General features: G+C 65.4%; 46 protein-coding genes, 1 tRNA gene and 1 pseudogene (2 of these 48 cut by a window edge). 17 read left to right on the top strand and 31 right to left on the bottom strand.

Features of this window, described 5'->3' with window-relative positions:
* Together AC5P5V_RS12005 and AC5P5V_RS12000 are read left to right on the top strand one after the other, a co-directional pair.
* On the top strand, window positions 1-654 hold the end of the coding sequence (locus AC5P5V_RS12005; RefSeq protein WP_134968485.1) for a sensor histidine kinase. Its footprint begins 960 nt before the window's first position; the window shows 654 of its 1,614 coding nt (coding positions 961-1,614); its start codon lies off the left edge, out of view; its stop codon occupies window positions 652-654.
* 60 nt (window positions 655-714) lie between these two features.
* Window positions 715-2,088: a sigma-54-dependent transcriptional regulator gene (locus AC5P5V_RS12000; protein WP_075676419.1), complete on the top strand. Its 1,374-nt coding sequence runs from the start codon at window positions 715-717 to the stop codon at window positions 2,086-2,088.
* 173 nt (window positions 2,089-2,261) lie between these two features.
* Here the strand turns inward: AC5P5V_RS12000 and pilB are convergent, their stop codons facing one another.
* From pilB to AC5P5V_RS11985, 3 genes are all read right to left on the bottom strand, one after another.
* A complete protein-coding gene (pilB, locus tag AC5P5V_RS11995) occupies window positions 2,262-3,992 on the bottom strand; it encodes a type IV-A pilus assembly ATPase PilB (RefSeq protein ID WP_134968484.1) in 1,731 nt (576 codons plus the stop codon).
* 224 nt (window positions 3,993-4,216) lie between these two features.
* Window positions 4,217-4,663, bottom strand: a complete 447-nt coding sequence (locus AC5P5V_RS11990) for a pilin (RefSeq protein WP_404830582.1) — start codon at window positions 4,661-4,663, stop codon at window positions 4,217-4,219.
* A 77-nt stretch (window positions 4,664-4,740) separates the two neighbouring features.
* A complete protein-coding gene (locus AC5P5V_RS11985; RefSeq protein WP_134968483.1) occupies window positions 4,741-5,157 on the bottom strand; it encodes a pilin in 417 nt (138 codons plus the stop codon).
* Between the two features lie 356 nt (window positions 5,158-5,513).
* Here AC5P5V_RS11985 and AC5P5V_RS11980 point away from each other — a divergent pair, with 356 nt between their 5' ends.
* The 3 genes from AC5P5V_RS11980 to coaE are packed head-to-tail and all read left to right on the top strand — an operon-like array spanning window position 5,514 to window position 8,267.
* Window positions 5,514-6,773, top strand: a complete 1,260-nt coding sequence (locus tag AC5P5V_RS11980; protein WP_495215886.1) for a type II secretion system F family protein — start codon at window positions 5,514-5,516, stop codon at window positions 6,771-6,773.
* 7 nt (window positions 6,774-6,780) lie between these two features.
* On the top strand, window positions 6,781-7,644 hold the full coding sequence (locus tag AC5P5V_RS11975; protein WP_065185263.1) for a prepilin peptidase: 864 nt from the start codon (window positions 6,781-6,783) through the stop codon (window positions 7,642-7,644).
* An 11-nt stretch (window positions 7,645-7,655) separates the two neighbouring features.
* A complete protein-coding gene (coaE, locus tag AC5P5V_RS11970; RefSeq protein WP_134968481.1) occupies window positions 7,656-8,267 on the top strand; it encodes a dephospho-CoA kinase in 612 nt (203 codons plus the stop codon).
* A gap of 352 nt (window positions 8,268-8,619) precedes the next feature.
* Here the strand turns inward: coaE and AC5P5V_RS11965 are convergent, their stop codons facing one another.
* Window positions 8,620-12,990 carry an RHS repeat-associated core domain-containing protein gene (locus AC5P5V_RS11965; protein WP_423176706.1) on the bottom strand — a complete coding sequence of 1,457 codons (4,371 nt, stop codon included), beginning with the start codon at window positions 12,988-12,990 and terminating at the stop codon, window positions 8,620-8,622.
* A 566-nt stretch (window positions 12,991-13,556) separates the two neighbouring features.
* Between AC5P5V_RS11965 and AC5P5V_RS11960 the strand changes: the two are divergent.
* A pseudogene (locus tag AC5P5V_RS11960) lies at window positions 13,557-13,685 on the top strand (dephospho-CoA kinase); the annotation flags it as partial.
* A gap of 173 nt (window positions 13,686-13,858) precedes the next feature.
* On the opposite strand, the gene AC5P5V_RS11955 reads toward AC5P5V_RS11960, so the two are convergent.
* From AC5P5V_RS11955 to AC5P5V_RS11920, 8 genes are all read right to left on the bottom strand, one after another.
* The gene (locus tag AC5P5V_RS11955) at window positions 13,859-14,245 is read right to left on the bottom strand and encodes a hypothetical protein (protein ID WP_231352268.1); all 387 of its coding nucleotides are present in this window, start codon (window positions 14,243-14,245) and stop codon (window positions 13,859-13,861) included.
* Window positions 14,246-14,786: 541 nt separating this feature from the next.
* Window positions 14,787-16,157: a sensor histidine kinase gene (locus tag AC5P5V_RS11950; protein ID WP_032954439.1), complete on the bottom strand. Its 1,371-nt coding sequence runs from the start codon at window positions 16,155-16,157 to the stop codon at window positions 14,787-14,789.
* Window positions 16,120-16,797, bottom strand: a complete 678-nt coding sequence (locus AC5P5V_RS11945; RefSeq protein WP_005410804.1) for a response regulator transcription factor — start codon at window positions 16,795-16,797, stop codon at window positions 16,120-16,122. Before AC5P5V_RS11945 ends, AC5P5V_RS11950 begins: the two co-directional genes overlap by 38 nt.
* A 162-nt stretch (window positions 16,798-16,959) precedes the next feature.
* Window positions 16,960-17,421: a hypothetical protein gene (locus AC5P5V_RS11940; RefSeq protein ID WP_134968672.1), complete on the bottom strand. Its 462-nt coding sequence runs from the start codon at window positions 17,419-17,421 to the stop codon at window positions 16,960-16,962.
* A 115-nt stretch (window positions 17,422-17,536) separates the two neighbouring features.
* Window positions 17,537-18,007 carry a hypothetical protein gene (locus AC5P5V_RS11935; protein ID WP_111202060.1) on the bottom strand — a complete coding sequence of 157 codons (471 nt, stop codon included), beginning with the start codon at window positions 18,005-18,007 and terminating at the stop codon, window positions 17,537-17,539.
* A gap of 94 nt (window positions 18,008-18,101) precedes the next feature.
* Complete coding sequence (locus AC5P5V_RS11930; protein WP_061479299.1) at window positions 18,102-18,581, bottom strand: hypothetical protein; 480 nt, start codon at window positions 18,579-18,581, stop codon at window positions 18,102-18,104.
* A 258-nt stretch (window positions 18,582-18,839) separates the two neighbouring features.
* On the bottom strand, window positions 18,840-19,718 hold the full coding sequence (gene rimK / locus AC5P5V_RS11925; protein WP_005418651.1) for a 30S ribosomal protein S6--L-glutamate ligase: 879 nt from the start codon (window positions 19,716-19,718) through the stop codon (window positions 18,840-18,842).
* A gap of 97 nt (window positions 19,719-19,815) precedes the next feature.
* Entirely contained in the window at window positions 19,816-20,058 is a 243-nt protein-coding gene (locus AC5P5V_RS11920; protein WP_053499212.1) for a hypothetical protein, read from the bottom strand.
* A gap of 145 nt (window positions 20,059-20,203) precedes the next feature.
* Between AC5P5V_RS11920 and AC5P5V_RS11915 the strand changes: the two genes are divergently transcribed.
* Window positions 20,204-20,707, top strand: a complete 504-nt coding sequence (locus AC5P5V_RS11915; RefSeq protein WP_134968673.1) for a hypothetical protein — start codon at window positions 20,204-20,206, stop codon at window positions 20,705-20,707.
* Window positions 20,708-20,873: 166 nt separating this feature from the next.
* On the opposite strand, the gene ltrA is transcribed toward AC5P5V_RS11915, so the two are convergent.
* The 3 genes from ltrA to AC5P5V_RS11900 form a co-directional block, all read right to left on the bottom strand.
* Window positions 20,874-22,526 carry a group II intron reverse transcriptase/maturase gene (gene ltrA, locus AC5P5V_RS11910; protein WP_231352269.1) on the bottom strand — a complete coding sequence of 551 codons (1,653 nt, stop codon included), beginning with the start codon at window positions 22,524-22,526 and terminating at the stop codon, window positions 20,874-20,876.
* A 15-nt stretch (window positions 22,527-22,541) separates the two neighbouring features.
* Window positions 22,542-22,615, bottom strand: a tRNA-Gly gene (locus AC5P5V_RS11905).
* A gap of 948 nt (window positions 22,616-23,563) precedes the next feature.
* The gene (locus AC5P5V_RS11900; RefSeq protein ID WP_134968674.1) at window positions 23,564-25,417 is read right to left on the bottom strand and encodes an autotransporter outer membrane beta-barrel domain-containing protein; all 1,854 of its coding nucleotides are present in this window, start codon (window positions 25,415-25,417) and stop codon (window positions 23,564-23,566) included.
* 207 nt (window positions 25,418-25,624) lie between these two features.
* Between AC5P5V_RS11900 and thiS the strand changes: the two genes are divergently transcribed.
* From thiS to AC5P5V_RS11880, 4 genes are all read left to right on the top strand, one after another.
* The gene (gene thiS / locus AC5P5V_RS11895) at window positions 25,625-25,825 is read left to right on the top strand and encodes a sulfur carrier protein ThiS (RefSeq protein ID WP_005418796.1); all 201 of its coding nucleotides are present in this window, start codon (window positions 25,625-25,627) and stop codon (window positions 25,823-25,825) included.
* Window positions 25,826-25,943: 118 nt separating this feature from the next.
* The gene (locus tag AC5P5V_RS11890; RefSeq protein ID WP_005418798.1) at window positions 25,944-26,738 is read left to right on the top strand and encodes a thiazole synthase; all 795 of its coding nucleotides are present in this window, start codon (window positions 25,944-25,946) and stop codon (window positions 26,736-26,738) included.
* On the top strand, window positions 26,738-27,472 hold the full coding sequence (gene trmB / locus AC5P5V_RS11885; RefSeq protein WP_053501092.1) for a tRNA (guanosine(46)-N7)-methyltransferase TrmB: 735 nt from the start codon (window positions 26,738-26,740) through the stop codon (window positions 27,470-27,472). The genes AC5P5V_RS11890 and trmB overlap by 1 nt, the downstream gene beginning before the upstream one ends.
* A 27-nt stretch (window positions 27,473-27,499) precedes the next feature.
* Window positions 27,500-29,347, top strand: a complete 1,848-nt coding sequence (locus tag AC5P5V_RS11880; RefSeq protein WP_005418803.1) for an SLC13 family permease — start codon at window positions 27,500-27,502, stop codon at window positions 29,345-29,347.
* Between the two features lie 264 nt (window positions 29,348-29,611).
* Here the strand turns inward: AC5P5V_RS11880 and AC5P5V_RS11875 are convergent, their stop codons facing one another.
* A complete protein-coding gene (locus tag AC5P5V_RS11875) occupies window positions 29,612-29,947 on the bottom strand; it encodes a Rieske (2Fe-2S) protein (RefSeq protein ID WP_134968676.1) in 336 nt (111 codons plus the stop codon).
* Window positions 29,948-30,125: 178 nt separating this feature from the next.
* On the opposite strand from AC5P5V_RS11875, the gene AC5P5V_RS11870 reads away from it, so the two are divergent.
* The 4 genes from AC5P5V_RS11870 (at window position 30,126) to AC5P5V_RS11855 (ending at window position 33,324) form a co-directional block, all read left to right on the top strand.
* Window positions 30,126-30,407: a hypothetical protein gene (locus AC5P5V_RS11870; RefSeq protein ID WP_005410817.1), complete on the top strand. Its 282-nt coding sequence runs from the start codon at window positions 30,126-30,128 to the stop codon at window positions 30,405-30,407.
* A 75-nt stretch (window positions 30,408-30,482) separates the two neighbouring features.
* Window positions 30,483-31,199, top strand: a complete 717-nt coding sequence (locus AC5P5V_RS11865; protein ID WP_061479304.1) for a fumarylacetoacetate hydrolase family protein — start codon at window positions 30,483-30,485, stop codon at window positions 31,197-31,199.
* Between the two features lie 54 nt (window positions 31,200-31,253).
* A complete protein-coding gene (gene mscL / locus AC5P5V_RS11860) occupies window positions 31,254-31,658 on the top strand; it encodes a large-conductance mechanosensitive channel protein MscL (RefSeq protein ID WP_005418809.1) in 405 nt (134 codons plus the stop codon).
* Between the two features lie 244 nt (window positions 31,659-31,902).
* Window positions 31,903-33,324 carry a M28 family peptidase gene (locus AC5P5V_RS11855; protein ID WP_061479305.1) on the top strand — a complete coding sequence of 474 codons (1,422 nt, stop codon included), beginning with the start codon at window positions 31,903-31,905 and terminating at the stop codon, window positions 33,322-33,324.
* Between the two features lie 145 nt (window positions 33,325-33,469).
* On the opposite strand, the gene AC5P5V_RS11850 is transcribed toward AC5P5V_RS11855, so the two are convergent.
* From AC5P5V_RS11850 to AC5P5V_RS11815, 8 genes are all read right to left on the bottom strand, one after another.
* On the bottom strand, window positions 33,470-34,303 hold the full coding sequence (locus tag AC5P5V_RS11850; protein ID WP_231352270.1) for a TrmH family RNA methyltransferase: 834 nt from the start codon (window positions 34,301-34,303) through the stop codon (window positions 33,470-33,472).
* Window positions 34,304-35,812: an alanine/glycine:cation symporter family protein gene (locus AC5P5V_RS11845; protein ID WP_061479307.1), complete on the bottom strand. Its 1,509-nt coding sequence runs from the start codon at window positions 35,810-35,812 to the stop codon at window positions 34,304-34,306.
* 176 nt (window positions 35,813-35,988) lie between these two features.
* Window positions 35,989-36,585 (bottom strand): GNAT family N-acetyltransferase, encoded by a 597-nt coding sequence (locus AC5P5V_RS11840; RefSeq protein WP_134968097.1) that lies wholly within the window; start codon window positions 36,583-36,585, stop codon window positions 35,989-35,991.
* Complete coding sequence (locus tag AC5P5V_RS11835) at window positions 36,578-39,703, bottom strand: efflux RND transporter permease subunit (RefSeq protein WP_005418827.1); 3,126 nt, start codon at window positions 39,701-39,703, stop codon at window positions 36,578-36,580. The genes AC5P5V_RS11840 and AC5P5V_RS11835 overlap by 8 nt, the downstream gene beginning before the upstream one ends.
* Window positions 39,700-40,806 (bottom strand): efflux RND transporter periplasmic adaptor subunit, encoded by a 1,107-nt coding sequence (locus AC5P5V_RS11830; RefSeq protein WP_134968096.1) that lies wholly within the window; start codon window positions 40,804-40,806, stop codon window positions 39,700-39,702. The genes AC5P5V_RS11835 and AC5P5V_RS11830 overlap by 4 nt, the downstream gene beginning before the upstream one ends.
* A gap of 273 nt (window positions 40,807-41,079) precedes the next feature.
* Entirely contained in the window at window positions 41,080-43,143 is a 2,064-nt protein-coding gene (locus AC5P5V_RS11825; protein WP_231352271.1) for a TonB-dependent copper receptor, read from the bottom strand.
* A gap of 72 nt (window positions 43,144-43,215) precedes the next feature.
* Window positions 43,216-43,647, bottom strand: coding sequence for a DUF2946 domain-containing protein (locus tag AC5P5V_RS11820; protein WP_061479312.1), 432 nt, complete (start codon window positions 43,645-43,647; stop codon window positions 43,216-43,218).
* Between the two features lie 678 nt (window positions 43,648-44,325).
* Window positions 44,326-45,309 (bottom strand): LysR family transcriptional regulator, encoded by a 984-nt coding sequence (locus tag AC5P5V_RS11815; protein WP_061479313.1) that lies wholly within the window; start codon window positions 45,307-45,309, stop codon window positions 44,326-44,328.
* A gap of 209 nt (window positions 45,310-45,518) precedes the next feature.
* Between AC5P5V_RS11815 and cysK the strand changes: the two genes are divergently transcribed.
* Both cysK and AC5P5V_RS11805 read left to right on the top strand, forming a co-directional pair.
* Complete coding sequence (cysK, locus tag AC5P5V_RS11810; protein WP_061479314.1) at window positions 45,519-46,478, top strand: cysteine synthase A; 960 nt, start codon at window positions 45,519-45,521, stop codon at window positions 46,476-46,478.
* Window positions 46,479-46,688: 210 nt separating this feature from the next.
* Window positions 46,689-47,288 (top strand): O-acetyl-ADP-ribose deacetylase, encoded by a 600-nt coding sequence (locus tag AC5P5V_RS11805; RefSeq protein ID WP_065185299.1) that lies wholly within the window; start codon window positions 46,689-46,691, stop codon window positions 47,286-47,288.
* 90 nt (window positions 47,289-47,378) lie between these two features.
* On the opposite strand, the gene AC5P5V_RS11800 is transcribed toward AC5P5V_RS11805, so the two are convergent.
* The 7 genes from AC5P5V_RS11800 to AC5P5V_RS11770 all read right to left on the bottom strand — a co-directional run.
* Window positions 47,379-48,524 carry an ABC transporter substrate-binding protein gene (locus AC5P5V_RS11800; RefSeq protein ID WP_134968094.1) on the bottom strand — a complete coding sequence of 382 codons (1,146 nt, stop codon included), beginning with the start codon at window positions 48,522-48,524 and terminating at the stop codon, window positions 47,379-47,381.
* A gap of 129 nt (window positions 48,525-48,653) precedes the next feature.
* The gene (locus AC5P5V_RS11795; protein ID WP_005418861.1) at window positions 48,654-49,658 is read right to left on the bottom strand and encodes a class I fructose-bisphosphate aldolase; all 1,005 of its coding nucleotides are present in this window, start codon (window positions 49,656-49,658) and stop codon (window positions 48,654-48,656) included.
* A gap of 197 nt (window positions 49,659-49,855) precedes the next feature.
* Entirely contained in the window at window positions 49,856-51,322 is a 1,467-nt protein-coding gene (gene pyk / locus AC5P5V_RS11790; protein WP_005418863.1) for a pyruvate kinase, read from the bottom strand.
* Between the two features lie 176 nt (window positions 51,323-51,498).
* Window positions 51,499-52,152, bottom strand: coding sequence for an HAD hydrolase-like protein (locus AC5P5V_RS11785; RefSeq protein WP_049413168.1), 654 nt, complete (start codon window positions 52,150-52,152; stop codon window positions 51,499-51,501).
* Complete coding sequence (locus tag AC5P5V_RS11780) at window positions 52,149-53,324, bottom strand: phosphoglycerate kinase (protein ID WP_061479317.1); 1,176 nt, start codon at window positions 53,322-53,324, stop codon at window positions 52,149-52,151. Before AC5P5V_RS11780 ends, AC5P5V_RS11785 begins: the two co-directional genes overlap by 4 nt.
* A 596-nt stretch (window positions 53,325-53,920) precedes the next feature.
* Window positions 53,921-55,297 carry a DUF3999 domain-containing protein gene (locus AC5P5V_RS11775; protein ID WP_061479318.1) on the bottom strand — a complete coding sequence of 459 codons (1,377 nt, stop codon included), beginning with the start codon at window positions 55,295-55,297 and terminating at the stop codon, window positions 53,921-53,923.
* Window positions 55,294-57,671 carry the 3' portion of a DUF2339 domain-containing protein gene (locus tag AC5P5V_RS11770; protein WP_231352272.1) on the bottom strand. It continues 301 nt past the right edge of the window, so only the last 2,378 of its 2,679 coding nucleotides appear in the window; the start codon falls outside the window, past its right edge; the stop codon is at window positions 55,294-55,296. The genes AC5P5V_RS11775 and AC5P5V_RS11770 overlap by 4 nt, the downstream gene beginning before the upstream one ends.

Genomic DNA, 57,671 nt, shown 5'->3' with positions numbered 1-57,671 from the left:
GCCAGCCTCGCCCACGAGATCCGCAACCCGCTGGCCGCGATCAACTACGCGGTGCAGCTGCTGGAGGAAGGCACCGGCTTCAACGAAAGCGACCGCCGCCTGCTGCAGATCATCCGCCAGCAGTGCCAGCGCACCAACGGCATCGTCGAAAGCGTGCTGGGCCTGGCCCGGCGCGAGCGCGCCACGCCCGAAAACGTCGACCTGGCCGCCTTCGTGCGCCGCTTCGTGCTGGAGTACAAACAGGGCCAGACGCTGGAGACCGACAGCATCGAACCGATCATCAGCGAGATCTCGGTGATGGCCCAGGTCGACACCAAACACCTCTACCAGGTGCTGACCGTACTGGTGCACAACGCCCTGAAATACGGCCGTATCGGCCAGCAGCCGGCCCGCGTGCGCCTGCGCGTGGCGCAGCACGAACGCAGCGCAGTGATCGACGTGATGGATCGCGGCCCCGGTATTCCCGAGACCGTGGCCGCGCAGTTGTTCCGGCCGTTTTTCACCACCTCCGAGCACGGCACCGGGCTGGGCCTGTACATCGCCCGCGAGCTGTGCCGGGCCAACCAGGCACGGCTGGACTACATCCCGGTACCCGCCGGCGGCTCCTGCTTCCGCCTGGTGTTGCCCGGCCCGCATACGCTGTTGCCCACCTGATCTCGATTCTGTGCGTCAAACATTTGTCGCTTCCAGCCCCCTCGTTTATCTTTCACGCCCATGAACGAAACCCGCAGCGCCCTCGTCGTCGACGACGAACGCGACATCCGCGAACTGCTGGTACTGACGCTCGGCCGCATGGGGCTGCGCATCAGTACCGCAGCCAACCTTGCCGAAGCGCGCGAACTGCTGGCCAGCAATCCGTACGACCTGTGCATCACCGACATGCGCCTGCCGGACGGCAACGGCATCGAGCTGGTCAGCGAGATCGCCCAGCACTACCCGCGCACGCCGGTGGCGATGATCACTGCCTTCGGCAGCATGGACCTGGCGGTGGAAGCGCTGAAGGCCGGCGCCTTCGATTTCGTCAGCAAGCCGGTGGACATCGCCGTGCTGCGTGGCCTGGTCAAGCACGCGCTGGAACTGAACAACACCGAGCGCCCTGCACCCGGCCCTGCCGCCGAACAGGGCGCACGCCTGCTTGGCGACTCGCCGGCCATGGACGTGCTGCGTACCACCATCGGCAAGGTCGCGCGCAGCCAGGCGCCGGTCTACATCCTCGGTGAATCCGGCGTGGGCAAGGAACTGGTCGCACGCACCATCCACGCCCAGGGCGCCCGCGCGGCCGGCCCGTTCGTACCGGTCAACTGCGGCGCCATTCCCGGCGAGCTGATGGAGAGCGAATTCTTCGGCCACCGCAAGGGCAGCTTCAGCGGCGCCCACGCCGACAAGCCCGGGCTGTTCCAGGCCGCCCATGGCGGCACCCTGTTCCTGGACGAAGTGGCCGAGCTGCCCCTGCAGATGCAGGTGAAGCTGCTGCGCGCGATCCAGGAAAAGTCGGTGCGCGCGGTCGGCGCCGCCAACGAGGAGCCGGTGGACGTGCGCATCCTCTCGGCCACCCACAAGGACCTGGCCGAGCTGGTCGAGGACGGGCGCTTCCGCCACGACCTGTACTACCGCATCAACGTGATCGAACTGAGGGTGCCGCCGCTGCGCGAGCGTCGCCAGGACCTGCCGGAACTGGCCGCGTCGGTGCTGGCACGGCTGGCCCGCAGCCACGGCCGCCCGACGCCGTTGCTGGCGCCGTCGGCATTGGATGCACTGGCCCAGTACGCCTTCCCCGGCAACGTGCGCGAACTGGAGAACATCCTGGAACGCGCGCTGGCCCTGGCCGAAGAAGACCGCATCGGCGCCGACGACCTGCGCCTGCCGCAGCATGCCCCGCGCACGCCCGGCAGCGCAGCACACGCCGAAGCCGTGGTGGACCTGCAGCCCGGCAGCGCCGCCCTGCCCTCGTACATCGAACAGCTCGAACGCAGCGCCATCCAGCGCGCGCTGGAAGAGAACCGCTGGAACAAGACCCGCACCGCCGCGCAGTTGGGGATTACCTTCCGCGCGCTGCGCTACAAGCTGAAGAAGCTGGGGATGGAGTAGAGCCGAGCCCATGCCCGGCTGCGCGGTGGTCGGGACCGCGCCATCCACGCATGGCGTGGATCTATTATGGGACCCGTGGCCGATCATCCACGCATGGCGTGGATCTACTGTAGAGCCGAGCCCACGCTCGGCTGCTCTTCGGTACCTCAGCCGAGCATGGGCTCGGCTCTACCTCAGTCCTTGGTAACGCGGTTGATCTCGGCCAGGCTGGTAATGCCCGCAGCAGCCTTCTTCAACGCCGACTGGCGCAGATCGTTCACCCCGATCTGCTGCGCGGCCTCGGCAATCTGCAACGCATTGCCGCCAGCCAACACGATCGTGGCGATCTCGTCGGTCATCGGCATCACCTGGTAGATACCGGTACGGCCCTTGTAGCCCTCGGTGCACTCATCGCAGCCGACCGCCTCGTACAGCTCGATACCCGCGTCCAGCTGCGCCTGGGTGAAGCCTTCGGCCAGCAGCGCATGCTCGGGCAGATTGGCCGGGCGCTTGCAGTTGTTGCACAGCCGGCGCGCCAGGCGCTGGGCGATCACCAGCGTCACCGAGCTGGTGATGTTGTACGGCGCGATGCCCATGTTCATCAGGCGCGCGATGGTCTGCGGCGCATCGTTGGTGTGCAGCGTGGACAGCACCATGTGGCCGGTCTGCGCCGCCTTGATCGCGATCTCGGCCGTCTCAAGGTCGCGGATTTCGCCGACCATGATGATGTCCGGATCCTGTCGCAGGAACGAGCGCAGTGCCGCGGCAAAGGTCATGCCGCGCTTGTTGTTCTGCTGCACCTGGTTGACGCCGGGCAGGCGGATTTCCACCGGGTCTTCGGCGGTGGAGATGTTGCGCGTCTCGTCGTTGAGGATGCCCAGCGCGGTGTACAGCGACACCGTCTTGCCCGAACCGGTCGGGCCGGTCACCAGCACCATGCCGTACGGCTTGTGGATGGCCTCCAGGAACAGCTTCTGCTGGTCCGGTTCGTAACCCAGCTTGTCGATGCCCAGCTTGGCCGCGCTGCCGTCGAGGATACGCAGCACCACCTTCTCGCCGAACAGGGTCGGCAGCGTGCTCACGCGGAAGTCGATCTGCTTGGTCTTGGACAGATTGAGCTTGATGCGTCCGTCCTGCGGCACGCGCTTCTCGGCGATGTCCAGCTGCGCCATCACCTTCAGGCGCGCGGCAATGCGCTGGTTCAACTTCACCGGCGCGCGCGCGACCATCTTCAGCAGGCCATCGATGCGCAGGCGCACGCGGTAGTCGTCTTCATAGGGCTCGAAGTGGATGTCCGAGGCGCCCTTGCGGATCGCGTCCACCAGCACCTTGTTGACGAACTTCACCACCGGGGTGTCGTCGCCCTTGGCATCGATGCCGGCGTCGCCGCCCCCGGAAATGTCCTCGTCACCGCCGGACACATCCAGGTTACCAATGCCATCGTCGTCACCACCGAGCGCGTCGCCCAGCGTGTCATGGCTGGCATGCCACTGCTCGAGCGTGCGGCGGATCTGGTCTTCATCCACCAGGATCGGTTCCACCACCAGATTGGTGTGGAACTTGATCTCGTCCAGCGAATGGGTCGGGTTGCTGGTACCCACGAACAGCTTGCCGCCGCGCTTGAACAGCGGCAGCACGTTGTGCTTGCGCAGCAGCTCTTCGCTGACCAGGCTCATCGCGTTCTGGCTGGCGTCGAACGTGGACACGTCGAACAGCGGCATGCCGAACTCGACCGCATTGGCGGCCGCCAACTGGGCCGCCCCAACCACCTTGTTCTGCGCGAACCAGGTCGGCAGCGGCTGGCGGGCCGCAGCGGCCTTGGCCATGGCGTCGCGGGCGGAAGCCTCGTCCAGCGCACCATCCTGGACCAGGCGACGGGCCAGGCCGGTGATGCCGACGAGATTGGCGGTGGTTACGGCGTTCATATGAATCCTTGGCTCATCATGGGTCAGGCAGTGCGGCGCGCCTTCCAGGGGCACCGCACAGGGCAGCAGAACCTGCCGCGACCCGCTGGCCGACGACGACGCCAATCCTTCAGCATGACTGCCTCGCCCGGCACTCCCAGTCCGGCAGGCACGATCCTGACTCCCCCCCGGATGATAGCCCCGTCAACGGCCCGCCAACATCCCATTGGCAAGCCGAAGTGTGATCAACAGCCGGTTGGGCGATAGCGCGCTTCGAAGGCGCTGCCGTCGCAGGTCCAGGTGCCGTCGGCTGCGCGGCGGAGGATGAGGTCTTTGCCGGTGATCGCCGGGCCACCAATGACGGTACAGCCTATGCTGGCCACGCCACTGGCTGCCAACTCTGCCGATACAACCGAGCAGCGTGCAGTAGGCCTCAAGCCTATATAGGTCGCGTCAATCAACGAACTATCGCGACTATCCTGAACTGTCGTTTCAATTGTCGTCTTGCCCGGTCGGATATCGGCAAAGGCTGCCGACAACTGCGTCTTCGCGACATAGTCCTGATAGATCGGCAATGCAATTGCCGCAATGATCGCAATGATCGCCACGACGATCATCAGCTCAATCAGAGAAAACCCACGCTCCCGGCTCATATGGAACACTCCCCAATGGTTCCAGACCTGCTCCAGCAAATCTGACTGCCCAGGCAATCAGCCCCAAAAAAGAGGCCCCGACGAGCGGGGCCTCTGATCAACCGATGCAGGTCACATTAGCCAGTGACGCAGCCGCTCGGGATGTACTTCTTGTCCGCTGCGGTGATATCGGTCTTGCAAGCCCAGGTGCCATCAGCGGCACGTTCCACACGGATCTTCTTGCCGATGATCTTGGTGTTGCCCTTCAGGGTGCACTCGATCGAGCCCGTCGCGCTCAGGGCGGTGATCGGCGAGATGGTGCAACGGTCAGAGTCCTTCAGACCCAGTTCGGCGATGTCGGCGACGGTGGTCTTGCCTTCGTTCAGGGCAACTTCGTACTGGGTCTTGCCGGGGGTGATTTCAGCCAGGCCAGCAGTCACCTGCGACTTGGCCACGTAGTCCTGGTACATCGGCAGGGCGATGGCGGCCAGGATGGCGATGATCGCAACGACGATCATCAGTTCGATAAGGGTGAAGCCCTTCTGGTTCTTCATTTTGGTACATCCCCAAGATAAGTGGTGGTTGATTTCAGAGCACAGGATCGGTCTGGCCGGCGGCCAGCTGAGCGGGTCCTGCCCCCTGCGGGTGGATCAACGCAGGTTGCGTGCCAACCCCGGCACGCCTCCCCCTGGATTTCCCCGCGCCCATGATGGCAGCTATTTCACGGATGGGAACCCCCCGCATGCGAATCTGCGATGGACGCGGCAATGTGACGCAGTGCGTCACCTTTGGTCGGCACCTGGCACGAATTCGCATCATGGGCCCCTTGGCAACTGCCCAGACGGGCATGAACCCGCTACCATCAGGGGCTAGATGCCCGCCTGGGGATGGCGGGTCTTGGGGAGCCGATATGTCTGTCAGTCGCAGTGCGATCAAGAAGGAGCCCGTGGCGCGCAGCACCACGGAGCTGCAGCCGTTTGTCTGTGTGGGGACCGACAAGCGGGGCGTGAAGATGAAAGGCGAGCAGGCCGCAAAGAATGCGAACCTGCTGCGGGCTGAGTTGCGCCGGCAAGGCATTACGCCAGGCACGGTCAAGCTCAAGCCCAAACCGTTGTTCGGTGGCTCCGGCAGCCGAATCTCGCCGAAGGACATCGCTTTCTTCAGCCGGCAGATGGCCACCATGATGAAGTCCGGTGTGCCTATCGTCAGTTCGCTAGAAATCATTGCCAGCGGGCACAAGAACCCGCGCATGAAGAAAATGGTGGATGGCCTGCGCACCGATATCGAGGGCGGATCATCGCTCTACGAAGCGGTCAGCAAGTATCCGGTGCAGTTCGACGAGCTCTACCGCAATCTGGTCAAGGCGGGCGAGGGTGCCGGCGTTCTGGAAACAGTGCTGGACACTGTCGCCAACTATAAAGAGAACATTGAAGCCCTGAAGGGCAAGATCAAGAAGGCAATGTTCTATCCCGCCATGGTGCTGGCAGTTGCCCTGCTGGTCAGTGGCATCCTGCTGGTCTGGGTGGTTCCTCAGTTCGAAGATGTATTCAAGGGTTTTGGCGCGGACCTGCCCGCGTTCACCCAGATGATCGTCAATCTGTCCCGCTTCATGGTCTCGTGGTGGTGGCTGATCCTGCTGGTCATCATCGGATCAATCGTCGGCTTCATTGCCGCATATAAACGGTCGCCGAAGATGCAGCACAGCATGGACCGGCTGGTCCTGAAGCTGCCGGTCATCGGGCAGATCATGCACAACAGCTCGATCGCCCGCTTCGCCCGTACCACCGCTGTCACCTTCAAGGCCGGCGTACCTTTGGTGGAGGCCCTGGGCATCGTGGCCGGCGCCACCGGCAATACGGTTTACGAGCATGCCGTATTGCGCATGCGTGATGACGTATCGGTCGGTTACCCGGTCAACATGGCCATGAAGCAGACCGCCCTGTTCCCGCACATGGTCATCCAGATGACCGGCATCGGCGAAGAGGCCGGTGCCCTGGACGCCATGCTGTTCAAGGTGGCCGAGTACTATGAGCAGGAGGTCAACAATGCCGTTGACGCCCTGAGCAGCCTGCTGGAGCCGATCATCATGGTGATCATTGGTACCATCGTCGGCGGCATGGTCATCGGCATGTACCTGCCGATCTTCAAGCTCGCTTCCGTCGTCGGATAATCAATACATGGCATTTCTAGACCAGCATCCCGGCCTCGGCTACCCCGCCGCGGCCGCCCTGGGGCTGCTGCTGGGCAGTTTCCTCAACGTCGTCATCCTGCGCCTGCCCAAGCGGCTGGAGTGGCAGTGGAAGCGTGATGCGCGCGAGGTCCTGGAGGAACCGGACTTCTACGAGCCCCCACCACCGGGGATCGTGGTCGAGCCCTCGCACTGCCCGCACTGCAAGCACAAGCTGAGCTGGTACGAGAACATCCCGCTGTTCAGCTGGCTCATCCAGGGCGGCAAGTGCCGCCACTGCAAGGCGCCGATCTCGCTGCAGTATCCGCTGGTCGAGGCCCTGACCTCGGTGCTCGTGCTGGCCTGCGTCTGGCAGTTCGGCTTCGGCTGGCAGGGCTTCGGCGCCATCGTGCTGACCTGCTTCCTGATCGCCCTGTCCGGCATCGACCTGCGCACCCAGCTCCTACCCGACCAGCTGACCCTGCCCCTGATGTGGCTGGGCCTGATAGGCAACATCGACAACCTGTACATGCCGGCCAAGCCTGCATTGGTCGGCGCGGCGGTGGGTTACCTGTCGCTGTGGATGGTCTGGTGGCTGTTCAAGCAGCTGACCGGCAAGGAAGGCATGGGCCACGGCGATTTCAAGCTGCTGGCCGCCCTCGGCGCCTGGTGCGGGCTGAAGGGCATCCTGCCGATCATTCTGCTGTCGTCGGTGCTGGGCGCCATCATCGGTTCGATCTGGCTGTACACCCGGGGCCGTGACCGCGCCACGCCGATTCCGTTCGGCCCCTACCTGGCCATCGCAGGCTGGCTGTACTTCATGTGGGGCGCGCCCGTGGTCGAGCAGTACCTGGTGTTGAGCGGACTGCGCTGAGGGGAATCCCCATGAGCCGGTATGTAGTGGGCCTGACCGGCGGCATTGCCGCCGGCAAGAGCGAGGTGACCCGGCGCTTCGAGGCGCTGGGCATCGTGGTGGCCGACGCCGATCTGGCCGCCCGCGCGGTGGTCGCTGCCGGCAGCCCCGCCCTGAACCGCATCGCCGAGCGTTTCGGCGCCGACATGCTGCAGGCGGATGGCAGCCTGGACCGGGCGCGCCTGCGTGCCCACGTATTTGCCGACCCGGCCGAGCGGGCGGCACTGGAAGCGATCACCCACCCGGCCATCCGCCTGCTGATGCAACAGCAGTGCGAGCAGGCAACCAGCCCCTATGCGATTGCCGCCATTCCGCTACTGACCGAGGTCGGTGGGCGGACCGCCTACCCGTGGCTGGACCGGGTGCTGCTGGTGGATGCACCCGAAGCCGTGCAGCACGCCCGGCTGATGCAGCGCGACGGCATCGACGCCGCACTGGCCGACAAGATGATCGCCGCCCAGGCCAGCCGCACGCAGCGGTTGGCACTGGCCGATGATGTGGTGGTCAACGATGGCCACCCGGAAGACCTGCAGGCGCAGGTGGAAGCGCTGCATGAGCGCTATTTGGATTTGGCTGGGGGCTGAGCCGTCCGCATTGCGCGGAAGCGCTTTCACACACAACTTGGATCTCCTGAGATATTTCATCCACTCATCTCGATCGGCCTCGGCGTCCCTTTTTCCGCCTACGCCTTTCCGCAGATCCTTTTCCGTGCCAAACCACAATGGAAACAAAAATGAACATCACTCCCGCAACAATCCAGGAAAAGCCCATCAATTTGTTATAGATCGACTGGCCGAACAAACGAATCAAGGCGCTATACAGACCACAGTTCGCTCGGCAAGGCCCTGTCCCAATCAATGCATCGTCCATGACTGCAACGCCATAGACGACCATCAATAGACCCACAAGAAAGCCGAATATCCGCAGGACCACCACTTATCTGCGCCCCTTCCAATTGATTAACGTGTCGCGCACTATCTCAATGATATCGGCAGACTCGACCTCGGGCCTTGATAGAAGTGGCGGATACGGATTTGTATAGTAGGCGCTCGCACAAGAGCAGCCGCGCGCATGAACCTGCGCCACAGTTGGATCAGACGGAAATCCGCCCACCATTACGTCGCCACTGGTACAGCGGTCCTGAGATGCCCTGCAAATTTCAACGGCACAATACTGGGTGTAGTCATGCTCACTCACAAGACTTGCCGCGTTCTCCAATGACCCCACGTCCTCAGGCGAAAGCCCCCGTGAATAGATGGGCGAGGAGAGTGAGTTCGATTGAACCGCTCTTACTTGCGCACGAAGCGCCCGCCTTCTCTGTGCTGAGTTCCCGCCCCCATGTCTATTCATGTTCGGCGGGACTCCGCCTCTCAGCCCCAGTGGGTCCACTAGTGACAACGGATCTCCTTCGACATAGGAAAACGTTGACAACCCACCCCATAGTCCAATGGGATCACTCTGCAGATATCGTCCCGTCTCAGAATCATAGTCGCGGCGGTAGTTGTAGAAGAGTCCATTTGCATCCGTGGTCTGTTGCCCAGGAAAGCGCAGCGCCAGCTCGAACGCCACACCGTCTCCGTCCGGATCGGCATTCGGAATCTGGTTGCCGAACACTTCACTCTTACTGCTCCACTCCCAGATCGCCGAATCGCGCGCCGGGTCGATTACCACGCGCGGCGTGCCCAGATGATCCGGCTGGACGTAGGCCAGGTCCGGCACGCCGGTAGCCGGCATGCTGATCAGCGCCACCGGATAGTTTTCCAGCCAGATGGCTTGCTGCTGTGCCTGGCCCGTGGCCGAATAGTTGCCCAGCCACTTCCCCGCTTCGTCATACAGGGTGATCTGAGCAGCGCCACCGGCTGGGGTGCGCAGCACGCGCTCACCGCGATGGTTATAACCGTAGCTTTCCAGTACGGCATCGTCCTGCTTCACCGCATTCATGCGGTTGGCATCGTTGTAGGTGAACAACTTGCTGCCGATGCTGGTGGTGTTACCCGCTGCGTCATGGCTACGTGCCTCGCCATCCACCGCGGTCAACCGGTGGCTGGTTGCTGGATAGGTGTAGCTGGCGGTGCCTGCCGAGGTGGTCAGCGCGGTCCGATTACCGGTGGCGTCATAGGCATAGGTTTCAATCGGCGTGCCGGTTGCACCATCCCGGGTCTGAGTCAGGCGGCCCAGCGCATCGTAGCCATATCGCGCCAGCCTGGTCGTCCCGGTGCCGTCCTTGACTTCAACAATATTCCCATCCGCGTCGTAGCCGAATCCGATGGACAAGCCTCCGGGCGCCGCGTCATACACCCGAGTCGGACGGTAATCGGCATCCAACTCCCGAAGCAGATGGCGGCCGTTACCGTACGCCCAACCCGTCATCGGGCCAAACGGTGCGTACGTGATGTTGGTAACGACCACCTTCCGAGCCTGCCCTGGAAGCGTCAGTCCTACCTCACTGGCACGGCCCAGATTGTCGTAGGCATAGTCGGTGATACTGCCATCCGGATAGGTCAACCGCTCCAGCCTCCCCGCCTTGGTGTAGGAGTAGCGCAGAGTCAAACCAACCCCATCGACCGTCTGTACCTTGCGTACCAACTGACCGAAACGGTCATAGCAGTATGCCGTACTGCCACCCGCATGCAGCACCTGACCCACGCGCCCCTCGCCGAAGCGCTCACCAGCCGGGCAGACCGCAGGGGCAGCATCATAGGCGTAGACCACATCAAGATTCGGGTCCGCATAAGTGATGCTCTTGAGGCGATTGATCACATCGTAGCTGTAGGACGCTTTCACACCACGCGCATCAGTGCGCGTGGTGCGGTTGCCCATGGCATCCACCGTAAAGGCATCAGTGCCAGTATCCGGGCTGAGCTGGCCTTGAGGAGTGCCAAATCCATCGTATACGTACCGTGTCGCAAGCCCCTTGGGATCGACGACCTGCTCTACCTGCCCGTTGGCGGAATAGGCATAGCGGACTTCGGCATTGATCCCACCCGCGTCTTGAATCTGCACTTTGGGGCGATCTGCACCATCGTAGGTACTCATTGAGATGACACCCAGCGGACTCTCGGTCTCCAGCACGTTGCCATTGGCATCATGACGGAAGAGGAAAGGCTGTCCGTCAGCACCCGCCTGTCGGGTCATCTGGCTATGGGTGTCGAACTGACGATCCCCGAACCGCTTCAACGCACCACTACTGTCCCGGACCTCTTCGCGGATACGGTTGCCTGCAGCATCCAAGGTATACGAAACACGATTGCCAGCGGCATCCTCGATGGCCACCAGTCGATCGGCCGTGTCATAGACCATGCGAACCCACACACCATCTGGCCCGGTGACACGAGTCCGCTTGCCAGTAGAGCTGTACTCGTAAAGGCTGATGCGATCATTGGCCGGCACATCGCCCTTGAGCGCCTCCGTCAGAACGCGCCCCATCGAATCGAACAACCGCTCGACTACGGAACCATCGATGCCACGGATCTGAACCGGGTTACCGAGCGCGTCATACTCCAGCAACTCGGTGCGCTGACCCAACGCATTGACGATTGCCCGCAGGTCGCCCTTGCGATGGGAACATGCGCCCCCTGCGTCACAGCCCGGATCATTTGCGCCGAAGTACTCAAACTGCGTGACATTGCCCGCCGGATCCTTGATCGAGCGCTGAAGGCCCACGAGGGGGCATAGCATTGCATTGGCGGCCACATCTGCATCCGTGCAATACGCACGTGCCGTCTGCCGGACATTGCCAGGCGCAACGGGTAGGGAGCCACACACGTAATCCGTGCTCTGCGTTGCATCGTACTGGCATGAATAGAGAGCACGCCCCGCTGTATCCAGCACTTCTCTATCAAGCGAAACGAGCTGTTCATCGCCAGCGTTCTTCTGGCTCACACGTTGTTCAATCACCCTGTTGCCCGAATCACGGACCGTCCGCGTCACCCGCCCCAATGATTCCTCTGTCGTCGTCAGCACCTGCGAAACCGGGCCGCTGCTGGAGTCGGCGTAGGCGTACGAAGTGCGATTCCCCAGCGCGTCCTGCGTATAGGAGGGGCGGCCATATGGCGTGAAACCGAACGACTTGCTCCCCTTGGAATCTGTGGTTTGGGTGATCTGCCGGAACTTCTCACCGCCAATGAAGTTCTGACGTACCTCACCCAAGCTGTTCACGGTCGTCGCCGAGCCATCATTGTTGTAGCTGATGGTGATGGCATCCACAGACTGCCCCGCCGACCAGAGATGGCTCCCCGTGACCTTGGCCTTCTCGTTGTACGAGAACGTTGCGTGACGCGCGCCGCCTTCGACGATGCCAGTCAACAGGTTACGCCCCGCCGCCGGGGCGAGCCCAGGCTCCGCGTACAGATATTGTCGAGAGGTGCCATCGGGCCTCACGACCCTTGTGAGGTTATCGAAGTCATCGTAGGTGTATGAAGCCGCTGAGCCGTCGGGGAGCGTAATTGAGATCAGCCTGCCACGTTCGTAGGCGAAGACCAGCGACCGGCCCAACCCATCAACGGCTCGCTGCAGCCTGCCATTCACATCGTAGCTGAGCGACACTCCGTTCTTTGGATCCGGGTCGCCGATCGCAATCAAACGCCCCTGCGCGGTGAAGCGCCGCGTTGAACCTGACTCCTCAACGAGCTCGAATTCACCGCCAGGGAGCTTCTTGAGCGTCTCCGCAGAAGCGCGCTCACCACGTCCGGATGAGTAGGCTTCCAGATAGCCTCGCTCCGTGAAGCGTCCCTCCCCATAGGAGGACGTGAATGAACCCATATAGGAATGCGACCAGTTGGTACCCACATCTGGCGAAATTTGAATCTGCCCCAGCGAGTGATAGGAGCGAACGAAGTCCTTCCCGGCAAACTGGAAGTCCACCTCAAATCGCGCCTTATCACCCGTTGCAGGAAAACAGGGATTGCAGTTGCCTGGAGTCGACTCAGTCTGAGTGACGTTGTAGATGTAGATGGATTCATGTGCATCAACGGCCCGGCATACATTTGGCCAATCAATGAGCGTTGAATTCGGATTGTACTGAGGATGCCCACCATCGATGACCCGATAGCCAACTGGACAGTCAAAGTACTGAAATCTCCCGATACTGTTCTTCCTCTGATCAGGCACTCCAGTACCCCAGCCAGGACAGTAGACCTCATAGTGCAGTTCACGCGGGCTGGCGAGAGAGTAAAAAACTGCAGTCCCGTAGCCGTAGTGGGACGTTATGCTCGAGTACGGTTGCAGGTGTTCGCCTGACACTCCACGACTGACATGCGTACACTCCGGGAACAGTGACTGCATATATGCCATATAGCCACTGACCATCTCGTCTTCACTCTTGCAGTGGCTTTTTCCATGCCCTGCGGCGGCAGCTTGGCAGTAGCCCAGCTCTGGGCCGTCATTGCCCAGACCATAGCCAGGCTCGTACCAAACTTCAGGCTGCCGATCAGGTGCTTGGTAGAGAATTCTAAGCACATCACCAGTGGCGGGAGACCAACTGTCCCGAATGGTCCTTTCTTTGCGAAGTGCACTTCCGTACCGCGACTTCGACCGCATCAGAGACTCCGCTGCACCAATGTTGTCGAAGCAGCTCCCCTGATAACAGTACCTGGTTTCGGAAGGCGGCGTCTGCGCAAATGCGGCCCCGACAAACAGCATTACGCCAAAGCAGACGAAACTGCACAACGAAAAATAGAATCTGAACATACGCTCCAATCCCTGGATTAAACAGGCCTGTAGAAATACCAAATTCGTGCGATTGAGCTGGCCGTAGTGCAACTTGCGTCCCAACTGCTACCTCGGCCCCAGATGCCGACGGCCTTTCTGGACGTAGCAAGAGCGTAACGCGTCCGGAGGCCGTTCCCCCAACTTATACGTACCAGATCTCAACCGCCCAGCCCAGCCGCGCGCAGCGCTTGGCACTGGCCGATGATGTGGTGGTCAACGATGGCCACCCGGAAGACCTGCAGGCGCAGGTGGAAGCGCTGCATGAGCGGTACCTGGGGTTGGCTGGGAGTTGAGGCCGGGTTGCCGGCCAGCGGCCGGCACTACCGGAGCGACTCCACGCACGGCGGTGATCTACCGGGCGCCAGCGTGGAACTGCTGTAGAGCCGAGCCCATGCTCGGCTGCGATCATCAAGCCGAGCATGGGCCCGGCTCTACAAAGTGTTCTGCATCCACGCCTGGCGTGGATCTACTCCAACTGCAGGCGGGCATAGCGGGCCAGTTCTCGTGCGCCAAGCAGCAATCCATCTACGACATCCGGGCTGAGCTGCTGGTGGGCACCGCCCTGCTCGCGGGCGGCTTCGGCGGCGTGCAGCACCTGCATGAGTGCATTCAAGCCGGCCAGGGTGCGGCTGAGGCCGGCCATGGTGGCCGCCTGTGCCGGGCTCAGTCCCTCCGCTTCCAGCCGTCGGCCGTCTGCTGCATCGCGCCCGTCCATGCGGGCAAGCAGCGCAGGCAGCAGATCCTTCGGATCATCGAGCAGGGTTTCGATGCGCGCGGCGACGTCGGCCGGCAGCAGGTCAGCGGCTTCGCCGATCAGTGCGTACAGTTGGGGGAACACGGGGCGTGCGGACATGGTGGATCTCCTCGCAGTCGGCGAGCCACCTGCGGATGCAAGGTGGCGGACGGTGCGGGTTGGCGTACCGGAGACCCAACAACTCAAGCGCGAGGAAAAAGACTCCAGCGGATTCTGATGAATCCCCACGCACCATCCGCCGAAACAAGGCAGCCGATGCATTTTCCATGATGAGCCGCAGCACACCCGGAGCGCTTGAGTTGAAGGTTTTTTTCAGGACGCCAATCCCGGCCAGGGCACCTGCCCTGGCCGCTCCATCTGGCCATCACGTAGCGCTGTGATCTGTAAGGAAATTCTCAAGCCGCCGCTGAGGGTACGAATGCGTGCATGCGGACACGCACGCGGCGTGGCGGCGGTCACGGTGATGTCGTGTTGGGCTTCTGGCGCATCACGACTGCGAAGTTAATTCGATGGCACAAGCGACACAGGGCGCGACACGAACCCGCTGTGGAGCCGAGCCTATGCTCGGCTTCGGGAAGCCACCGCAGCCGAGCGCGGGCTCGGCTCTACAAACGTGGAGCCCCCACCAAAGTAAAGCCCCTTACAACGGCTTCGGCGAGAACGTCAGGGTGGCGATCACGCCGCGCTCGCCACCGGGGCGCACGCTCACCTGCCAGCCATACAGATCGCACAGACGGCTGACGATCGACAGGCCGATACCACCGCCCTGCGAATGGCCGGCGTGCGTGCCGCGATAGCCGCGCTGGAACAGCTTGGCGGCATCCTCTTCGCTCAGGCCCGGTCCGCTGTCGGTTACCGACACCGAATTGCTGCCGACAAAGACGCGGACCTCACCATCCTGCGAGTACTTCACCGCGTTGCCGATCAGGTTGCCCAGCGCCACCGACAATGCCGCCTCCGGCGCATCGATCACCAGGTTGCGTTCGCCTTCCAGCGCCAGTTCCAATGGCTTGCCGCCCAGCTGTGCGCGGTGGGCGTCCAGCAGCTGTTCGGCCACGCGGGCGACGTTGCTGGTGCCCTGCCCGCGTTCGTTGCGCGACAGCAGCAGCAGCGCGCCGATCAGGTCGCTGCACTGCTGTTCGGCACGCTGGATGCGCTGCAGACGCTGCAGCACCTTCTCATCCAGGCCGGGCCGGGTCAGCAGCAGTTCGGTGGCGCCACGGATCACCGCCAGCGGCGTGCGCAACTCGTGGCTGACGTCGGCGTTGAACTCACGGTCGCGCTGCACCACTTCGGTCAGCCGCGACGAATAGTCATCCAGCGCCTGCGCCAGCTGCCCCACTTCGTCATCGGGGAAACGTGGCGCCAGCGGCTCGGGCTCGCTCGTGCCGCCGCGATAGGCACGCAGCCGCGCGGCCAGGTCCGAAACCGGCTTCATCACCTTCGACGCCGACCACCAGCCCAGCACCAGCGACAACAGGCTGAACACCAGCACCGACAGTACCAGCGCGCGGTTGAGCTGCTGCCCGCCGCGCACGCTGTCGGTCATGTCGTAGGCCAGGAATGCCCAGGCGTCGGGCGTCTTGCGCACGGCCAGCTTGTAGGAATAGCGCTGGCCGCGCTCGTCCACGCCGCCCATGTTGTACAGGCCATCCTTGAACTCGTACCAGTCCGGCTCTTCCTCGCGCAGCGCCTCGAACTTGTCAGGCTTGATCAGGCGCGCACGCATCTGCTGCACGGGCAGGTCGGGGTTGCGATCCGGGCTCTCGTAGAACCGCCGCACGTACTCGTTGATGTTGCGGTTCATCACGTCTTCCACCAGTTGGTTTTCCACGCGCATGCGGGCCCAGTTGGTGGCGAACGCGAACAGTGTCGTCAGGCAGAAGCCCAACAACACGAACGAGACGATGATGCGGCTGCGCAGGCGCCGCCGATACGGCGAACGCCGGCGCTCCCCCTTGGTTGCCACGGAATCAGGCTTCCGGGGTGGCGATGCGGTATCCGATGCCATGGCGGGTCTGGATCAGCGGCACTTCAAACGGCTTGTCGACCACCGCACGCAGGCCGTGGATGTGGACACGCAGCGAATCCGAATCGGGCAGCTCTTCGCCCCAGACGCGGGTCTCCAGTTCCTGGCGGGTAACCACGGCCGGCGCGGCCTCCATCAGGGCCTGCAGGATCTTCAACGCGGTCGGGTTGAGCTGCAGCAGCTTGCCCTGGCGACGCACCTCCAGCGTGTCCAGGTTGTATTCCAGGTCGCCGGTTTCCAGCACGCGGGTCTGCACGCCCTTGCCGCGGCGCGACAGCGCGTTCAAGCGCACTTCCACTTCCTGCAGCGCGAACGGCTTGATCAGGTAGTCATCGGCACCGGAATCGAAACCGGCCAGCTTGTTGTCCAGCGAGTCGCGGGCGGTCAGCATCAGCACCGGGGTCTGCTTGCGCGCCTCGTTGCGCAGCTTGCGGCAGACTTCAATGCCATCCATGCCCGGCAGGTTCAGGTCCAGCACGATGGCGTCGAACTCGTGGACCACGGCCAGGTGCAGGCCGGTCACGCCGTCGGCGGCGAAGTCCACGGTGTGGCCACGATCCTCAAGGTAGTCGCCAAGGTTGGCGGCGATGTCGCTGTTGTCTTCGATTACGAGAATGCGCACTGGGACCTCTGGTTCTTGAAGGGTCGTCGGGGGGCCAGGCCCACCCGCTCAGGATGCCCCTGTGCGGGTGGACGCGACGTCTACCTGCTGAACGATACAGGTTCCATTCTTAACATTTCGTACCGACGGGGCGACACCGGGCAAGGCCCCTGCGTCGGCGGGTCAGCGGCTGATGCGCTGCTGGTCGGTCAGCGCCTGGCGGCTGTCTTCCTGGGCCTTGCGACGCTGGGCCACGGTCAGGCAGACACTGGTCGGCATGTTGCTGCCGGTCAGGCGCTCGCGGCGGCAGATCATGCGGCTGTCGGCCTGGGCGCGGGTCATGATGGTGTTGACGATCTCCTGCTCGTTGAACAGGTCGTTGCGCTCCTGCGGGGCCAGCTCATCCACCTTCTCGCGGCCATTCATCTTGATCCGGATCCGGTTCAGCGCCTGCTGCACGCGGCTCTTGTCCTCCAGCCCGATCTCGCTGTAGTCCTCGCTGCCCATGGCCGTTTCAACGCGGCGGATCTGTTCGGATACCGGGGTGAAGGCATCCATCTGCACGGTGTCCTTCTGCGCCTTGGCCTGCACGGTGGTCACCAGGCCGAGCGACAGCATCAGGGCGAGCGTAGTGATGCGGTACATGACGAGCTCCATGTTCGTCCATGAATAGGGTCTCGACTTTACGGTTGCGCCGATGCGTCCACAAGGGACGCACGGCAGGGTGACCGATGGCGGCCTGCGACCCGCCCAACCACGGTTACGGCTTGTAGTTGTTGAAGCGCTGGTTGTCGTTGAGCGTCTTGCGGCTGTCTTCCTGCGCCTTGCGGCGCTGGGCCACGGTCAGGCAGACGCTCTGCGGCATGTTGCTGCCGGTGGTGCGCTCGCGGCGGCAGACCATGCGGCTGTCGGCATGGGCGCGGGTCATGATCGTGTTGATCACTTCCTGGTCGTTGAAGATCTCGGTGCGGTCCTGCGGGCTCAACTGCTCCACCCGTTCGTGGTCGCCCATCTTGATCTTGATGCGGCCCAGCGCCTGCTGCACGCGGCTTTTGTCTTCCAGCCCGATCTCGCTGTAGTCCTCGGTGTTGATCGCCGTCTCAACGTTGCGGATCTGTTCGGCCACCGGTGCGTTGGCGTCGAACTTTACCTGCCCTTTCTCGGGCTTGGCGTGCGCGGTGGTGGCCAGTGCCAGGCCCAGCATCAGGGCGAAGGGGGTCATGCGCTGCATCGTTACCTCCAGGTTCTTCCATGAGTGGAACATCGGCCCTGCGGTGCCACCGATACGCCGTTACGGCACCCCGGTGGACCGAAAGGCGGTGCGGTCAACGCCCAGCGGGCGGTGGGCTGAGCGTGTTGTAGCTGCGCTGGTCGTTGATCAGCGCCTTGCCTTTCTCTTCGATCCGGCGCCGTTCGGCCACGGTCAGGCAGCGGCTCCTGGGCATGTTGCTGCCGGTGGTGCGTTCGTACCTGCAGATCTGCCGGCTGTCGTCATGGCCACGCGCCATCAGGGTGTTGATGCGTTCCTGCTCGTTGAAGACCTCGGCCTGCAGCTGCGGCGGCAGCTCCTGCACGGTCTGGCGTTCGCCCAGGTGCTGGCGGATACGCGACAGCGACTGCTGCACCTGGCCGCGATCCTCGGCAGACAGCTCGGCGTAGTCGGGGGCGGCCAGCGCGGCTTCCACCTGGCGCATCTGCTCGGCGACCGAGCCCTGCCGGTCCATCTGTACGGCGACCTTCTCCGGCTTGGCGGCAACAGCGCCAGACAGGCCCAGCAGCAACGCGATCGTCATGATGCGGTACATCGCCAACCTCCCGATCCATCCCGGAACGAAGGGCCAACTCTACGACCGTCACGCGGCCTCCACAAGAGACCTTGGGCACAGAGCCGACAGGCATAAAAAAGGCCCAGACGGTGCACCCGCCTGGGCCTGAAGTCGTATCCCGATACCGATCCTGCTGAGAGGCAGAGCTGCGGTTCGCTGAAGCCTACGCCGACGTCGATTAAAGCCTCGTTAAAGCCTTGGCTCATTCACCCATGAGAATCTCAACCCCATGAATAATCAGGGCTTTTTGATCTTCTCTACGTGTTCGATGATGCGTGTGGCCACGTCGACCCCGCAGGCCGCTTCGATGCCTTCCAAACCGGGCGTGGAGTTGACCTCCAGCACCAGCGGGCCGCGCGCGGAGCGGATCAGGTCCACGCCGCACACCGACAGGCCCAACGCCTTGGCCGAACGCACCGCCACCTGCTGCTCGGCGCGGCTGGCCTTGGCCGCCACGGCGGTGCCGCCAGCGTGCAGGTTGGAGCGGAAATCACCCTCCGGTGCCTGCCGCTGCATCGACGCCACCACCTGGTCGCCCACCACGAAGCAGCGCAGGTCGGCGCCCTTGGCCTCGCCGATGAATTCCTGCATCAGGAAGTTGGCGTACAGGCCGCGCAGCGCTTCGACGATGCCGCGCGAGGCACTGGCCTTCTCGGTCAGGATCACGCCGCGCCCCTGGGTACCTTCGTTGAGCTTCACCACATGCGGCGGCGGACCGAGCATGGACAGCAGGTCGACGGTGTCATCGGGGTTGTCGCCGAACACGGTGACTGGCATGTCGATGCCCTTGGCCGCCAGCAGCTGGTGCGCGCGCAGCTTGTCGCGCGAACGCAGGATGGCATCGGACGGATTGGGCGTGCGCGCGCCCATCAGCTCGAACTGGCGCAGCACGGCGGTGCCGTAGCGGGTGATCGAGGCGCCGATGCGCGGAATGACCATGTCCACGCCGGTCATCGGCCGGCCTTTGTAGTGCATGGAAAAGCCATCGGCGGCGATGCGCATGTAGCAGCGCAACGGGTCGAGGATGCGCACGGTATGGCCGCGCGCGCGCGCCGCCTCGACCAGCCGACGGGTGGAATACAGGGAGCTGTTGCGGGACAGGATGGCGAGCTTCATCGCGGCGGGATCGGTCGGCAGGCGCGCAGCATAGCGCGGGCGTGTGGCGGGCGGATGATGCCCGTCGCCGACGATCTCGAGCGTTGTGGATGAAGCTTCAGCTGTCCCGTTCAGCACTGGCCTGGAAGCCACGGGCCGCTTCGCCCAGCGCCGCCACGCAGGCCATCTGCAGGGCAGAATTGCTGAACGCCTGCTGGTAGATCTGTTCGAGCAGTTCCGCGGCCTTGGGACCACCGGCACGCCCGAGCGCGCGCACGGCCTCAAGCTGCTTGTTCGAGCCGACGCCGGCTGAAAGAAAGATCCGATGGATGCGCTCGACGACGTCGTTCCGGCAGTTCATGGAAGGCAGCTCCTGATCAGTATCCGCTCACGCTAGCTGCTCAGCGCCGGCCTGCCCATGGGAAAAGTTTGAAGCGTTACGCGCCCCTCCGCAGCGCCTCTAGGACTTCTACGAAAATGTCGCTTTCGGCTGGAAGCAGGCGAGCGTGCCGATCACCATGGAAGCTCCTCCCAAAGCGGAAATCCCGATGTCGAAAATGGAGCAACTTGCACAGAAGCTGCAGCAGTCCGCACACGCGGAGCAGGCCAGGGCCGCCGCTGTCGAAAAGCAGTACCAGGACTGGATCCAATCGCTGCATGTGTTGTTCGACACCCTCGAACGGTGGCTGCAACCGTTGGTGCAGGCGGAGGTGGCCACGCTGCGTCGGGACACGGTCACCATCACCGAGAATCCGTCATCCGGGGAACTGAAAACCTACGCGGCCCCCGCACTGACCCTGAACGTCAATGGCAAGGCCGCCGCGATCAAGCCTCTGGCCCGCTTCTGCTTCGGCTGCCAGGGACGGGTGGATATTCTGGCCCGGGAAAACCAGTGGCACCTGACACGGCACTTGGAGCCGGACGAGGTCTGGTACCTGCACACGCATGATCGCGCCCAGGGACGCGTGCTGGACGCCGACGCGTTGGCCGCGGTGTTCGCGGCGTACTGAGGCGGTCTGAAGGAACCTGCGCGGCGGAAACGCGGCGCGGTCTTGAAGGATGGAGCGGGCGATGGGAATCGAACCCACGTCAGTAGTCGGGTGGGAAGGTGGCCTCGCGGCCACCCTCCCCCCTCAGAACCGTGCGTGAAAGTTACCCTTCACACGGCTCAAGCAGTCACGAACCTCCGCCCTCTATGGGAGGAGGCGACAGCCGTAGCCTGGCACGAACGTGTAGCTGCTCGTGACAGGTTGTGTGGAGCAGACTCAAGTTGGCGAGGCGGTCGGAACCACCGTACACCCGGAACAGCTTGTGGTGGATGTGCCAGTTTTTGCTGGTCATTTTCCGGCCACAGTGGGCGCACTTACCGTCTTGTTTCGTCCAAAGCCATAGCAGTTTCCTTTTCCCAGTGAGCGAGCGCCGCATACGGTATTGCAACCGCTGGTTGAAATAGCTCTCGTCCAAGGGATCGTAGGGGTTAACGTCGGCCCGCACCTTGATGTAGTCCCCGACCTTGAGGGTCGAGAGGCGCATCAGGGTATTTTTGCCGGCCCCAAAGATCCAATCGCGGGATTTCTCGCGCCGGAAGTACCGGCGTTTGATCCAGCGGAGACCTTTGTTTGGGTGGCGACGTTTGGCCCAACACCAGACCGCATGGTGGATAAGGTGATCCAGTCGTGCAAACGGTTCTGAGGCGTTTACGACTTGGTGGTACATGCCCCACCCTCGAATAATCGGGTTGAGGACGTGCAGCACGTCGTCTTGAGTGGAACCCCGCAGCAGCCGAAGCTGACCGCGGATCTTAGCCATGAAGGCGTTGGTGTTCTGTTTCGACGGCCGCCTGAGCAGGAGATTTCCAAATTTGCGGAAGTTCCAGCCAAGGAAGTCGAACCCTTCATCCATGTGCGTGATCTTCGTCTTGCTTTCAGAGAGCGTGAGCCCTCTTTCGGCTAGGAACTTGACGACGATTGGTTTGACCTTGCGTTCGAGTATCTCTTGCGAGTCACCCGTGATGACAAAGTCGTCTGCATAGCGAACGAAGTTGCACTTGTTGCGGCGTGGGAGCGCGTCGATTAGCCGCCCCAAGCCGTCAAGAGCAATGTTTGCAAGTACCGGGGAAATGATGCCTCCCTGAGGTGTACCTGCGCCCGTCGGGAACAGCTTACGGTCTTCCATAAATCCTGCTTTGAGCCACTGCGACAGCACACGCCGGTTGATTGGCACGTGTTTCACCAGCCAATCGTGACTGATGTTGTCGAAGCAACCTTTGATATCCCCTTCCAGTACCCACCGGGAGCTGGACTTCGTGCTCAAACAGGTCTTCAGATGTGCGGCAGCGTCTGCTGTCGATCTGAAAGTGCGGAACCCGTAGGAGTGGATGTCAGCGTAGGTCTCGGCAATGGGGTCGAGTGCAAATAAGTGAAGCGCTTGCATTGCTCGATCCTTCATCGTCGGGATACCGAGGGGGCGGGTACCACCTCGAGCCTTAGGGATGTGGATACGACGTAGTGGCTTGGCCTTGTATCCCTTGCATTGCAAGGTGTTGATGGCATTCCACTTGGCCGCAGGTGTTGACCATGTGACTCGGTCCACACCTGGGGTGCGACGGCCTTGGTTCTCCGTGACTCGACGTACAGCCGTTGCTTTGGCTGAGGTCGAGCGGACAAGAAGCTTTTGCAGGCGTATAACCCTGCGCCACTGCTTGTCCTTGGCTGCCTTCGCTATTCTCGCCTGCATCCTCGACACAGCACAGCTAGTGGCGTTCCAATTGATGGAGTGCCAGTTGCTGAAGTGTGAGGAGGCGACATCACCATCGATGATGGCGTCCATATCTACCTCCTAGAGTGGAGCGGGTGAAGGGAATCGAACCCTCGTCAGTTGCTTGGGAAGCAACAGCTCTACCATTGAGCTACACCCGCCCAGAGCCCTTAAGGGATAGACGTCCCCCAAGGGGGAGCCTGTCCCCGTTGGGTATGAGTTTGCAAAGCCTGTCTAGCGACAGACCACCCGGTGGAAGTTAGCACCCTTTCGGGTCGAGGCGATCATTTCATCCTCTATCCTCTCGATTACAGAGAGGCATTCGCTTGCTCCACCATCCTGTACCCACTAGGCCTTCGTATTTCCTTGCGGAAATCCTAGTCGCCGAGACGACAGCCAGTTGGGCTTACCACGTTCCGTACATGCAACAGAGTACCTAGGATCTCGCCTTTTCGCCGGAGGTGCAATTGTCAGCGTGTCTCTACCAAGCAGAGAAACATCCGACCTCGTCCCGTTTTGGGAGGGCCCAGTCGCAGTTGGCCCGTCTAGCTTGACGACGTTTATATGGCGATTCGTTTGTACTGATCCATGATACTCAGCCTAGCGCCTACTCGGTTACGACTACCGAGGTCACGAAGCCCCCTCACGGGAGATTCGTATCCGTGAGGATGGCTACATCAACGGGGAGCTTAGCACCGGAGAATTACTTCTCCCGCACCACCCCTTGGCTACCGGTGGCTGAACACCGGGTTGGTTCGCCAGACCCTTGGCAGGGGGGACGACCAACAATTGCATGCACAGCCTTCGCCGTGCGAGTAGGGATGAATTCCTACCGTTCAACGTGACGCACTCCGTATTGCTGGAGGACGCTTGCTGCCAGACCGAGGTCTGTACAGCTATGGCCAGGAACCGCCTGGTCGGTTGAACGTGCGGCACGGCTCGTGTCGCACGCTTGGGAAGCTACAGCTCTACCATTGAGCTACGCCCGCAGTGCGCGGTGAAAGTCTATGCGGTTGGGCCGGTAGAGCGCAATGGTGGCCACCGCATCCGCGAGGGGTCGGAGCCCTTTCCCTGCGGAAAGGGCTCCGACCCCGGCGGTTGCTGCTTAGTTAGAACGTGCCGCTGAAGTTGGCGAACAGGGTGGCGTCCTGCGCACGCTTCTGGCCGGTCGACGCGCTCAGGCCGAAGTTGCTCTGCAGCCCGAACAGTTCGGTGCGGGCACCCAGCACGACGGTGGCGTAGTTCTTGTCGAACTTCAGGCCCGGCACGCGGTAGCTGCCCAGTTCCGGCAGGGTCTGCAGCCAGGCGCTGGCCTGCTTGGTGTCCTCGAACTCGTGATCGTAAGTCACCTGCGCATACGGCTTGAGGGTGCCGCCATCGAAGCGGGCCTGCCAGCCAATGCGGCCGACGGTCGAATCGACGTTCTGGCGGTCATAGCCCAGTGCAGTGGCCAGGGTGCCGGCCGCGGCGCTTTCGGTGTAACCGTCGATCTTCACCTTCTGCCAGATCACCGAAGCGATCGGGCCGTGGCGGAAGCCGCCTTCGGTGCCGAACTCGTAACCGGCGTTCAGGGCGGCGGTCAGGTTGCTGCCGTCCGGCGAACCACCGTGCTCACGGGTGGCCGGGCCCAGCTGGACCTTGCGGTTCACGTCATAGGACAGCCAGGTGTAGCTGACCTGACCGTTCACCCAGATGCGGTCGCCGTACCAGCCAGCGAACAGACCGGCCGTGGTGTCCTTCTGCGTGAAGTCGCCGCGGTTGTTGCCGAAGTCGGCGTTGAGGCGACCGAAACCGGCGAAGCCGCCGAACACCATGCCGTCGCGTGCCCAGTCGATACCGAACAGACCGGCCGGGGCCAGCCCGTCGTACAGGTCGGCGTGGTCGTAGCGCTGCAGGTCACCCCGCACGCCACCCCACCAGGACAGGCCGTCAGCCGGACGACCGCCCAGGTGCATGCTGACCTGGTCGGCGCGCGAGCGGCCGATGGTCTGCGCCGAGTGGCTCAGCACCTGCTGCAGGCGCGGCGCTTCCAGCACCGAGACCGCGTACTGGCCCAGCAGCTGATGGCCGGCGGTGGTCGGGTGCACGCCATCGGCGAACAGGTAGGTGTTGGCCGCATCCGGGCTGACGTAGCTGGTCGGGTTGCAGGTCAGGATGCTCTGCGTCGAGTTGGCCGGATCGATCTTGCAGGCGGTGCTGGTGACGTTGGTGAAACCGTACATGCCCGGGTTGGCGGTCACTTCACGCAGGATGCTGAAGGTATCGAGCGGAATGAACTCGATGCCCGCCTGCTTCAGGCCACCGTACAGGGCCTTGTTGTAGCCGGCCGACAGTGCGGTGGCGGCGGCGGCATTGGGGCCGCGGAACTGTGGGGTGATGCCCACATCCGGCAGGTTCGGTACCAGCACGTACTGGGCGCCGGCCTGCTTCAGCGCACCCACCAGCGCGATCTGGTCGGTGACCGCTGCGCCGATGATACCCTGCACCTGGGCCTGCGACGCACCACCTGCCGCCGCACGGGTGGCCGCGAACAGATCATTGGCGCCTCCCCATACGGTGTACAGGGCGTTGCCGTCAGCCTTGCCACCGTTCGCGGCAAGGTAGCGGGTTGCTTGCGACTTCAGCGACGGAATCACGCCCAGGCCACCGGCCTCGTCCACTGACACGCGGGCACCGCCGACTGCATAGTTGTCACCGCTCTGGCCGTTGCCGTTGGCGGCGCCATTGAGGCCGTAGTAGTTGGCGACCTGCTGCGCCCACACCCAACCGGGGTTGGTGGTGAACTGGCCGGTGACCGGACGCACATCGGCCGGCAGCAGCGGGCGGAAATAGCCGGCGTCGGTCAGGCTGTCGCCGAAGAACACGGCCTTGGAATACGGGGATTCGCCTGCCATGGCCGGAACCGCGGCCAGCGCGATCGCGGCCGCCATCAGGGAGCGGATCGGGCGTTTGCTGAGCAGCATGTAAGAAACTCCTGTGGGGATATCGTTGAGGACCCGGCGGACGTACGCCGGCGCACGGTGAATGGTTTCACTGCGCCGCCTTTTGCTCACGCTGCGCCGCCGCATGGATTGTCGCCCGGCAGCGTCGGACAACACTGTGCCGGGGCTGGCGGCCGAGGCAATTTGCAAGGGTTCCGATCCGCGAAGGCCATAGGCGACAATGCGGCGATGAACATCCAGCTCAACGGCGAACCCCGTACCCTGCCCGCCTCGGCGACCCTCCACGATCTGCTGCAGGCCGAGCAGTTGCTGCAACGCCGGGTCGCGGTCGAGGTCAACGGCGAAATCGTCAGCCGCAGCCGCCACGGCGAGCACGTGCTGGCCGAAGGCGACGTGGTGGAGATCGTGCACGCGCTGGGTGGGGGCTGAGACCTGCGCGGGTGTTCAGGGGTCAGATCCCTTTGCCGGTGGCAAAGGGATCTGATCCCACGCTCGCCCCCGCCCTCTACGTGACCCCATCTTCAGGCGGATAAGCGATAATCGCGCCATGAACGTTCATGTCTCCCCCGATTCGCTGGTGATCGCCGGCAAGACCTATGGCTCGCGGCTGCTGACCGGCACCGGCAAGTTCAAGGACCTGGAAGAAACCCGCCTGGCCACCGAGGCCGCTGGCGCCCAGATCGTCACCGTGGCCATCCGCCGCACCAACATCGGGCAGAATCCGGGCGAGCCGAACCTGCTGGACGTGCTGCCGCCGGAGCGCTTCACCATCCTGCCCAACACCGCCGGCTGCTATACCGCCGAGGACGCCGTGCGTACCTGCCGCCTGGCCCGTGAGCTGCTGGACGGCCACAACCTGACCAAGCTGGAAGTGCTGGGCGACCAGAAGACCCTCTACCCGGACGTGATGCAGACCCTCAAGGCTGCCGAGCAGCTGGTCAAGGACGGTTTCGAGGTGATGGTCTATACCTCCGACGACCCGATCCTGGCCAAGCGCCTGGAAGAGATCGGCTGCGCTGCGGTGATGCCGCTGGCCGCGCCGATCGGTTCGGGCCTGGGCATCCAGAACAAGTACAACCTGCTGCAGATCATCGAAGACGCCAAGGTACCGATCATCGTTGATGCCGGCGTGGGTACCGCGTCGGACGCGGCGATCGCGATGGAGCTGGGCTGCGACGGCGTGCTGATGAACACCGCCATTGCCGGTGCGCGCAGCCCGGTGCTGATGGCCAGCGCGATGCGCAAGGCGGTCGAGGCCGGCCGCGAGGCCTTCCTGGCCGGGCGCATCCCGCGCAAGCGCTACGCCAGCGCCTCCTCGCCGGTGGACGGGCTGATCGGCTGATGACCAATCCTTTTGACAGCGCCGGTTCCAAGGCCCCGCCCAAGCCCTTCACCGTGAGCGAGGGCCGCCGCGAGGTGCGCAGCTTCGTGTTGCGCCAGGGCCGTTTCACTCCCGCCCAGCAGCGCGCATTCGACGAACGCTGGCCGCGCTTCGGCATCGATTACAACGGCCAGCCGCGTGACCTGGACGCCACCTTCGGCCGCCCGGCACACAAGGTGCTGGAGATCGGCTTCGGCAATGGTGCCGCGCTGCGCTTCGCGGCCCAGCACGACCCATCGCGCGACTACATCGGCATCGAGGTGCACGCCCCGGGCGTGGGCCGGCTGCTGAACGCGCTGGCCGAGGACAATGCCGACCACGTGCGCCTGTACCACCACGACGCGGTGGAAGTGCTGCAGAACGAGATCGCCGACGGCGCGCTCGATGAAGTGCGCATCTACTTCCCGGACCCGTGGCACAAGAAGCGCCACAACAAGCGCCGCCTGCTGCAGCCGGCATTCGCCGAACTGCTGGTGCGCAAGCTGCGCCCGGGGGGCCGCCTGCACTGCGCGACCGACTGGGAAGACTACGCCGAGCAGATGTGGGACGTGCTCGACGCCACCGCCGGGCTGGTCAACCGCGCCGGCCCGCGAGGCAGCGTGCCGCGCCCGGACTGGCGCCCGCAGACGCACTTCGAGACCCGCGGCCAGAAGCTCGGCCACGGCGTCTGGGACCTGCTGTACGACCGCACCTGACGATCGCCTGAGGACGCCGCGCCCCACATGGATACCGCGCTGACGCTGACCAACGACATGAAGCTCGTGCTCGGGCTGGTCGGCTTCACGATGGCGATGTTCCTGTTCGAGCGCATCCGCGCCGACGTGGTCGCGCTGGTGGTGCTGGTGGTGCTCGGTGTCACCGGCCTGATCGCACCGGAGGAGATCTTCGGCGGTTTCTCCGGTAACGCGGTGATGAGCATCATCGCCACCACCATCCTCGGTGCGGGCCTGGACCGCACCGGGGCGCTGAACCGGCTGGCGGCCTGGCTGCTGCGGCGCGGCCACGGCGTCGAGCAACGGCTGCTGATGATGACCACCGCCATCGCCGGCCTGAACTCGTCCTTCATGCAGAACCCGTCGGTGATGGCGTTGTATCTGCCGGTCGCCTCGCGACTGGCGGCGCGCACCGGGCTGACGATGCAGCGCCTGCTGCTGCCGATCTCGGCGGCGATCGTGATGGGCGGCGCGCTGACCATGGTCGGCAATTCGCCACTGATCCTGCTGAACGATCTGCTGGCCTCGGCCAACAACAACCTGCCTTCCGGCCTGGCCACCATCGAGCCGCTGCGCATGTTCGCGCCGCTGCCGATTGGCGTGGCGTTGCTGATCGCTTCGTTGCTGTACTTCCGCTACTACGGTGACCGCAAGCTGATCGAAGAGGAAAGCCTGGTCAATGACGGGGTCACCCCGGCGCGCACCGAGAGCTACTTCGCCAAGACCTATGGCATCGAAGGCGATGTGTTCGAGCTGGTGGTGACCGCCGAGAGCCCGCTGGTGGGCATGACCCTGGGCGAGGCAGAGACCCTGCACGATGCGCCGCTGCTGCTGGCGCTGAAGACCGGCAACGACACTCGCTTGGCACCGCCGGCGGAGATGCGCATCTGGGTCGGCAGCGTGCTTGGTGCGATGGGACCGCGCCAGCAGATCAGCGACTTCGCGCAGAACCAGTTCCTGCGCATGTCCTCGCGCCTGAAGCACCTGGGTGACCTGTTCAACCCCAGCCGTGCCGGTATTTCCGAGGCAGTGGTGCCACCGACCTCGAACGTGATCGGCAAGAGTGCGGCCGATCTGCGCCTGCGCAAGGAGCGCGGCATCAGCCTGCTGGCGATCAACCGCGACAAGCAGGTGATCCGCGAGGACGTGCGCGACGTGCAACTGCGCGCCGGCGACATGCTGGTGTTCCACAGCATCTGGACCGACCTGGCGCAGGCCGCGCGCAGCCGCGACTTCGTGGTGGTGACCGACTACCCGACCGGCGAGCAGCGCCCGCACAAGTTCAAGATTGCGATGGCGATCTTCGCGCTGACCATCCTGATCGCGCTGACCAGCAAGCTGCCGGTGGCGCTGACGCTGATGACCGGCGTGGCCGGCATGCTGCTGACCGGCGTGCTGCGCATGGACGAGGCGTATGCCTCGATCAACTGGAAGACGGTGTTCATGATGGCCGGGCTGATTCCGCTTGGCTGGGCGATGGACTCCAGCGGCGCGGCCGCATGGGTGGCCGGCCATACCATCGACAAGCTGCCGACCGGCATTCCGGTGTGGGTGCTGGAGGTGGCGCTGGCGCTGCTGACCACGGCGTTCTCGCTGGTGATCAGCCATGTGGGTGCGACCATCGTGATGGTGCCGATCGCGGTGAACCTGGCACTGGCAGCGGGGGGCAACCCGACCGCGTTCGCGCTGATCGTGGCGCTGTCGGCGTCCAACAACCTGATGACGGCCTCCAACCCGGTGATCTCGATGATCACTGGCCCGGCCAACTACACCCCGCGCGAGATGTGGCGGGTCGGCGGCCCACTGTCGCTGATCTATACCTGCGTGGTGGTGCTGATGATCAACCTGATGTTCTGAGGGTTGGGTTTGTTGGCAGGGCTGCGCCCTGCACCCGCAGAAGCCGAAGCAACAGCTGGCTTCCTGTGGGATGGCGGGGTGGGTCCGGTTGCGGGGGCCGCTGCAAGTACGTCCCTGTAAGCTCGGTCGCCGCATCCATGCGGCTCACGCCCCCCGCAACCGGACCCACCCCGCCTTCGACAGTTTCACGCGGCTGATGGTGGGTGCCGACCGTTGGTCGGCACGGCTTTTGTAGAGTCGAGCCGTGCTCGACTGCTTCCGGCCTCAAGCCAGGTAAACCTGCCCGTCGCGCACGTCCACCGGCACCGCACGCAGGCGGTCACCCTTGCACGGGCCTGCGATGCAGTCGCCGCTGTCCAGCGTGAACGAGGCGCCGTGCGCGGCGCATACCAGATGACCCTCGCGGCTCTTCAGGAACTGGCCCGGCGCCCAGTCCAGGCGGCGGCCGGCGTGCGGGCAGATGTTCAGGAACGCACGCACCTGCGCGCCGTCGCGGTACAGCAGCAGCGATTCGGCATCGCCATCGACCACCGCTTCGACCTCGGCAAACGCGCCATCGGCAATGGCATCAAGGGCGATCAGGGCAGCAGCGATAGTCATGGCGAAGGCTCGGACGGTAAACCGGAATTGTCGCATGCCTGCTCAGGTGACTGGCTGCGACATGAACACAAGTCATTGATCCGTAATAAGCACACGCTATATTTAACGAGTTTTTCACTCAATGACAGTGGCGCGTCCCGATACTTTGGTTTCGCTGATCCCAGCCTATCGAGCCGCCATGTTCAATCGCGCATCCGCCTTCAACCAGTTCCGCACCCTGTTCGCGCCGCGTAAGCCGCGTCACCCGCTGGTGCGCGTTGCCGTGGGCCTGCTCGGCCTGGCGATCCTGGCCGCGATGGTGTTCATCGGTGTGTTCGTTGGCGCGGCGATGATCCTGGTCGGCCTGGCGTGGAAGCTGCTGGCTTCGCGCAAGCCGGGCGTTGCGCGTCCGGTTGACCCGACCGTGGTCGAGGGCGAGTACCGCGTGGTGCGCAAGCCGGTGTTGCCGGCCTCGCGCTGATCCAGGCCTTCCGCGCCCGCTGACGGCGGGCGCCATGCGTTCTAGACTGCGGGCACGCCCTTCCTGGATGCCCGCATGTCCGATGTCTCCGATGTGATCCCTGCCGTAGCCCTGCCGCGTGTACCGGTAGCCGGTGGCGGCAGCTTCCCCGTGCACCGCATCTACTGCGTCGGCCGCAATTTCGCCGACCACGCCCGCGAAATGGGCGCGGCGGTGCCGGCGGCCGATGACCGCGGCCGCCCGATGTTCTTCAGCAAGCCGGCTGACGCCATCGTGGTCGGCCACGACGATGTCGTCCCCTATCCGCCGGCAACCGCCAACCTGCACCACGAAGTGGAACTGGTGGTGGCGATCGGCCGCGACGCGCCCGCAGGCGAGCTGGCCGTGGCCGACGCCGATGCGCTGGTCTATGGTTACGCCGTCGGCCTGGACCTGACCCGCCGCGACCTGCAGGCCGCGGCCAAGGACAAGGGCCACCCGTGGGACGCGGCCAAGGGCTTCGACGCCTCCGCGCCGATCAGCGAAATCGTCCACGCCGAGGAAGTCGGCGACCTGGCCGCGCTGAACCTGTCGCTGGAGGTCAACGGCGAAGTGCGCCAGCAGGCACTGCTCGACCAGATGATCTGGAACGTGCCGGAGATCCTGCATGAGCTGTCCAAGCTGTGGCAGCTGCGTGCCGGCGACCTGGTGTTCATGGGCACCCCGTCCGGGGTGGCTGCGCTGAAGCCCGGCGACCGTTTCAGTGCCCGCCTGGAAAACGTGGCCGAGCGCCACGGCGTGATCGCCGGCTGACATCACCTGCGCTACCCTGCGCGCTGTCCACTTCCCCACCGGAGAAAAACAACAATGGGAATGCTCACCGAGTTCAAGGAATTCGCCATGCGCGGCAACGTCATCGACCTCGCCGTCGGCGTGGTGATCGGCGCGGCCTTCGGCAAGATCGTGACGGCGCTGGTCGAGAAGATCATCATGCCGCCGCTGGGCTACCTGATCGGGCGCGTGGATTTCTCCAGCCTGGCCTGGACGTTGTCGCCAGCCCGGCTCGGACCGGATGGCAAGGAGATCCCGGCGGTGGTGGTTGGCTACGGCGACTTCATCAACACCGTCATCCAGTTCGTGATCGTGGCTTTCGCGATCTTCATCGTGGTCAAGGCGATCAACCGGCTGTCTCGCAAGAAGGAAGCTGCCCCGGCGGCGCCGGCCGAAGAAGTGGTGCTGCTGCGCGAGATCCGCGACAGCCTGAAGAAGTAAGGTATCGGGCGCCTATGGGCGCCCCTCCCACCTGTAGAGCCGAGCCCACGCTCGGCTGATCTGCAAAAGGCAGCCGAGCATTGGCTCGGCTCTACAGAAGCAGGCGAAAGCCCCGCCCCGGCGGGGCTTTCGCTTTGCCGGTCATGGCGGAAAACAGCGTTCGCGCCAGCCATGACCTCCCGCCCATGCGCCGGGCTGAACGACTGTTAAGCTCCAAGGCTTAGGTCCCTTCCCGGAGTTGTCCATGCGTCGCCGCGTCCTTGCCATCGCATCCTCCCTCGCCCTGCTGGCCGCCCCGGCCTTCGCGGCGCCGCACACCACTACCCTGCCCCCGGCGTCGCTGGCCACCGCCGCGCAGCTGCGCGACCAGGCGCTGGCCGATGACACCGGCTGGAAGGTGGTCGAGTCGCTCACCACCGAGATCGGCCCGCGCATTGCCGGCGGCGAAGCCGATGCCCGTGCCGTGGCCTGGGCCGAAGCCAAGTTCAAGGCCCTGGGCTTCGACAAGGTGTGGAAGGAGCCGGTGACATTCCCGAAGTGGGAGCGGCGCAGTGAACACGCCGCCGTGACCGGCAAGAATCCGCAGCCGCTGCAGATCACCGCACTGGGCGGCAGCCCGGGTGGCACCGTCGAAGCTGAAGTGGTGCGCTTCGCCGACCTGGCCGCGCTGCAGGCCGCACCGGCGGGTTCGCTGAAGGGCAAGATCGCCTTCGTCGATTACCAGATGCTGCCGTTCCGCGATGGCCGCGATTACGGCCGCGGCGGTGCGATCCGCAGCAAGGGGCCGTCCGAAGCGATCCGCAAGGGCGCGGTCGGTTTCCTGATGCGCTCGGCCGGTACCGACTCGCATCGCGTGCCCCACACCGGCATTACCCGTTTCGATGAGGGCCTGACCCCAGTGCCGTCGGCCGCGCTGTCGGTGCCCGATGCCGACCAGCTGGCCCGCCTGCTGGCGCGTGGCAGCACCACGGTGAAGGTGGCACTGGATTGCGGTTGGGACGGCACCGCCACCTCCTACAACGTGATCGGCGAGATCACCGGCCGCAGCCTGCCGAAGGAAGTGGTGGTGATCGGTGGTCACCTGGATTCGTGGGACCTGGGCACCGGCGCGGTGGATGACGGCGCGGGCGTGGGCATCACCATGGCCGCCGGCCACCTGATCGGCCAGCTCAAGCAGGCACCGAAGCGCACCATCCGCGTAGTCGCCTTCGCCAACGAGGAACAGGGCCTGTATGGCGGCAAGGCCTACGCCGAAGCGCACGCGAAGGACGTGGCCCTGCACCAGCTGGCCGCCGAGAGCGACTTCGGCGCGGGCCGCATCTACGCCTTCAATACCGGTTCGCCGAATCCGGAAGGCTCACGCGAAGCGACGAAGCAGATTGCCGAAGTGATGAAGCCGCTGGGCATCGAGTACCAGGCCGACAAGGGTGGCCCGGGCCCGGACGTCGGCCCACTGGCAGCCAAGGGTGGTGCGTGGGCGTGGCTGGCGCAGGATGGCTCGGATTACTTCCACCTGCACCACACCGCCGACGACACGCTGGACAAGATCGATCCGAAGGCCCTGGCGCAGAACGTGGCCGCTTACACCGTGTTCGCGTATCTGGCGGCAGAAGCGGATGGCAGCTTCGGCAGCGAGGCCAAGGCGACCACGCCGCCGAACGAATGATGCTGTAGCGTCGGGCCATGCTCGGCGAGCGCAGCGGCAGGAGCGGTGCGAACCAAGGTTCGCACCCACCACGGCGGGTTCTGGACCGGAATCCGGCAGCGTCAGAGTCCTCGCGGGGCGAGGGCTCTGACCCCGCCCAAAGGGTTCAATCGCGGCGACTGGCCCATTGCGCCAGCAGTACCGCCGTGGCCGAGGCCACATTCAGGCTCTCCACGGCGCCGCTGCCGGGAATCGAGACCTGCAGGTCGCACGCACCCGCCAGGCTGCGGTCCATGCCCTCGCCTTCGGCGCCCATCACGTACACCAGCCGCTCCGGCAGGGACGCGCGGAACACGTCATCCCCGCCCTCGACCAGGGTCGCGGCCAGGCCGAAACCGGCTGCGCGCAGTTGCGCCATTGCCTGAGCGGTCTCCGGCAGCTGCACCAGCGGCACCGCTTCGGCACCGCCTTCGGCCACGCGCGCGGCGGCGCCGGACAGGGCCAGCGTGCTGCCGGCCGGCAACAGCAGCGCCTTGGCACCGAAATGCGCGGCCGAGCGCAGGATCGCGCCGAGGTTGTGCGGGTTGCCCACACCATCCAGCCACAGCGCCAGCGCCGGGCCGTCACCGACCTGCTGCAGCCACTGCGCCAGCGGCAGTGCCGGGGCGCGCAGCATGTCGGCCACCACGCCTTCGTGGTGGGTGGTGCCGGCCAGCTTGTTCAGATCGCCATCCTCGACCACGCGGTAGCCCACGCGGTTGGCCACGCACCACTTCAACAGCGGCTGCAGGCGCGGAATGCGTGCTTCCAGCAGGTACAGCTTGCGCAGCGCCTGCGGTCGCGCTTCGAACGCAGCCAGCACGGCATTCAGGCCGTACAGACGCAGCTCATCGCTGCCACCGCGCCCACCACCGCCCGTTGCCGGCACCTCCGGGCGCGGCAACGGCGTTGCGCGCGGCGGACGGGCGGACGGGCGGCGGTTGTTCCAAGGGTTGTTCACTTACACACTCTCCTGCTTGCGCTGGCGCCAGAAATCGGCGTTCTTGATGCCCAGGGCATCAGGGTCGAACACCGGATCCAGGCCCAGCTTCTTCTGTCGTTCGTAGTCACGCAGGGCCAGCATCGCCGGCTTCTGGATGATGAGGATGGCGATGATGTTCAGCCAGGCCATCAGGCCGACGCCGATGTCGCCCAGCGCCCAGGCCAGGGTGGCATTGTGGAACGCGCCGAACACCACCATGCCGATGATGCCCAGGCGCAGCAGCAGCACGGTCAGCGGCCGCTTCCTGTTGTGGTTGACATAGCTGAGGTTGGTCTCGGCCATGTAGTAGTACGCCATGATGGTGGTGAAGGCGAAGAAGAAGATGGCCACCGATACGAACGCCGAACCCCAGCCCGGCAGCACCGCTTCCACGCCGGCCTGCGCGTAACCGGCGCCTTCCGGAATGCCGGCCAGGCCCTGGAAGATCGGCGCGGCGCCCTCCACCGGCGAGTACACGTTGTAGGTGCCGCTGGCCAGGATCAGGAACGCGGTGGCGGTGCACACCATCATGGTGTCGAAGTAGATCGCGAAGGCCTGCACGTAACCCTGCTTGGCCGGGTGCGAGACTTCCGAGGCGGCCGCAGCGTGCGGGCCCGAGCCCTGGCCGGCTTCGTTCGCGTAGATGCCGCGCTTGATGCCCCACTCCACCGCCAGGCCCATCATGGCGCCGAATGCGGCATGCGTACCGAAGGCACTCTTGAAGATGATGCCGAACATTTCCGGCACGCGGTCGTAGTTGATGATCATGATGATGATGGCCATCAGGATGAAACCGGCGGCCATGAACGGCACCACCACTTCGGCGAAGTTGGCGATGCGCTTGACGCCACCGAAGATGACCACGCCCAGCAGCAGCGCCACCACGATGCCGATCCCCAGCTTCAGCGCCTGCACCGATTCCATGCCGAAAGCCTGGCCATCGAGCGGACCGCACAGCGCGGTGCCACGGCAGGCGTTGATGATGCTGTCGGCGATGGCGTTGGCCTGCACGCCCGGCATCAGGAAGCCTGCGGCGATGATCGTGGCGACGGCGAAGGCCAGCGCATACCACTTCAGGCCCATGGCCTTTTCGATGTAGTACGCCGGGCCACCGCGGTAGCGGCCTTCGGCGTCCTTGGTCTTGTAGATCTGCGCCAGGGTGCATTCGACGTACGAGGTGGATGCGCCAAGGAAGCCCATCACCCACATCCAGAAGATCGCACCGGGACCGCCGAAGGCGATGGCGGTGGCCACGCCAGCGATGTTGCCGATGCCCATGCGGCCGGCCATCGACATGGCCAGCGCCTGGAACGAGGACACACCGGCGTCGGATTTCTCACCCCTGACGGTGAGGCGGCACATCTCGAAGAAGCCACGGATCTGCATGAAGCGGGTGCGCAGGCTGAAGAACAGGCCGGCGCCCAGGCACACGAAGATCAATGCCTTGCTCCAGATGATGCTGTTGATGAAGTGTACGGTTGCTTCCACGCGCGCTCTCTCCAGTCGGCGGGTTGTAAGGACGTCCCGTCGGCTGGAGGGGACCGGTCGATTCTCCCTGATCGCAGGCCGCTGCGGTAGCGCTGTCTTGTAGAGCCGAGCCCATGCTCGGCCCCCCCGAGGGCAGCCGAGCATGGGCTCGGCGCTACAGCGGCCCGCCCGCGCGTTCAGGGCAGCTGCGTGCGCACCCGGGCGAAACGGCGCAGGTCGTGCAACACGCCGCGCTTGTAGACCGCGCAACGCTCCACGCCTTCTTCCTGGAAGCCGTTCTTCTCCAGCACCCGGGCCGAGCCGAGGTTGAAGTCGACCACGGTCGCCTGCAGCCTGAACAGGCGCAGCTCATCCATCACCCACGGGGCGAACAGGCCGACCACGCGGGTCATCAGGCCCTGCCCCCAATAGGCCCGGCCCAGCCAGTAACCCAGTTCGGCGGTATGCCCACGCTCGGCCACGCCCGGTTGGGCACCGACGCTGCCGCAGGCCTGGCCGTCGATCTCGATGGCCAGGTTCAGGGTGCCGGGAGCCAGCACGCGGCCGGCGAGGAAGGCCTCGCCATCCCCGCGCGTGTACGGGTAAGGGAAGCGGTCGCGCAGACCGCGCGATACCTCGGCGTCGTTGGCGTGGCGCAGCAGGGAGTCCAGGTCATCCGGGCGCCAGGGGCGCAGCTGGAAACCGTCACCCTGTAGTGGCGGGGTCAGAGCCCTTTCCGTTCCGGAAAGGGATCCGCCCCCTGGGCCGCCCCCGTCGGCGCGCGGGTCAGGCATGCCCGCCCACCGACGGCGATTCCGCTTCCTGCTTCTCCAGTTCGCGCTTCACCGCTTCCGGCGAACGAGTGTACGGCGCCAGCCGCGCGTAGAACGCCGGCACCACGAACAGCGACAGGAACGTCGAAAGAGTCACGCCGAAAATGATCACGATGCCGATCGTGCCACGGCTGGCCGAACCAGGACCACCGGCGACCACCAGCGGGATCGCGCCGACCACGGTGGCGATCGAGGTCATCAGGATCGGGCGCAGACGCACCATCGCCGACTCGATGATCGCCTCGCGCACGCTGCGCCCATCGTCGCGCAGCTGGTTGGCGAATTCGACGATGAGGATGCCGTTCTTCGCGGCAAGGCCGACCAGCATCACGATGCCGATCTGGCTGAACAGGTTCACCGTACCGCCACTCACCCACAACCCGACCAGCGCGCCGAGTACGCCCAGCGGCACGGTCAGCATGATGGTGAGCGGATGGATGAAGCTCTCGAACTGCGCGGCCAGCACCAGGTACACCACCAGCAGCGCCATCGCGAAGGTCAATAGCACCGCGCCGCCGGCGCTCTGGTACTCGCGCGATTCGCCCTTCCAGTTCACCTGTGCGTACTGCGGCAGCTCTTCCTGGGCTACGTTCTGTGCCCAGGCGATGGCCTCGCCCAGCGGATAGCCCGGCGCCAGGCCGGCACTGATGGTGATCGAGCGCAGTCGGTTGAAGCGGTTCAGGGTGCCGGCCTCGGCCACTTCACTCAGCGTGACCAGGTTGGACAGCGGCACCAGCTCGCCGGAGTTGGCGCGCACGCGGATCGCGGCCAGGTCGGCCGGGCTGGCGCGACCATCGCGACCGGCCTGCACCAGCACGTCGTACTCCTCGCCGTTGTCGACGAAGGTGGTGACGCGACGCGAGCCCATCATGGTTTCCAGCGCCGAACCGATCGCGGTGACCGGCACGCCGAGATCGGCCGCACGCTGGCGGTCAATGTTCACCCGCATCTGCGGCCGGGTTTCCTTGTAATCGGAATCGGGGCCGACCAGGCCGGGATTGTCGGCCATGCGCAGCAGGATGCGGTCGCGCCACTGCGCGATCTCGGCATATTCCGGGCCGCCCAGCACGATCTGGAACGGTTGGCCGCCGCTGCGCACCAGGCCACCACCCACCTGCGTGCGTACGCGCACGCCGCGGATGGTATCCAGTTCCTTCTGCAGTTCGTTGGCGACTTCGGGCGTACCCTCGCTGCGCTGGCGCCACGGCTGCAGGAAGATGCTGACGCGGCCGGTATGCATTTCCTCGCTGGCGCCCCAGCCGCCCGGCACGCGGGGGTTGGCACGCACGATCGGCTTGTCCGGGCCGACATGCGGTGCCAGCAGCGCTTCCACCTGCTGCACCTGCTGCACGGTGTAGTCGTAGCCGGCGCCTTCCGGGCCGTCGATCATGATCTGGAACGAACCACGGTCTTCGGCTGGCGCCAGTTCCGACGGCAGCAGCTTGAGCAGGCCCCAGCTGGCGGCCAGCGCAGCCACCATCACCAGCAGGTAGATCCAGGTGCGGTCGACATGGTGATCGAGCACTCGCCCATAGGCACCCGCAAGGCGTTCCAGGTTGCGGTTGATGAAGCCGTGCAGGCCTCGCGGGGCCTGCCCGGTATGCGGCTTGAGCAGCTTGGAAGCCATCATCGGCGTCAGTGTGAGCGCAACGAACGCGGACAACGCCACGGCAGCGGCCAGCGCCACGGCCAGTTCGCGGAACAGTCGCCCGGTGTTGCCCTCCAGGAAGCCGACCGGCAGGAACACCGCCACCAGCACGGCAGTGGTGGCGATCACCGCGAAGGCGACCTGCGCGGTGCCGCGCTTGGAGGCCACCAGCGGTGGCTCGCCCAGGTCGATGCGGCGCTGCACGTTTTCCACCACCACGATCGCATCGTCCACCACCAGGCCGATGCACAGCACCAGCGCCAGCAGGGTCAGCAGGTTGATCGAGAAGTCGAACGCATACAGCGCGATGAACGCCGCCACCAGGCAGACCGGCACCGTCACCGCCGGAATCAACGCGGCGCGGAAGCTGCCGAGGAACAGCCAGATCACCGCCAGCACCAGGATCATCGCTTCCACCAGGGTGGCGTAGACGCGGTCCACTGCAGCTTCGATGAAGGTGGTGTTGTCGAAGGCGACGAAGATCTGCGTGCCCTTGGGCAGGGTCAGCGCCACCCGCTCGGCCTCGGCGCGCGCCGTGCGTGCCACGTCCAGCGAGTTGGCGGTGGAGGTCTTGACGATGCCCAGGCCGATGCCGGGCTCGCCGTTGCTGCGGTAGTACGCGCGGCGTTCGGCCGAGGCCAGCTCGATCTTCGCCACGTCGCCCATGCGCACCACGTAGCCGTCGCGGCCCTTGCCCAGCGGGATGGTCGCGAAATCCTCGGGCTTGATGTAGTTGCGTTCCACGCGCAGGGTGAAATCGCGGTCGGTCGACTCGATGCGGCCGGCCGGCAGCTCCACGTTCTCGTTGCGCAGTGCGGTTTCCACGTCGCCGGTGGTCAGCCCACGCGCGGCCAGCTGGTCACGGTCCAGCCAGATCCGCATCGCATAGCGCTGGCGGCCGCCGATGCGGACCTGGGCCACGCCATCGAGGCTGGAGAAACGATCAACCACGTAGCGGTCGGCGTAGTCGCTCAGCTCCAGCGTGTCCATGGTCGAGGACACCATGTTGAACCAGATGATCGGGTCGGCATCGCTCTCGACCTTGGCAATCTCTGGTGGCCGCGCCTCTTCCGGCATGCGGTCGGCGACACGGCTGACCGCATCGCGCACGTCGTTGGCCGCCGCTTCGATATCACGGTTGGAGGTGAACTCGATGCTGACCTGCGAGCGGCCGTTGGTGCTGCGCGCGTTGATCGTATCGATGCCTTCGATGCCGGCCAGCGCATCTTCCAGCACCTGGGTGATGCGGCTTTCGATGACCGCCGCCGACGCGCCGGTGTAGTCCACCGACACCGAGACGATCGGAGGGTCGATGGCGGGCAGCTCGCGCAGGGTCAGGCGGGTGAAGGACATCACGCCCAGCACCAGCAGCAACAGGCTCATCACGACGGCGAACACCGGCCGCTGGATGGAGATGTCGGACAGCTTCATCCGCCGTGGCCCTCGGCCGCGACCGGCGCCGGCGCGTCAGCTGGTTTGGCGCCGGAGGCCGGTGCGGCGTCCTTCGCAGCAACCTTCAGGCCCGGGCGCAGCTTGCCGGTGCCATCGACCACGATGCGCTGGCCCGCTTCCAGGCCCTGCCGGATCTCGACCACGCCGGCACGGCGCGCGCCGGTGGCCACGTCCACCCGCTCGACACTGTCGTCGGCCTTGATGCGGTACACGAAGGTATCGCGGCCAACCTGTACCACGGCGATTTCCGGGACCACCAGCGCCGGGCGCTCGGGGCGGAACAGGCGCACGTCCAGCAGCATGCCCGGGCGCAATGCATGGTCGCCATTGGCGAAATCGGCGCGCACGGTCACTGCACGGGTGGCCGGATCGATGCGCGCATCGATGGTGCTGACCACGCCCTCGAAGGTGCGGCCCGGCCAGGCCACGCTGGTGGCACTGACCTTGTCACCAACACCCAGCGCAGCCAGCTCCACTTCCGGCACCTGGAAATCGACATGCATGTGCTCGATGTCGTCGAGCGTGGTGATGACCGTGGTCGGGGTCAGCAGCGATCCCGGGCTGACCTGGCGGATGCCGAGCACACCGGCAAAGGGCGCGCGCACGCGTCGGTCACCAATGTCTGCCTGCATCTGCATCACGCGTGCCTCGGCGGCGTCGCGGATCGACTTCTGCGTATCCAGCGTGGCGCTGGAGACCAGACGCTGGGCGGCCAGTTCGCGCTGGCGCTTGTACAGCTGATCGGCTTCATGGAAGGTGGCCTGCGCCTGCACCAGTGCGGCTTCCTGGGCCTGCCCGCGCAGCGTCACGATCGGCGCACCGGCAGCAATGTGCTGGCCGCTCTCGAAGTGCACTTTCTCGACGATCTCGCTGACTTTGGCAGTGACGCTGATCGACTCGCGCGCCTTGGCCGTGCCCAGTGCCTGCAGGGTGTCGTTCCACTGCGTGGGCTGCACGACCTGCGCGGTGACCGGCACCGCTTCGCCCTGCCGACGTGCGGCGGCCTCCTGTTTGCCTGCGCACCCGGCCAGCACGGCCAGGCTGAGGCCGAGGGCCAGGGTCGAAGCGATACGAGCCAACATGAACGGTCCTGATTGATCCACGGCCGCCGAGTGTAGGCAAGTGCCCATAAAAGCGGTATGTGCCAAGCGTTTACCGGCGTGGAACCAAGGCTGCGATAGCGCCTTGAACCCGTTCCGTGCAAGGCTGCCGTGGGCAGTGTCGGCGTGTGTCGGGGTGTATCCAGTGGTGCACCACCGCGGCCGTCATCGTAGAGTCGAACCTGCCCGACCGAGGGCGTCGGGCGGGGACGGATCCTGGCGGGGATCCGGCCCCGTTTTTTTATCCTCGGCGGATCAATACCGGTAGTTCAACTTCATCCACACGCTGCGCCCCGGCTCGTTGAAGCGCACCGGGTCGGCCGGGAAGCCGAAGTCGGTGCTGCCGGCCAGGTTCAGGTGCTCGCTGTAGGCGCGGTCGAACAGGTTGTCGACGCCGGCGCTGAGCTGCAGCTGCGAACTGAAACGGTACGCCGCATTGAGCGCGAAGGTGGCAAATCCAGCGCTCGGCCCGAGGTCCTGCGCGACCACGTTGCCCTGTCCATCTGCGACACGATGCTGATGGGTCACCGCACGCAGCAGCGCACCGGCGCTCCAGCGCTGGCCCTCCCAGTTCGCACTCAGGCGCGCTTCCAGCGGCGGCATCTGCGGCAGCGGACGCCGCTGGTCGCGGTTCTCTCCCCAGGCATAGGCCAGCGTGCCGCCCAGCTTCCACTGCTCGGCCAGGCTCACTTCCAACCCGGCCTCGGCACCGGCAATGCGCGCCTCGACGTTGCTGGCCTGGCTCATGCCCATCATGCCGCTGCCGTGGTAGGTGAACAGGATGTAGTCCTGGATCTGCCCGGCATAGGCCGAGACCCAGGCCTGCACGCGCGGTCCCTTGTACTGCAGGCCGACGTCGAGCTGGGTGGTGCGCTCGGGCTGCACGCCGGTGAACGCGTTCACTGCACCGGCCGGGCCATGGTTGGGCGAGAACAGCTCCCAGTAGTCGGGCATGCGCTCACTGTGACCGAGCCCGGCGTACCAGGTCAGGCCATCGGCCAGGTCCTGCTCGTAGCGCAGGAAGCCACTGCCGAGCCACGCCTTGCGCTTCTCGCCGGCCGTTGGGTTGGGCCGGCTGCCCATCATTCCACGGATGGACTGCCGCTCATCACGCACGCTGGCGCGATCGATGCGCAGGCCGCTGATCCAGCGCTGGTCGGTGCCGGCGCCGAGGGTCAACTCGGTGAACACGCCATAGCGGCGGAAGTTGGCATCGGTCTCCCAGGCGGCCTGGCGGTAGGTGTCGCGGCCCATGCCCATGCGGCCACGATGGCGGCTGTCTTCGCCGTCCACACCCGCCACCAGTTGCACGTCCTGCCAGCCCCACTCGGAACTGACCCGGCCGCCCTGGGTACGGCGGTCCACGTTCGACGCCATCGGCATCGGCATCATGCTGTTGGGATTCGGCGTGCGCAGCGTGTAGTTGTCCATCACGTGGTCGGCCTCGTTGTAGTACACGTTGGCCTGCAGCGTGTCCCACGCACCGGGCAGGTTGCGCTTCTCGAAGCGCGCGGCATAACTGGTGCGTTCGAACGCAGCACCGTCCATGCCGCGCCCGGCGTAGCGCGCGATGGCATCGCCGGCACCGGCGGAGATTTCCAGCAGCGTGTCGGCATCCGGCGTCCAGCCGATGGCCACGTCACCGTTCCACTTGCGCCACTTCGATGGCACCACATCGCCGTGGCCGTCCTTGTAGTCATCGGCTTCGGAACGGTTGCCGCTGGCGCGCACATAGCCGGTCGGATTGCCCAGGGTCAGGTCCAGCACCTGGTCGTTGCGGTTGCGCGAACCGACCAGCGCGCTGGCATCGGCACGCAGGCCCGGTTCCTCGAAGCGCGGTGTATCGCGTTCGAAGCGCACGGTGCCGGCCGAGGCACCTGCCCCCCAGCGCACGCTCTGCGGGCCCTTGATGATGGTCAGCCGGTCGAAGCTCTCCGGTGCGATGTAGGACAGCGGGTTGTCCATGCGCGACGGGCAGGCACCGATCAGGTTGCCATCGTTGCTGAGGATGTTCAGGCGCGAACCGAACATGCCGCGCAGCACCGGGTCGCCGTTGGTGCCGCCATTGCGGATGGCGGAGAAGCCGGGGACGGTCTTCAGGTAATCGGCGCCGTCACTGGCCGGAACCGGCTGCCGTGGCAGGCGTGGATCGGTCACCCAGTGCAGTGGCGACGAAGGCGCGGCGGCGGTGACCACCAGCGTGTCGAGAGTGCGCGCCTCTTCGGCAGGCGCGGCGTGGACCAGCGTTGCAGCCACGGCCAGGCCAAGGGCAACCGGCAGGCGCGCGCAGGCGCCCGCGGGGCGGGAAGTCATTTTCATCGGAACAGCTCCAAAGTACGCACGCGCGCACGGCGCCCGGTCAGGCGTCGTGCGGCAGATTCGATAGGGACATCAGCGGACGATGGCGGGGCGCGGTGGCCCACGTGCGGCGTGCGCCGGCCAACGCAGTGCCGGCAGCACCTGTTGCGACCACGGGAATACCAGCCGCGGCCGCCACAGCAACGGCAACAGCAGCACCAGCACCGCCAGCCACGGCAGCAGGCGCATGGCCAGCACGCAGTATTCGCAGGCTTCGCCGTGCATGGCGTGGGGGTCGGCCGGGCGGTTGGGTGCTGCCTGCGAAGCGCCATGCGGGTCGTGCCCGGCCATGGTCATGTCGTGCATGTCATGTCCCATGGCCGCGTGGTCCATGCCTGCCATCGCCGCGTGGTCCATCGGCGGCGCCTGCAGCGCGCGGCTGACCAGTGGCGCAAGCACCATCAGCAGCGTCGCCAGGACGGCGAGCTGGAGCAGAAGGCGCTGCGGGCGGGACAGGCGGGTCACCGCGCCAGTGTAGAGGCAGGTCCAGGGTTGCCCTGTGCGACGAACCGTCGCAGGAGGGGGTTTATCGGCAGGGCTGCGCCCTGCACCCGCTGCGAGCTGGAGCAACAGCAACAGCCGAAGCAAAAGCGGGCTTCCTGTAGGTAGGCGGGGTGGGTCCGGTTGCGGGGGACGCCGTAAATACGTCCATGTAGGCTCGGTCGCCGCTTGCTCGTGTGCGCTGTCCTGCGCACACGGCAAGACCGGGGTTGGGCGTCCTGCCCAACCCGCCCGAGGCATGCCTCGGGCCCATGCGGCTCACGCCCCCGCAACCGGACCCACCCCGCCTTCGACAGCTTCCCGCGATCTGCAGGAGATCCACGCCATGCGTGGATGAATCTCCATCGGAATCGAATATTTCGAATTGGAATCGAAAAGCATCCACGCATGGCGTGGATCTACTGTGTCGACCAAGGTCGACACCTACCAACAGCCATCGGGATCTGTCAGAGGCGGGGCGGTGTGGGCAGGCAGGACCGTTGGCGCCATGGATGGCGCCATCGAGCCCCCAAGGATGGGTTTAAGGCGTGTCCTGCCTGCCCACACCGCCCCGCCCCCCACGGAAGCCAGCTGTTGCTGTTGCTTCGGCTGTTGCCATTGATTCGGCGGGTGCAGGGCTGCAAGCCCTGCTCGACCAACCCCTCACACCGTGATGGTCTGGGTCAATGATTCCCACGTCGGGGGCACCGGCCACGCTGCGGCCTGGTTGCCATCCAGCACCCTGCGCAGGTCGCGCGGATCAATCTGCGGTGCCAGCACGTGCACCAGCTCCAGCGCGTAATCACGCAGCACGCGGTCGCGCGGCAGCACCGCCCAGGCGATGCACTCGCTGATCGGATCCGGCGCCGGCCACGACCTCAGGTCTTCGTCATTGGAACTGACCGCCATCTCGGCCAGCAGGCCTACGCCCAGCCCCGTGCGCACGTAGGTCTTGATCAGGTCGGCATCGAGCGCGGTCAGCGCCAGGTCGGGCACCAGCCCATTGGTGGCGAAGGCGCGTTGCAGGGATGAGTTCGGTCGGGTTGAGGATTCGTAGCTGATCAGCGGCTGGCGGGCCAGCGCGGCCAGGTCCGGTGCGCGGCCGGCGCGGTCCAACGGGTGGCCCTTGGGTACCACCACCAGGCGTCGCCAGCGGAACAGCGGCACTGCGATGCCATCGGTTGGCTCACCGCCTGCGGTGCTGATGATGGCGATATCGGCGTCACCCTGGTTCAAGCGGTCCAGCGCGTCGGTTTCACCGGCCTGCTGCAGGTGCACGCTGACCTGCGGATAGGCCTGCTTGATCGCCGCCACCGCCGGCGGCAACACGAAGCGCGCCTGGGTGTGCGTGGTGGTCAGGATCAGCTGGCCCTGGCTTTCGCGCCGCTGGTTTGCCGCGTACGTACGGATGTTGTTGGCTTCGGCCAGCACCGCGCGGGCACGCGCGATGACTTCGGTTCCGGCCGGGGTAACCGACTCCAGGCTGCGCCCCTTGCGCACGAACAACAGGAAGCCGAGCTCGTCCTCCAGCTGCTTGAGCTGCTTGGACAGGCCGGGCTGGGTGGCGTGCACGCGCGAGGCGGCCAGCGTGATGTTCAGCTCGGCGTCGGCGATGGCTACCAGGTAGCGCAGCTGGGTCAGCGTCATGGGCAGGCAGGCGGCATGGGGCGGAAGTCCACTCTAGGGTCAATTGCCGTCACCAGCTTATAACCAAAGGTTGTTTAAGAAAGGTATCTGGTCATTTCCGGGCGTCATATGCCGGCGCTACGGTCAGCCGGCAGCCGCTGGCCTGAACGGCCAGCCCTCCCCCCTTCGCCCGCCGTAACCCGGCGCGGCCCCGTTTCCGGAGCGCTCCCATGGCCCTGTACGACTCCATCCTCGATACCGTCGGCAACACCCCCATCGTCAGGCTGCAGCGCCTGGCGCCCCCGCAGGTCAGCGTCTACGCCAAGGTCGAGTCGTTCAACCCGGGCGGCTCGGTGAAGGACCGCCTGGCACTGGCGATCATCCTCGATGCCGAAGCACGTGGCCTGCTCAAGCCGGGCGACACGATCGTGGAGGCCACCTCGGGCAACACCGGCGTAGCACTGGCGATGGTCGCCGCCGCGCGCGGCTACAAGTTCGTGGCCACCATGGTCGAAACCTTCTCGGTCGAGCGCCGCAAGCTGATGCGTGCCTACGGCGCCAAGGTGATCCTGACCCCGGCCGCCGAGCGCGGCAGCGGCATGGTGCGCAGGGCGGCCGAGCTGGCCGAGCAGCACGGCTGGTTCCTGGCCAGCCAGTTCGCCAACCCGGCCAACCCGGCGTATCACCGCAACACCACCGCTGCCGAGATCCTGCGCGACTTCGCCGGCAAGCGGCTGGATTACTTCGTCAGCGGCTGGGGCACCGGCGGCACGCTCACTGGCGTAGGCGAAGTGCTGAAGGTGGCACGCCCGCAGACCCGCATCATCGCCACCGAACCGGCCGGCGCCGCCCTGCTCAAGGGGGATGACTGGAAGCCGCACAAGATCCAGGGCTGGACCCCGGACTTCGTGCCGGACGTGCTCAACCGCGACGTGGTGGATGAACTGGTCTCGGTCGAAGATGATCGCGCGATCGCCACCGCGCGTCGCCTGGCCGCCGAGGAAGGCATCTTCGTCGGCATCTCCGCCGGCGCCACCGTGGCCAGCGCACTGGACATCGCTGCCCGCGCTGAACCGGGCTCGGTGATCCTTGCGATGCTGCCGGATACTGGTGAACGTTACTTCTCCACACCGCTGTTCGCCGATGTGAACGAAGGATCCGACGACGACTGGCTGGCCGGCCTGCCGTAACAGCCGGGGTCAGAGCCTATTCCATTCGGAAAAGGATCCGCCCCCTTCCCGCTTCAGCCTGCGTGAAGGCGTCGCCCGCCATCGTGCGCGAAGGCCGTTGGATCGCAGCGCGTGAGACGGTCATGACGCAGCATCGATGCCCTGTCCCCTACCGTGGGAACAGCCGGCGCAGATGCTGCGCGGATCACCTCACAGGCAGGAGACGGACGCATGAAGATCGAGGTTTGGCAGGGCGACATCACGACCCTGGCGGTGGATGCGATCGTCAACGCGGCCAATGAAACGCTGCTCGGTGGCGGCGGTGTAGACGGCGCGATCCATCGTGCAGCCGGGCCCGCCTTGCGGGCCGAATGCGAGCAGTTGCCGGAGCTGCGCCCGGGCGTGCGTTGCCCGACGGGTGAAGTGCGCGCCACCGGTGCCCATGCGTTGCCGGCGCGCCATGTACTGCACACGGTAGGCCCGGTCTGGCACGACGGCCAGCGCGATGAACCGGCGTTGCTGGCCAACTGCTACTGGAAGTCACTGCAGCTGGCCGAATCACTGGGCGTGCACTCCATCGCCTTCCCGGCGATCAGCTGCGGCGTGTATGGCTACCCGTTGTACCAGGCCGCGCAGATCGCTGTCACCGAAACACTGGCCTGGCAGCGCAGCCATGCGCAACCGATGCGCATCGTGCTGGTGGCGTTCAATACCGCAACGGCCAAGGCCTACCAGCAGGCGTTGAGCGCCGCCGGGCAAAGTGCTGACAGCGAACCGCGTGGGTCGCTGCTGCCGCCCCTGGGTGATGCGGGCCTTGCCGCCGCGCACTGAATCCGGCGGTCAGCGTCAAGGAAAGGCCGGGCATTGCCCGGCCTTTCCTGTAGCACCGTTGTCCACACTCCCACGGAGTGTGGAACACGTTCAACGGCTGGCAGCTTCCACCGCGGTGGCGTCATCGGCCACAGCAGCGGCGGCGTCGGCAGCGGCACTTGCCGCCGAGGCCGCAGCCTCGTCGGCGCTGGCGCCGTCCACCTGCACGCGTACTTCCACCATGCCCGCGCCGTTGCTCAGGCTGGACACCTCGACGGTGTAATGACCAGCCGGCAATGCTTCTTCCAGGCGTGCGTTGGTATCGCTGCCACCGTCATCGTCGGTCAGTTCGACATCGCCGCCAACCACGCGCAGCACGGTATCGAGCTGGCCGGAGATCGCATCCAACCGCACATTGGTCGGACGGTCCAACGTCAGCAGGAAGCGGCGGACGCCATCGTTGTCGAGCATCGTGTACACGCTGCCGGACTTCGGCAATGCGGTGCCATCGCGATCGACCAGGTTGCCCGGCAGCTCGATGCGATTGGCCGACAAGGTGAACATGCCACTGACGCCGTCGCCGAGGCCGCGCGCGGTCAGCGTGTACTTGCCCGGCTTCAGTGACAGGGTCAGGCGCGAGTTGGTGCTGTCGCCGCCGTCGTCATTCTCGGCATCCACGCCCTGCCCGGAAAGCTTCAGCACCGGGTCGAAGGCATCCGAGACCAGCCGGATCTCGTACAGGCCCGCCTTGTCCACCTGCAAGGTGTAGTCCTGCGAGTTGCTGGCCAGCATATCGACGATCTCGCCACTGCCCACCAGCGGCTTGCCGTCGTACGGCTTCAGCTTCTCGGCGCGAAGGCGATAAGGGCCGAACGCGGTCGGGCCATCGGCGTTGACTGCCACCTGGTAGGTACCACTGCCGTTGGCGCGGAAAGCCAGCGAGACGTCCCCCTCGCGCTCATAGCCGGTGTTGCTGGTGGATACCAGGCTGCCGTTGTTGAACACCGCAATCGAGCCGCTGAGGGCACCAGTAAGCTTCAGGCCGACCAGATCCCTGTCTTCCAGCTTGATCTGGTAGAGCTGGTGATGGCTGCCGTCGTTGAAGTTGATGCCGCTGCGCGAGGTGATCTCGCCGGAGACCGGCTTGTCGAAATCGAGCGACGCGGCCTTGCCCGCATCCGCGCCGCCGCCGATGCGGTTGCACCCGCCGGCGACCAGGACCGTGGCTACGGCCAGTGTGATTGCTGCCAAACGCATGTTGTTTCTCCTTGGCCTTCCATGTGGTTCCCACGCACCGGCCGGGCGCATGGGGGCGGAAAAGATACCCGCAAAAGCAAACGCCGGCGTGATGCCGGCGCTGCCTTGTTCATCCAGCGATGGGACGGATCAACCGTTCCACTTGCCCAGCGCCGCCAGGCCGTTGTCCCTGGCGCGCTCGTACACGGTCTTCTGGGCAGCAGCGTAGTTGCCCTTCATGTCCTTGGCCCACAGCTTCAGCGCGGCCTGCTGCATGGCGCGGCCGTAGGAGAAGCTCAGCGGCCACGGCAGGTTGCCCAGCTGGTTCATCGCGTTCAGGTGCTCGGTGGACTGCTCGTCGCTCTGGCCACCGGACAGGAACACCACGCCCGGCAGGATCGCCGGCACGGTGCTCTTCAGGCACATCACGGTCGATTCGGCCACTTCCTCGACGTCTGCCTGCTCATCGCAGCCCTTGCCGGAGATGACCATCGACGCCTTCAGGATGGTGCCTTCCAGCAGCACGTTCTGCTGGTACAGGGCGTCGAACAGCGAACGCAGGGTGGCTTCGGTGACTTCGTAGCAGGTTTCGATGTCGTGATCGCCGTCCATGATCACTTCCGGCTCGACCATCGGCACCAGGCCGCATTCCTGGCACAGCGCTGCATAGCGGGCCAGCGCATGGGCGTTGGACTCGATGCAGGTGCCCGACGGGATGCTCTCGCCGATGTTGATGACCGCACGCCACTTGGCGAAGCGCGCGCCCAGCTTGTAGTACTCCTGCAGGCGCTCACGCAGGCCATCGAGGCCTTCGGTCACCAGCTCGCCCGGGCAGCCGGCCAGCGGGTGCGCACCCTTGTCCACCTTGATGCCCGGAATCATGCCGTGGTCGGCCATGTACTTGGCGAACGGCACGCCGTCCTTGGTCGACTGGCGGATGGTTTCGTCAAACAGGATGGCGCCGGAAATGTGCTCGTTGAGCTTCGGCGTGGTCAGCAGCAGCTCGCGGTAGGCGCGACGGTTCTCCTCGGTGTTCTCGATACCGACGCCGGCGAAACGCTTGGCGATGGTAGCGGTGGATTCGTCGATCGCGATGATGCCCTTGCCCGGGGCGACCATGGCCTGGGCGGTTTCAGCCAGCTGTTCGATGCTCATGTATTTCCTGTGGCGGGTGCGGGAAAAACACAAGTATAGCCCCGCGGCCCGTTGCCTCGCCGTGGAGGACAGGATGGAAACGCTTCCAATGTCCGCACCGGACACGCCGTGTCCCGCCGTCGGGGGTCAGGGCCTCTGCGGGGGTCTGACCCCGGGGTCGGATCCGCAACGCGGCGCCGGCCCCAGGGCAGCACTACTTACAGGTCGCCCAGGCCGATGGCGCGGCCGTCCTCACCCACTTCCAGCAGGCGCAGGGTATTGGTGGCACCGTGGGTTTCCATGTGCTCGCCACTGGTGAACACGACGCGATCACCGGCCTGCAGCAGTTCCGATTCAACCAGCAGGCGGATGCTGCCGCGCGCGGCTTCGCGCGGGGTCAGGCCGCGGCTGTCGAAGTTGATCGGGAACACATCGCGCATCAGCGCCATCTGGCGGCGCGCGCCATCATGGCGGGTCACCGCGAACACCGGCGCCTTGGCGCGGAAACGCGACAGGTAACGTGCGGTGCCACCGGATTCGGTCATCGCCACGATCGCGCGCACGCCCACGTGCTGCGACAGGAACATGGTGGCCATGGCAATCGCCTGGTCGGCACGTTCCAGGTTGCGCGGCGACGCGTTGAAGTCGGTCTCGGTCTGGAACTGGCGCTCGGCCCCCAGGCAGATGCGTGCCATCGCCTCCACGGCCTTGACCGGGTAGGCGCCAGCGGCAGTTTCCGCCGACAGCATCACCGCGTCGGTGCCGTCGATGACCGAGTTGGCCACGTCCAGTACTTCGGCGCGGGTCGGGATCGGGCTTTCCACCATCGACTGCAGCATCTGCGTGGCGGTGATCACCACCTTGTTCTGCGCCAGCGAGGCCTTGATGATCTTCTTCTGCAGGCCCGGCAGCTCGGCATCGCCGATTTCCACGCCCAGGTCGCCACGGGCGACCATCACCACGTCGCTGGCCTCGACGATTTCTTCCAGGTTCTCGATTGCCTCGGTGCGCTCGATCTTCGACACCAGCGCGGCATCACAGCCGTGCGAACGGGCGATGTCGCGCGCATCGTTCATGTCCTGCGCATTGCGGCAGAACGACACGGCGATGAAGTCCACGCCGATCTTGGCAACGATGCCGATCAGCTCCTTGTCGCGCTCGGTCAGCGCACCCAGCGAGAGGCCGCCGCCCTGCTTGTTCAGGCCCTTGCGGTCGGACAACACACCATCATTCAGCACGGTGTTGACGATACGGTCGCCCTGCACTTCCACCACCTGCAACTGCATCAGGCCGTCGTCGAGCAGCAGCACATCACCCGGGCCGACGTCCTGCGGCAGGCCAAGGTAGCTCACGCCCACCTCGCTGGCAGTGCCCGGGCCGGCGTTCTCGCTGGCGATCAGGTCGAAGCGGTCGCCCGCCTTCAGCTGCACCTTGCCTTCGGCGAAGCGCTCGATGCGGATCTTCGGGCCCGGCAGGTCGGCCAGGATGCCCACTTCCACGCCCACGCGGGCCGCAGCGGCACGCACTTCGGCGGCACGCTTGGCCTGGCCGGACGGATCGCCATGGCTGAAGTTCAGGCGCACCACGTTGACGCCGGCGCGGAACAGATCCTCCAGCACGCCCGGCGGGTCAGTGGCCGGACCGAGGGTGGCAAGGATCTTGGTGCGACGCTGACGCTCGAACATGGTGGATGGGCCTCTCCCGGTAAAGAACGGAAATTAGCACATCCTTCACGCCGCATGTATACGGTTACAGCCTTGTGCCGCCTGACTTCGCGGGTCATGAAGCGGACATCGTCCGGACATACGCTGGCGCAGGGGCGGTTCTGTGGGGCCGAGCATGGGCTCGGCTCTACAGGAAGCTAGGCCAGCAGCGTTTCCAGCTGCGCCGGCTCACGTGCCAGCTGACTGGCACCGGCTTCCGTCAATTCCGCCTCTCCGCCAAAGCCCCACAGCACGCCGACACTGCGCAGGCCATGGTGGCGCGCGCCTTCGATGTCCATGCGCCGGTCGCCGATCATCCAGCACTGTGCCGGCTGCACCTGCAGCCGGCGCAGTGCTTCGCCGACCAGTTCCGGCTTGTGGCTGCGCGAGCCATCCAGGGTTGAACCGACGATCTCCTCGAACAGCCCACCAAACGGCAGGTGGGCGAGGATGCGGCGTGCGTGCGGCTCGTTCTTGGCGGTGACCACCGCCAGCCGGTGTCCACGGCCATGCAGCGTGCGCAGCGTGCCTTCCACCTGCGGGTACACCGTGTGCTCGCGCCAGCCTTCGACGTCGAAGCGCTCCCGGTAGTAGCCCACGGCCTGTTCCACCCGCGCCGGTTCGACGAACAACGGCGCGAAGGTAGTGCGCAGCGACGGACCGATCCAGCCCAGCAGGGTTTCCTGCGGCGGCACCGGATGGTCCATCTTCTGCAGCGCATAGGCGATGCAGGCGGTGATGCCCACCTGCGAATCGATCAGCGTGCCGTCGAGATCGAAGAACAGCACATCCTTGCCGCGCTCGGCACTCATGCGCCGCGCGCGTCGAGTGCGGCGACAGCCGGCAGGGTCTTGCCTTCCAGGAATTCCAGGAACGCACCACCACCAGTGGAGATGTAGCTGACGTCGCCGGCGATATCGAACTTGTCGACCGCGGCCAGGGTATCGCCACCGCCGGCGATGGAGAACGCCTTCGAGCTGGCGATCGCGCGGGCCAGCGCTTCGGTGCCCTTGCTGAAGGCTTCGAACTCGAACACGCCGACCGGGCCGTTCCAGACCACGGTGCCGGCCTTCTCGATCAGCTGCGCGTACTGCGCGGCGGTCTGCGGGCCGATGTCCAGGATCAGGTCGTCTTCGGCAACGGCATCGACCGCCTTCACTTCTGCGGCAGCGTCGGGCAGGAACTGCTTGGCGGTGACCACGTCAACCGGCAGCGGAATGTCGGCGCCGCGTGCCTTGGCATCGGCCACGATCTTCTTCGCGGTGTCCAGCAGGTCCGGCTCGTACAGGGACTTGCCGACGTTGTAGCCAGCTGCGGCGATGAAGGTGTTGGCGATGCCGCCACCGACGATCAGCTGGTCGACCTTGCCAACCAGATTGGCCAGCAACTCCAGCTTGGTGCTGACCTTGCTGCCGGCGACGATGGCCAACAGCGGCTTGGCCGGTGCATCCAGCGCCTGCGCCAGCGCGTCCAGCTCGGCCATCAGCAGCGGGCCACCGGCCGCGACCGGTGCGAAGCGGATGACACCATGGGTGGAAGCCTGCGCACGGTGCGCGGTACCGAAGGCATCCATCACGAACACGTCGCACAGGGCGGCGTACTTCTTCGACAGGGCCTCGTCATCCTTGCCCTCGCCGACGTTCATGCGGCAGTTTTCCAGCAGCACCAGCTGGCCCGGCTGCACGTCGACGCCGTCGACCCAGTCGCGCACCAGCGGAACTTCGCGGCCCAGCAGCTCGGACAGGCGCTGGGCGACCGGTGCCAGCGAATCGGCCTCGCTCCACACGCCTTCCTTCGGGCGCCCCAGGTGCGAGGTGACCATCACCGCCGCGCCCTGCTCCAGCGCGCGCTTGAGCGTCGGCAGCGAAGCGGTGATGCGCTGTTCGGAGGTGATGCGGCCATTCTCGATCGGCACGTTCAGATCCTGGCGGATCAGCACGCGCTTGCCGGAGAGGTCGAGGTCGGTCATGCGGACAATGGACATGGGCAACTCTTTGGCTCGGGGACGGGATGCCGGACTGCGGCAGACGGCCATTGTATCGGGTGCGGCTGGTGGGAGGGCCGATGCCTGCGGCAGGCAGAGGCGCAGGGCAAATGCAACAGCAACGGCAACGGCCAAAGCGCTGGCGCTTCGTGGTGCTGTGAGTGGGCCGGGGTGGTGTGGGCTGGCAGGGGTGTCAGCCCACACCGCCCCGGCCTCGACAGGCACCTGAGGTGATGCAGATGGCAAAGGGCAAGAGCGGTTTCTGGTGCCGGAGAAAAATGTAGAGCCGAGCCCGTGCTCGGCTGGGTCTATCGCGAACAGCAGCCGAGCATGGGCTCGGCTCTACAAAGAGCGCCCTGCCAAGCAGCTTTTGCTCTTCTTTTTTTCTTTCCGTGGGTGGACGCACACGGAAATTGTCAGACGCCGGGCGGGGTGGGTTCGCGAGGGTGTCAGCCGCATGGATGCGGCTGCCAAGCCTACAAGGACGTACTTGCGGCGTCCCCCGCGAACCCGCCCCGCCCGGCCAAGCGCTGCTTTTGCTTTTGCTTTACGCGACCAACCGCCCACCCACGAGGGGCTGCGCCGTTCGCTGGAACCTATTCCGAAGGCGCAGGCTTCTGCCGAAGCAGGCTGAGCGCCAGGCCACCCACCACCAGTACGCCCAGGCCCAGCAACGCCCATAGCAACCACGATTTCCAATCGCGCTGCGGCTTCAGTGCTGCATCGCCGGCCAGCGGCTCCGGGCTGCCTTCCAGGCGCGCCAGTGTCGGCTGCCACGAAGGATCGTTGCGCTGCCGAAGTTCCTCGATCAGCACCCCGATCGGCGCGTCCGTGCGGCGCGCGGTCGCGCTGCCCACCGCCAGTGCGTAGGGCGCCGCACCCTGGCTCAGGAACACCAGCACTTCCGGCTGGTAGCCCAACCGCAGTGTCGGCGCGGTGGCGGTTTCCGCCGGATTCGCCACCAGTTTCCAGTAGCGGTCGCGGTGCACCCCGCCCAGCGGCTGTGCCGCCGACTGCTGGCGCTGGCCCTGCGTGCCCTGTTGTACCTGGTAGGCGATCCACGGCGCGCTGCGACGTTGCCATTCCGCACTCTCGTCATCGCGGCTGAACAGCGTCCATTGCACCAGGCTGTTATCGGTGCTGGCCACATCGGCACGCGCCACCGGGAACCGGCCATCCATCTCGAAGGTGTACTCGCCCTTGCCCAACGACGTCGGCTCCAGCGACAGCCATTCCCAAGGCAGCGTGGCCGGTGCTGGCGGCAGTTCCGCCAGTACGCCGCGCAGGGTCGGCAGGCGCGAGTCGCCCTGCGCCAGGATGCGCAGGTAGCGTGCAGCGCCGTCCACCTGCAGGCGGCGCTGCAGCAGGCGCTTGCCGGCGCGCTGCAGATCCACCAGCGGCACGTCGCGGCCAATCGATCGCCAGTGCTGCAGGTCGTCACTGGCATCCAGCTGCACCTGCGCCTGCAGCGGCTGGCCGCTGTCGGTCCAGTCCAGCACCAGTGCCGCCAGCGGCTGCTGGTCGAGCATGCTGGCGTCGATCAGCCAGCCGCCCTGCCCGCTCGCCGCTGCCCCGCCACCCACCCGCGCTTCGACCCGGCGCACGCGCCCATCGGTATCGCGCTCGGTCAGCAGCTGCAGGTCGTTGCGCTGGGCATCGGCCAGCGGCGGCAGCACGAACCACGGCAGTTCACGCTGCACCGGCGACTGCGCCAGCGGCTGGTCCGGCGCCAGCAGTGCCGACGGCAACAACTGGCTGGCCGCGTTGAACACCTGCAGATCGCTGAGATCGGCGGTTACGGCACGGCGGTAGATCGCCGGCTCCAGCACGATACGGTAGGCACCGGACTGCGCACTGGACAATGTAAGCGGCCATTGCTCGGCATACTGCGTGCGGTAATCAGCCGCCTGTACCACGACGGCGGCCAGCATGCCGAACATCGCCGGCAGCAGCGCCCTGCTCCACTTCCTCATTGCGTTTCCTCCACGGTCGGCGCCGCGCTTGGCGGTGCCGGTGCCAGATAACCCACTACCGTGCACAGCAGGCCGTAGGCGATGAACGATGCGATGCCCAGCAGGTTGCCCAGGTGCTGGCGATCGACAATAACCAGCTTGGCCAGCACCACGCCCATCAGCACGGCACCGACCATCCACAACACACGCTGGCTGCGACGCGAACCCCACACCCAGGCAATCACACCCAGCACGCTCCACAACACGGTCAGGCTGGTCTGCGCCAGGCTGAAGCGCATCATCGACGCATTCCACGCCAGTCCACCCCATTGGTGTACGCCATGCAGCACCAGGCTGGTCAACGCGAGGAAGGCCGCCAATGCCAGCAGCGGCATGCGGATGTTCAGCAATGCCTGCGGCGCCTGCGGTTGCTGATCGCCGTACAGCCAGCGCGCCAGCAGCAACAAGCTCAGCCACTGGCCGATCTCCGCCGGATTCAGCACCGGCAGCCACAGCAGCGGTGCGGCGTCGCCCGGCAGCAGCTGGCCGAACAGCCAGCCGATCGCCAGCAGGCCGAACAGCACGCACTGCAGCGGGACGCGCACGCTGTCGAAGGCCGCGCCCAGCGGCCAGCGCAATGCGTTCCAGCGCCACAGCGACAGCGCCGCCATCAGCAGCCACGGCAAGGTCACCAGCAGGGTCGTCCAACCCTGCGCCAGGCCGGCCTCGCCACCACCCCACAAGGCCAGCAGCGAAAGCAGCGACGGCCACAGCAGCCACCACAGGAACTGCGCGATGCGGGCCACGGTATCGCCGCCCTGGCGCAGGCACAGCAGGGTCCGCACGCCCAGCACCGCGAACACCGCCCAGGCCAGCGCGCCATGACCGGCGAACGGCTGGTGGTGTGCATCGCTCTGCATCAGGGCCAGCGGGAAGCCCAGCGCGAGCATGGCCAGCGCAGTAACGCCCAGCGCACGCGCCGGCTGGCGACGCTGCGCTTCGGCCGCCAGCCAGGCAGTGACCGCGGCCAGCACCAGCAACGCGTCCACTTCGGTGCGGTACGGGAAGAAGCGGGTGATCTCATGGACCAGGCCGCCCAGCCACCACAGCAGGCCCCACAGGTAATACACCAGTGCGACCTCATGACGCGGCCTGCGCTGGTAGCTCCACGCCGACGCGAAGCCGGCCAGGGCCAGCAGCAGCGCGCCAATGGCGGTCGGGTTGATCAGGAAGCGCAGGTCTTCGTGCCAGTGATCGCCACCGGCAACGAAGGCGAATGCGGCGCCGATCTGCAGCAACGCGCCGGAGACCTGCGGCAGCCAGCGCTTCTGGCGCAGCCCCAACCACGCCAGGCCAGCACCTTCCAGTGCAAACACGGCGCCGGTGGCGCGCGCCGACAATGCCAGCGGCACCGCCAGCGTGGCGAAGCCCACCGCCAGCACCGCATGCGACTGCGCCAGCACGGTGTACGACGCACGTGCGATCAGCGCCCGGGCCAATACCGCATAGATCGCCGCCAGGCCCAGCGCGCACAGCGCCAGCGTCATCGGTTGCGCGTGCAGCATGCCTGCCTGCATCGAGAAGGCGACCAAGGGCGTGCCGAACACCAGGCTGCCGTCGACCAGGTCACGTCGCCCGGCGGGCTGCCGGCGCGCGTACAGCAGCGGGATCAACAGGTAGAAGGCGAAGAACAGCAGCAGGAACGGCTCGGTGCTGCTGAACTTGTCCGGCGCGTACTGCAACACGCCCCAGAACGTACCGATGCCGAAGGTAAAAGCGAAGCCAAGCAGGTTCAGCGCACGCCACGGACGGAACCAGGCGATGGCGAAGATGCCAGCGTTGAGCACCGCGTAGTAGCTGAACAGCCCCACGTGGTTGCCACTGCCGGTGGACAGCCACAGCGGTGCCATGAAGCCGGCCAGGATGCCCAGTACCGCCAACGTGCGCGAGTTCTGCACCACCGCCAGCACGCACAGGCCGGCCACCAGCGCGATCGAACTGGCGAAGGCAAACCCGGGGTTGAGCAGCTCGAACCGTTTGAATGCGGCGAAGATGGTCAGCAACAGCACGCCAATGGCACCGCCCTGCAGCGCCAGCGCAAACAGCCGCCGGCGTTCGCGCTGGTGCCAGCCGAAGGCCAGCAGGCCCAGCGCAGCCACGGTGACGCCGGCCAGGCGCAGTTCGATCGGCAGCACCAGCCAGCCCTGGTCGCTGACGTACTTCAGCAGCGCAGCGACACCGGCCAGCAGCACCAGCATGCCGATCTTGACCGGCACGTTGCCTTCGGTGAACCAGCGCTTGACCGCACCGATGCCACGCTCGATGACATTGGGCAGTGCCGGTTCGGAAGGCAGCGGCGGCTGCACCGGCACCGGTGGCACCGGCGGTGGCGCAG

Source organism: Stenotrophomonas sp. YJH_SMC_130 (genome assembly GCF_059369035.1).
The sequence above is the reverse complement of the archived record's forward strand: the minus strand, read 5'-3'. Positions and strand labels throughout refer to the sequence as shown.

Coding starts and splice junctions, on each gene's coding strand:
- AC5P5V_RS12000 (WP_075676419.1), top strand. CDS start 715: ATGAACGAAACCCGCAGCGCCCTCGTCGTCGACGACGAACGCGACATC.
- pilB (WP_134968484.1), bottom strand. CDS start 3,992: ATGAACGCCGTAACCACCGCCAATCTCGTCGGCATCACCGGCCTGGCC.
- AC5P5V_RS11985 (WP_134968483.1), bottom strand. CDS start 5,157: ATGAAGAACCAGAAGGGCTTCACCCTTATCGAACTGATGATCGTCGTT.
- AC5P5V_RS11980 (WP_495215886.1), top strand. CDS start 5,514: ATGTCTGTCAGTCGCAGTGCGATCAAGAAGGAGCCCGTGGCGCGCAGC.
- AC5P5V_RS11975 (WP_065185263.1), top strand. CDS start 6,781: ATGGCATTTCTAGACCAGCATCCCGGCCTCGGCTACCCCGCCGCGGCC.
- coaE (WP_134968481.1), top strand. CDS start 7,656: ATGAGCCGGTATGTAGTGGGCCTGACCGGCGGCATTGCCGCCGGCAAG.
- AC5P5V_RS11965 (WP_423176706.1), bottom strand. CDS start 12,990: ATGGTCAGTGGCTATATGGCATATATGCAGTCACTGTTCCCGGAGTGT.
- AC5P5V_RS11955 (WP_231352268.1), bottom strand. CDS start 14,245: ATGTCCGCACGCCCCGTGTTCCCCCAACTGTACGCACTGATCGGCGAA.
- AC5P5V_RS11950 (WP_032954439.1), bottom strand. CDS start 16,157: ATGGCATCGGATACCGCATCGCCACCCCGGAAGCCTGATTCCGTGGCA.
- AC5P5V_RS11940 (WP_134968672.1), bottom strand. CDS start 17,421: ATGTACCGCATCACTACGCTCGCCCTGATGCTGTCGCTCGGCCTGGTG.
- AC5P5V_RS11935 (WP_111202060.1), bottom strand. CDS start 18,007: ATGCAGCGCATGACCCCCTTCGCCCTGATGCTGGGCCTGGCACTGGCC.
- AC5P5V_RS11930 (WP_061479299.1), bottom strand. CDS start 18,581: ATGTACCGCATCATGACGATCGCGTTGCTGCTGGGCCTGTCTGGCGCT.
- rimK (WP_005418651.1), bottom strand. CDS start 19,718: ATGAAGCTCGCCATCCTGTCCCGCAACAGCTCCCTGTATTCCACCCGT.
- AC5P5V_RS11920 (WP_053499212.1), bottom strand. CDS start 20,058: ATGAACTGCCGGAACGACGTCGTCGAGCGCATCCATCGGATCTTTCTT.
- ltrA (WP_231352269.1), bottom strand. CDS start 22,526: ATGGACGCCATCATCGATGGTGATGTCGCCTCCTCACACTTCAGCAAC.
- AC5P5V_RS11900 (WP_134968674.1), bottom strand. CDS start 25,417: ATGCTGCTCAGCAAACGCCCGATCCGCTCCCTGATGGCGGCCGCGATC.
- thiS (WP_005418796.1), top strand. CDS start 25,625: ATGAACATCCAGCTCAACGGCGAACCCCGTACCCTGCCCGCCTCGGCG.
- AC5P5V_RS11890 (WP_005418798.1), top strand. CDS start 25,944: ATGAACGTTCATGTCTCCCCCGATTCGCTGGTGATCGCCGGCAAGACC.
- trmB (WP_053501092.1), top strand. CDS start 26,738: ATGACCAATCCTTTTGACAGCGCCGGTTCCAAGGCCCCGCCCAAGCCC.
- AC5P5V_RS11880 (WP_005418803.1), top strand. CDS start 27,500: ATGGATACCGCGCTGACGCTGACCAACGACATGAAGCTCGTGCTCGGG.
- AC5P5V_RS11875 (WP_134968676.1), bottom strand. CDS start 29,947: ATGACTATCGCTGCTGCCCTGATCGCCCTTGATGCCATTGCCGATGGC.
- AC5P5V_RS11870 (WP_005410817.1), top strand. CDS start 30,126: ATGTTCAATCGCGCATCCGCCTTCAACCAGTTCCGCACCCTGTTCGCG.
- AC5P5V_RS11865 (WP_061479304.1), top strand. CDS start 30,483: ATGTCCGATGTCTCCGATGTGATCCCTGCCGTAGCCCTGCCGCGTGTA.
- mscL (WP_005418809.1), top strand. CDS start 31,254: ATGGGAATGCTCACCGAGTTCAAGGAATTCGCCATGCGCGGCAACGTC.
- AC5P5V_RS11855 (WP_061479305.1), top strand. CDS start 31,903: ATGCGTCGCCGCGTCCTTGCCATCGCATCCTCCCTCGCCCTGCTGGCC.
- AC5P5V_RS11840 (WP_134968097.1), bottom strand. CDS start 36,585: ATGCCTGACCCGCGCGCCGACGGGGGCGGCCCAGGGGGCGGATCCCTT.
- AC5P5V_RS11835 (WP_005418827.1), bottom strand. CDS start 39,703: ATGAAGCTGTCCGACATCTCCATCCAGCGGCCGGTGTTCGCCGTCGTG.
- AC5P5V_RS11830 (WP_134968096.1), bottom strand. CDS start 40,806: ATGTTGGCTCGTATCGCTTCGACCCTGGCCCTCGGCCTCAGCCTGGCC.
- AC5P5V_RS11825 (WP_231352271.1), bottom strand. CDS start 43,143: ATGAAAATGACTTCCCGCCCCGCGGGCGCCTGCGCGCGCCTGCCGGTT.
- AC5P5V_RS11815 (WP_061479313.1), bottom strand. CDS start 45,309: ATGACGCTGACCCAGCTGCGCTACCTGGTAGCCATCGCCGACGCCGAG.
- cysK (WP_061479314.1), top strand. CDS start 45,519: ATGGCCCTGTACGACTCCATCCTCGATACCGTCGGCAACACCCCCATC.
- AC5P5V_RS11805 (WP_065185299.1), top strand. CDS start 46,689: ATGAAGATCGAGGTTTGGCAGGGCGACATCACGACCCTGGCGGTGGAT.
- AC5P5V_RS11800 (WP_134968094.1), bottom strand. CDS start 48,524: ATGCGTTTGGCAGCAATCACACTGGCCGTAGCCACGGTCCTGGTCGCC.
- AC5P5V_RS11795 (WP_005418861.1), bottom strand. CDS start 49,658: ATGAGCATCGAACAGCTGGCTGAAACCGCCCAGGCCATGGTCGCCCCG.
- pyk (WP_005418863.1), bottom strand. CDS start 51,322: ATGTTCGAGCGTCAGCGTCGCACCAAGATCCTTGCCACCCTCGGTCCG.
- AC5P5V_RS11785 (WP_049413168.1), bottom strand. CDS start 52,152: ATGAGTGCCGAGCGCGGCAAGGATGTGCTGTTCTTCGATCTCGACGGC.
- AC5P5V_RS11780 (WP_061479317.1), bottom strand. CDS start 53,324: ATGTCCATTGTCCGCATGACCGACCTCGACCTCTCCGGCAAGCGCGTG.
- AC5P5V_RS11775 (WP_061479318.1), bottom strand. CDS start 55,297: ATGAGGAAGTGGAGCAGGGCGCTGCTGCCGGCGATGTTCGGCATGCTG.